Consider the following 57671-nt stretch of genomic DNA (forward strand, 5'->3'; position numbering starts at 1 on the left):
ACGCTCGTTCTCTACCAGAACGTGAGTCAATTCCATCTGGTCGCCCTTGATGAAAGTGGAATCGCCGGATTCAGCGATTTCAACTTTACGCAGCATCTGACGCAGGATGGTCTCGATGTGCTTGTCGTTGATCTTCACGCCCTGCAGACGATAAACGTCCTGGATTTCGTTCACGATGTACTTGGCCAGCGCACTCACACCCAGCAGACGCAGGATGTCGTGTGGATCGCTCGGGCCGTCGGAGATAACTTCGCCGCGGTTTACCTGTTCGCCTTCGAAGACGTTCAGGTGACGCCACTTCGGAATCAGCTCTTCGTACGGATCGCTACCGTCGTTCGGGGTAATGACCAGACGGCGCTTGCCTTTGGTCTCTTTACCGAACGCGATGGTGCCGCTGACTTCAGCCAAAATCGAGGCTTCTTTCGGACGACGGGCTTCGAACAAGTCGGCAACACGCGGCAAACCACCGGTGATGTCACGGGTTTTCGAAGTCTCTTGCGGAATACGAGCGATAACATCACCGATCGCGATTTTCGCACCGTCCGCCACGCCGACCAGGGCGTTGGCAGGCAGGAAGTACTGAGCAATTACGTCGGTACCCGGCAGCAAGAGATCCTTGCCGTTGTCATCAACCATCTTCACAGCAGGACGGATATCTTTACCGGCAGCTGGACGGTCTTTGGCGTCGAGTACTTCAATGTTGGTCATACCGGTCAATTCGTCAGTTTGACGCTTGATCGTGATGCCTTCTTCCATGCCCACGTAGGTCACGGTACCTTTCATTTCGGTAACGATTGGGTGAGTGTGCGGATCCCACTTGGCCACGATTGCGCCAGCGTCGACCTTGTCACCTTCTTTAACCGAAATCACAGCACCGTACGGCAGCTTGTAACGCTCGCGCTCACGACCGAAGTCATCAGCGATTGCCAGCTCACCTGAACGGGACACAGCAACCAGGCAACCATCCACTCGCTCAACGTGCTTCAGGTTATGCAGACGGACGGTACCGCCATTCTTCACTTGAACGCTGTCTGCCGCGGAGGTTCGGCTTGCCGCACCACCGATGTGGAACGTACGCATGGTCAGCTGGGTACCCGGCTCACCGATGGACTGGGCAGCGATAACGCCGACCGCTTCACCGATGTTCACCTGGTGACCACGAGCCAAGTCACGGCCGTAGCACTTGGCGCAAATGCCATAGCGCGTTTCACAGCTGATCGGCGAACGCACGATCACTTCATCGATGCTGTTCAGCTCGATGAACTCAACCCACTTCTCGTCTACCAGCGTGCCGGCAGGAACGATGATTTCTTCGGTCCCTGGCTTGTACACGTCACGGGCAATAACACGACCCAATACGCGCTCACCCAATGGCTCAACAACGTCACCGCCTTCAATGTGCGGAGTCATTACCAGGCCATGTTCGGTGCCGCAATCGATCTCGGTTACTACCAGATCCTGCGCAACGTCTACCAGACGACGAGTCAGGTAACCGGAGTTCGCAGTTTTCAACGCGGTATCCGCCAAACCTTTACGAGCACCGTGAGTGGAGATGAAGTACTGAAGTACGCTCAAACCTTCACGGAAGTTCGCAGTAATCGGCGTTTCAATGATGGAACCGTCCGGCTTGGCCATCAGGCCACGCATACCGGCGAGCTGACGGATCTGCGCAGCAGAACCCCGTGCGCCCGAGTCGGCCATCATGTACATCGAGTTGAAGGACTCTTGGTCGACTTCGACGCCATGGCGGTCGATGACTTTCTCTTTCGAGAGGTTGGCCATCATCGCCTTGGAAACTTCGTCGTTCGCCTTGGACCAAAGGTCGATCACTTTGTTGTACTTCTCGCCCTGGGTTACCAGGCCGGAGGCGTACTGACTTTCGATCTCTTTCACTTCATCAGTGGCAGCACTGATGATGCGGGCTTTTTCATCAGGGATAACGAAGTCGTTAACACCGATGGAAACGCCGGAAATGGTCGAATAGGCAAAACCGGTGTACATCAACTGGTCAGCGAAGATCACGGTCTCTTTCAAACCAACCACGCGGTAGCACTGGTTGATCAGCTTGGAGATCGCCTTTTTCTTCATCGGCTGGTTGACGACGTCGTACGACAGGCCAGGTGGAACAACCTGGAACAACAGCGCACGGCCGACAGTGGTGTCGACGATACGGGTGTTCTTGACGCTGCCACCATCACGATCGTTAACGGTTTCGTTGATCCGCACTTTGACCTTGGCGTGCAGTGCGGCTTCGCCAGCACGGAACACACGGTCAACTTCCTGCAGATCCGCGAACACACGACCTTCGCCCTTGGCGTTGATCGCTTCACGAGTCATGTAGTACAGACCCAATACAACGTCCTGCGACGGAACGATGATTGGCTCACCGTTGGCTGGCGACAGAATGTTGTTGGTCGACATCATCAACGCACGCGCTTCCAACTGGGCTTCCAGTGTCAGCGGTACGTGCACGGCCATTTGGTCGCCGTCGAAGTCGGCGTTGTACGCAGCACAGACCAGAGGGTGCAGCTGGATAGCCTTACCTTCGATCAGTACTGGTTCAAACGCCTGGATACCCAGACGGTGAAGGGTCGGTGCACGGTTGAGGAGAACCGGGTGTTCGCGAATCACTTCAGCGAGAACGTCCCACACTTCCGGCAGCTCGCGCTCGACCATCTTCTTGGCAGCTTTGATGGTGGTCGCGAGACCACGCATTTCCAGCTTGCCGAAAATGAACGGTTTGAACAGCTCGAGAGCCATTTTCTTCGGCAGACCGCACTGGTGCAGACGCAGGGTCGGACCTACGGTAATTACCGAACGGCCGGAGTAGTCAACACGCTTACCGAGCAAGTTCTGACGGAAACGACCTTGCTTACCCTTGATCATGTCAGCCAGGGATTTCAGAGGACGCTTGTTGGAACCGGTGATAGCACGGCCACGACGACCGTTGTCGAGCAGTGCGTCGACGGCTTCCTGCAACATACGCTTTTCGTTGCGCACGATGATGTCCGGAGCGGACAGATCGAGCAGACGCTTCAAGCGGTTGTTACGGTTGATCACTCGACGATACAAATCGTTGAGGTCGGAAGTCGCGAAGCGACCGCCATCCAGCGGGACCAGTGGACGCAAATCTGGCGGCAGAACCGGCAGAACGGTCAGCACCATCCATTCTGGAAGGTTGCCGGAACCCTGGAAGGCTTCCATCAACTTCAGACGCTTGGACAGCTTCTTGATTTTGGTTTCGGAGTTGGTTTGCGGAATTTCTTCGCGCAGACGGCCAATCTCGTGTTCCAGATCGATAGCGTGCAGCAGTTCGCGGACAGCTTCGGCACCCATGCGGGCATCGAAATCGTCGCCGAACTCTTCCAGCGCTTCGAAGTACTGCTCGTCGTTGAGCAACTGACCTTTTTCAAGGGTGGTCATGCCTGGATCGATAACGACATAGCTCTCGAAGTAGAGAACGCGTTCGATATCACGCAGGGTCATGTCCATCAGCAAACCGATACGCGACGGCAGCGATTTCAGGAACCAGATGTGGGCAACTGGCGAGGCCAGTTCGATGTGCGCCATGCGCTCACGACGAACTTTAGCCAGCGCGACTTCAACGCCGCACTTCTCGCAGATCACACCACGGTGCTTCAAGCGCTTGTACTTACCGCACAGGCACTCGTAATCCTTTACCGGGCCAAAGATCTTGGCGCAGAACAGGCCGTCACGCTCAGGTTTGAACGTACGGTAGTTGATGGTTTCCGGCTTTTTAACTTCACCGAACGACCACGAACGGATCATCTCAGGCGATGCCAATCCAATACGGATGGCGTCGAACTCTTCGACTTGACCCTGGTTTTTCAGCAAATTCAGTAGGTCTTTCAAGGCCTTTCCTCCTGGCGGAGCAGAGAGCGGGCAATCCTGCCCCGCTCTCGATTCGCGTCACGTGTTATTCGGTTTCCAGATCGATATCGATGCCGAGGGAACGAATTTCCTTGATCAACACGTTGAAAGACTCGGGCATGCCCGGCTCCATACGGTGATCGCCGTCCACGATGTTTTTGTACATCTTGGTCCGGCCGTTCACATCGTCCGACTTCACTGTGAGCATTTCTTGCAGAGTGTAAGCAGCACCGTATGCTTCCAGTGCCCAGACCTCCATCTCCCCGAAACGCTGACCACCGAACTGTGCCTTACCACCCAGCGGCTGCTGGGTAACCAGGCTGTACGAACCGGTAGAACGAGCGTGCATCTTGTCGTCTACCAAGTGGTTCAGCTTCAGCATGTACATGTAGCCAACAGTAACCGGGCGCTCGAACTTGTTGCCGGTACGGCCGTCAGTCAGCTGCATCTGGCCGCTTTCTGGCAGGTCAGCCAGTTTCAGCATGGCCTTGATTTCGCTTTCCTTGGCGCCGTCGAACACTGGAGTGGCCATTGGAACGCCGCCACGCAGGTTCTTCGCCAGATCCAGGATTTCCTGGTCGGAGAAGCTATCCAGATCTTCGTTACGACCGCCGATCTGGTTGTAGATCTCGTCGAGGAATTTACGAAGCTCAGCGACTTTGCGCTGCTCTTCGATCATCCGGTTGATCTTCTCGCCCAAGCCTTTAGCCGCGAGGCCCAGGTGGGTTTCAAGGATCTGACCAACGTTCATACGCGAAGGTACGCCCAACGGATTGAGGACGACGTCGACCGGGGTGCCATTGGCATCGTGCGGCATGTCTTCAACCGGCATGATCACAGAGACCACACCTTTGTTACCGTGACGACCGGCCATCTTGTCGCCCGGCTGGATGCGGCGTCGGATTGCCAGGTAAACCTTGACGATTTTCAGCACACCTGGAGCCAGGTCATCGCCCTGCTGCAGTTTGCGCTTCTTGTCTTCGAACTTGTCGTCCAGCAGACGGCGGCGATCAACGATGTAGGCCTGAGCCTTCTCGAGTTGCTCGTTCAGAGCATCTTCAGCCATGCGCAGTTTGAACCACTGACCATGCTCAAGACCGTCGAGAACTTCGTCGGTGATGTCCTGACCTTTCTTCAGACCGGCGCCACCTTCGGCTTTGTGGCCGACCAGAGCGGAACGCAGACGTTCGAAAGTGGCGCCTTCAACGATACGGAACTCTTCGTTCAGATCCTTGCGGATCTCGTCGAGTTGAGTCTTCTCGATGGACAGAGCACGAGCATCACGCTCGACGCCGTCACGGGTGAAGACCTGTACGTCGATGACAGTGCCCTTGGTACCGGTAGGTACACGCAGGGAAGTGTCTTTAACGTCGCTGGCTTTTTCACCGAAGATGGCACGCAACAGCTTCTCTTCCGGCGTCAGCTGGGTCTCGCCTTTCGGAGTGACCTTACCTACCAGAATGTCGCCTGCGCCAACTTCAGCACCTACGTAAACGATACCGGCTTCGTCCAGCTTGTTCAGTGCAGCTTCACCCACGTTCGGGATGTCTGCAGTGATTTCCTCTGGCCCAAGCTTGGTGTCACGTGCCACACAGGTCAGTTCCTGAATGTGGATCGTGGTGAAGCGATCTTCTTGAACAACTCGTTCCGACAGGCAGATGGAGTCTTCGAAGTTGTAACCGTTCCAGGCCATGAACGCGATGCGCATGTTCTGACCCAAAGCCAGCTCACCCATGTCGGTGGACGGACCGTCAGCCATGATGTCGCTACGCTGAACCCGATCACCTTTACGCACCAGCGGACGCTGGTTGATGCAGGTGTTCTGGTTGGAGCGGGTGTATTTGGTCAGGTTGTAAATGTCGACACCAGCTTCGCCGGTTTCAACTTCGTCATCAGCAACCCGAACCACGATACGGCTGGCGTCGACGGAATCGATAACGCCACCACGACGAGCCACGACGCAAACGCCGGAGTCACGGGCTACGTTACGCTCCATGCCGGTACCGACCAGCGGCTTGTCAGCGCGCAGGGTTGGTACAGCTTGACGCTGCATGTTCGAACCCATCAACGCACGGTTGGCGTCATCGTGCTCGAGGAACGGGATCAGCGACGCTGCAACCGAAACTACCTGCTTCGGAGAAACGTCCATCAAGGTGACGTCTTCCGGCGCCTTGACGGTGAACTCGTTCAAGTGACGAACAGCTACCAGCTCGTCGATCAGCATTTTCTTGTCGTTCATCGTGGCCGAAGCCTGAGCGATCACGTGATCAGCTTCTTCGATGGCGGACAGGAACACGATCTCGTCGGTGACCAAAGCGTCTTTCACCACACGGTACGGGCTCTCGAGGAAGCCGTACTGGTTGGTGCGCGCATAGGCGGCCAGGGAGTTGATCAGGCCGATGTTCGGACCTTCCGGCGTTTCAATCGGGCATACACGACCGTAGTGAGTCGGGTGTACGTCACGAACTTCAAAACCAGCACGCTCACGAGTCAAACCGCCAGGGCCGAGTGCAGACACACGACGCTTGTGGGTGATCTCGGACAGCGGGTTGTTCTGGTCCATGAACTGGGAAAGCTGGCTGGAACCGAAGAACTCTTTCACCGCCGCAGCCACGGGCTTGGCGTTGATCAGGTCTTGCGGCATCAGGCCTTCGCTTTCAGCCATCGACAGACGCTCTTTGACCGCACGCTCAACACGTACCAGGCCAACGCGGAACTGGTTCTCAGCCATTTCGCCTACGCAGCGAACACGACGGTTACCCAGGTGGTCGATGTCATCGACGATGCCTTTACCATTACGGATGTCGACCAGAGTCTTCAGAACCGCAACGATGTCTTCTTTGCACAACACGCCCGAGCCTTCGATCTCGGTACGACCGATACGACGGTTGAACTTCATCCGACCGACCGCAGACAGGTCATAGCGCTCAGGGCTGAAGAACAGGTTGTTGAACAGAGTCTCGGCAGCGTCTTTGGTTGGCGGCTCGCCTGGACGCATCATGCGATAGATCTCGACCAGCGCTTCCAATTGGTTGCTGGTGGCGTCGATCTTCAGCGTGTCGGAGACGAACGGACCGCAGTCGATATCGTTGGTGTACAGAGTTTCGATGCGAACAACCTGGGACTTGGCGATTTTCGCCAGGATCTCGGTGTTCAGCTCGGTGTTGCACTCTGCCAGGATTTCGCCGGTTGCCGGATGCACGATGACCTTGGCGGTGGTGCGGCCCAGGACGTAGTCCAGAGGCACTTGCAGCTCTTTGATCCCGGCTTTTTCCAGCTGGTTGATATGGCGAGCAGTGATACGACGACCCTGCTCGACAATAACCTTGCCTTTGTCATCCAGGATATCGATGGCAGCGATTTCACCACGCAGGCGCTGAGGCACCAGTTCCAGGTTGAGGTTTTCACCCTGCACATGGAAGACGTTGGTGGTGTAGAACGCGTCGAGCACTTCTTCAGTGGTATAGCCGAGCGCGCGCAGCAGTACCGATGCAGGCAGCTTGCGACGACGGTCGATACGCACGAATACGCAGTCTTTCGGGTCGAACTCGAAGTCCAGCCACGAACCGCGGTAAGGAATGATGCGCGCGGAGTACAGCAGTTTGCCAGAGCTGTGCGTCTTGCCACGGTCGTGGTCGAAGAACACGCCCGGGGAACGGTGCAACTGGGAAACGATTACACGCTCGGTACCGTTGATTACGAAGGTACCGTTCTCAGTCATCAGGGGGATTTCACCCATGTAGACTTCTTGCTCTTTGATGTCCTTGATCGCTTTGTTCGACGATTCTTTGTCGAAAATGATCAGGCGCACTTTTACCCGCAAAGGTACGGCGTAAGTTACACCGCGCAATACGCATTCTTTGACATCAAATGCCGGTTCGCCCAGGCGATAACCGACGTACTCCAGCGCAGCATTGCCGGAGTAGCTGATGATCGGGAAAACGGATTTGAAGGCCGCATGCAGGCCCACGTCGCGGAACTGATCTTTAGTCGCTCCCGCTTGCAAGAATTCACGATACGAATCCAGCTGGATGGCCAGGAGGTACGGCACATCCATGACGTCCGGCAACTTGCTAAAGTCCTTGCGGATACGTTTTTTCTCAGTATATGAGTAAGCCATCAGCGTTCCCCAGCTTGGTCACCTGCTTGTTTGGCCCCTCCCGACGGGAGCAGCCAGAAAATCGTGCAAACCCCATGGTTTGCGCCACCGCATCGGGTGGTTACAGCTCGTTATCAACACCGACCCAGTCGGCTGCCAATAACGGAAAAAGGCCGGTGGCAAGAGCCACCAGCCATCAGCCTTTCGCTTAACGCTCGGGCTGGAGACGCAAAGTCGATGCTTACTTCAGCTCGACTTTAGCGCCTGCTTCTTCCAGAGTGGCTTTGGCTTTGTCAGCTGCGTCTTTCGAAACAGCTTCCAGAACCATGCCAGGAGCGCCGTCAACTACAGCCTTGGCTTCTTTCAAGCCCAGACCGGTCAGTTCACGTACTGCCTTGATCACGTTAACTTTCTTCTCGCCAGCTTCCAGCAGCATGACGTTGAATTCAGTTTGTTCTTCAACAACGGCAGCGACAGCAGCTGGACCAGCGGAAGCAGCGGCAGCAGAAACGCCGAACTTCTCTTCCATGGCTTTGATCAGCTCAACGATTTCCAGAACGGATTTTTCGCCGATTGCTTCGATGATTTGGTCGTTAGTCAGAGACATGACTATAAATTCCTGTATTGGGGTGACAGCCTACGCGGCCATCGAAATAAACAATAAACGCTGAAAGGAGTCGCTCAGCCTTAGGCTGCCGCAGCTTCTTTCTGGTCGCGAAGAGCCGCCAGAGTACGAGCCAATTTGCTGGTTGCGCCTTGAATCACGCTCATCAGCTGAGAAATTGCTTCGTCACGGGTCGGCAGGCTTGCCAGTACGTCGATCTGATTAGCTGCGAGGAACTTGCCCTCGAACGCAGCTGCCTTGATCTCGAACTTATCCTGACCTTTTGCGAACTCTTTGAAGATACGGGCAGCAGCGCCCGGATGTTCTTTGGAGAATGCAATCAAGGTCGGGCCAGTGAACACGTCGTTGAGCACGTCATATTGAGTGCCAGCAACGGCGCGCTTGAGCAGGGTGTTACGTACAACACGTACGTATACGCCAGCTTCACGAGCCTCTTTACGGAGTCCGGTCATAGCGCCTACTGTTACGCCACGGGCATCAGCCACGACAGCGGACAGAGCAACTTGGGCAGCCTTGTTGACTTCAGCGACGATGGCCTTCTTGTCTTCAAGTTTAATTGCCACGGGAAAAACTCCTGCTTGTTACCGTTTCATCCAACCGAGGTCAGATGTCGTTTTGGTGTCTGATTCGGTAAGGAACCGGGAGCACCATCTGCGTAGGCTTGAGGTTTAAGACTTGCGTCGCCTACGGTCTTGGATAGCCCCCGCCAGGCAGGGACCCCAATCTTTCAATTGGCGCAATCGCTTGCGCCAATTTTTGTCTTACGCTTCCAGCGAACCTTGGTCGATGACCAGGCCCGGGCCCATGGTGGTGCTCAGGGTGATGCGTTTGACATAAATGCCTTTCGAGGAAGCCGGCTTGATACGCTTCAGATCAGAGATCAGGGCTTCAACGTTTTCCTTCAGCTTGACGGCATCAAAGCCGACTTTGCCAACGGAGGTGTGAATGATGCCGTTTTTGTCGGTGCGATAACGAACCTGACCAGCCTTGGCGTTTTTAACCGCAGTAGCTACGTCCGGGGTTACGGTGCCGACTTTAGGGTTAGGCATCAGGCCACGTGGACCGAGGATCTGACCCAACTGACCGACAACGCGCATTGCATCCGGAGATGCGATAACTACGTCGAAGTTCAGGTTGCCGGCTTTCATTTCGGCAGCCAGGTCGTCCATACCTACACGGTCAGCGCCGGCAGCCAGAGCGGCCTCGGCAGCTGGACCCTGGGTGAACACAGCAACGCGAACGGTCTTGCCAGTGCCGTGCGGCAGCACAGTAGCGCTACGAACGACCTGGTCGGATTTACGCGGATCAACACCCAGATTTACAGCAACGTCGAACGACTCGCTGAACTTGACAGTCGACAGCTCAGCCAGCAGAGCAGCAGCGTCTACAAAGTTGTAGGACTTGCCTGCTTCGATTTTGCCGGCGATAGCCTTTTGGCGCTTGGTCAGCTTAGCCATTACACACCCTCCACGTTAAGGCCCATGCTACGAGCAGAACCGGCGATAGTACGCACGGCTGCGTCCATATCAGCTGCAGTCAGATCCGCGTTTTTGGTTTTCGCGATTTCTTCCAGCTGAGCACGGGTCACAGTGCCAACCTTAACGGTGTTCGGACGAGCGGAACCGCTAGCCAGACCAGCAGCCTTCTTCAGCAGAACCGAAGCAGGGGTAGACTTGGTTTCGAAAGTGAAGCTACGGTCGCTATAGACAGTGATGATCACTGGAGTCGGCAGACCTGGCTCAATACCCTGAGTACGGGCGTTGAAAGCCTTGCAGAATTCCATGATGTTCACGCCGTGCTGACCCAGAGCAGGACCAACAGGTGGGCTTGGGTTAGCCTGAGCGGCTTTCACTTGCAGCTTGATGTAAGCGGTAATCTTCTTGGCCATGAGGCACTCCAATTACGGGTTCGAACGCCTCGAAAGGCTCCCCGGTTACTTGCGCGTTTATCCCAGTGACGACAAAACCCCACAGCCTAGGCTGCGGGGTTGGGATGCTTGCTCAGCTAGACCTTTTCGACCTGACTGAACTCCAGCTCTACCGGAGTAGAGCGACCGAAAATGAGCACCGCCACTTGGATCCGGCTCTTTTCGTAGTTAACTTCTTCGACCGTGCCAGTAAAATCAGCAAACGGTCCGTCATTGACACGCACCGACTCACCTGGCTCGAACAACGTCTTCGGTTTCGGCTTGTCGCTACCATCAGCAACGCGACGCAGAATCGCTTCTGCCTCTTTATCTGTAATTGCCGCAGGCTTATCAGCGGTACCGCCAATGAAACCCATCACCCGAGGAGTATCCTTGACCAAGTGCCAAGTACCCTCATTCATATCCATCTGAACCAGCACATAACCTGGGAAGAACTTGCGCTCGCTTTTGCGTTTCTGGCCATTACGCATTTCAACCACTTCTTCAGTGGGAACCAGAATTTCGCCAAAGCCATCTTCCATGCCAGCCAGCTTTACGCGCTCTACTAACGAGCGCATGACATGCTTCTCGTAACCGGAGTAAGCATGCACAACGTACCAACGCTTAGCCACGGGACACCCTTAGCCGACAATCAAGGAAACAAGCCAACCGAGCAGGGAATCAAGCCCCCACAACAGCAACGCCATAACCAAAACGACAGCCACAACAATCAACGTGGTCTGCGTGGTTTCTTGGCGAGTTGGCCATACGACTTTACGAATCTCGGTGCGAGCTTCCTTAACCAGTACAAAGAAAGACTTGCCCTTGACTGTCTGCAGGCCTACAAAGGCAGCTACAGCAGCAATGACAAGCAAAGCAAGTACGCGGTACAGGATCGGCGAAGCAGAGTAATACTGATTGCCAACAACGCCAACAACCACCAAAGCGACTACTACTAGCCACTTGAGCAGATCGAAGCGAGAGCCTTGAGCTTCAGCTTTAGGAGTCATCTATGAAGATCCTGTGAAAAGAAAGCCAGACACACCAAGTGAATCTGGCAGGTCAGGAGGGAATCGAACCCCCAACCTACGGTTTTGGAGACCGTCGCTCTGCCAATTGAGCTACTGACCTAAAACAAAATCAGGCCGACCATTATGCCGGCCCGAAAAAGACATTACAACAACTTACTCGATGACTTTGGCTACGACACCCGCGCCGACGGTACGACCGCCTTCACGGATAGCGAAACGCAGACCATCTTCCATCGCGATGGTTTTGATCAGGGTAACGGTCATCTGAACGTTATCACCCGGCATCACCATTTCAACACCTTCCGGCAGCTCGCAGTTACCAGTCACATCAGTTGTACGGAAGTAGAACTGTGGACGGTAACCTTTGAAGAATGGCGTATGACGCCCACCTTCTTCCTTGCTCAGAACATAAACCTCAGCGGTGAACTTGGTATGCGGCTTGACGGTGCCCGGCTTGACCAAAACCTGGCCACGCTCAACATCATCACGCTTGGTACCACGCAGCAAAACGCCGCAGTTCTCGCCAGCACGACCTTCGTCGAGCAGTTTGCGGAACATCTCAACACCAGTACAGGTAGTTTTGATGGTGTCACGCAAACCAACAATTTCGATTTCTTCCTGAATCTTGACGATTCCGCGCTCGATACGACCAGTCACAACAGTACCGCGACCGGAGATCGAGAACACATCCTCGATCGGCATCAGGAACGGCTTATCAATAGCGCGCTCAGGCTGCGGAATGTAGCTATCCAGAGTCTCAACCAATCTCCTGACGGCAGTGGTACCCATCTCGTTATCGTCTTGACCGTTCAGCGCCATCAGCGCCGAACCGATGATGATCGGAGTGTCATCACCCGGAAAATCGTAAGCGCTCAAAAGGTCGCGCACTTCCATCTCAACCAGCTCCAGCAACTCAGCATCGTCAACCATGTCAGCCTTGTTCAGGAAGACAACGATGTACGGAACGCCAACCTGACGGGACAGCAGGATGTGCTCACGGGTTTGCGGCATCGGACCATCAGCGGCCGAACAAACCAGAATCGCACCATCCATCTGCGCAGCACCGGTAATCATGTTTTTTACATAGTCGGCGTGACCAGGGCAGTCAACGTGTGCGTAGTGACGCACGGCCGAATCGTACTCAACGTGAGCGGTGTTGATGGTAATGCCACGAGCTTTTTCTTCAGGGGCGCTATCGATCTTGTCGAAGTCGACCTTTGCTGAACCGAAAACCTCGGAGCAGACACGGGTCAAGGCAGCAGTCAGAGTGGTTTTACCGTGATCGACGTGACCAATGGTACCAACGTTGACGTGCGGCTTATTACGTTCGAACTTTTCCTTAGCCATCGAAATCACCCCTAGCAGAAGAATTAAGCAAGTCAAACAAGCCATTAAAACAAAGGCAGATATTTTCATATCTGCCTTGTTATATGGAGCTCTTGAGCGGATTCGAACCGCTGACCTCACCCTTACCAAGGGTGTGCTCTACCAACTGAGCTACAAGAGCGCAACACTTTGCAGGATCTGCAAACTTGGAGCGGGTAGCGGGAATCGAACCCGCATCATCAGCTTGGAAGGCTGAGGTTCTACCACTAAACTATACCCGCGGAGCTTGCAGCTCTCGCTAAAAATGGTGGAGGGGGAAGGATTCGAACCTTCGAAGTCGTAGACGTCAGATTTACAGTCTGATCCCTTTGGCCGCTCGGGAACCCCTCCTAAGCGAGCCGGCATTCTATATCATGCCGGCCTTCTGTCAAGCATTTTCTCATTAAAAACCTGAGGTTAGCTGCGTTGACATCGCTCCGCACCGTTAACCGTTAAAGGTCTTCACTGCGAAGCGGGCGCCATTCTATGCAAACTATTCTGCGGGTGCAACCCCCTCGCACGGCATTATTTTATGTTTTAACTCATTGAATTCTCTAGAAAGGTTTTTCAGCTGCGAGTCATCCAGCCAACGCCGGCTTTCTGGTGCCACACGCACCCAGTAACCAGCAGACTCGGCGGGGGCCTTCGGCAAGGACTGGAACTTGATTTCCATACCACTCAATCGCCGCTCGACCGCCTGAGCTGCTTCCTGACGAGCAAAACCGCCCAGATAGAGGCAACCATCGTCTGCCTGGGCAGGCTTTCCTTTATCACGAGCCGCGTCAGTCGTCTCACTCAACAAGCGAATATCCTGTTGCGAACCCCGATACAAACTCAAAGGGGTTACATCCTTTGCACGCAGAGGGGCCTCTTGTTGGTGCCAGATGTAATAGAACATATTGAGAACAAGCAGCAGCAGAAACAACCAACGCATAGAAACCTCAGGACAAGGGGCATGCCATAGCCAAGCCTACAAACACCAGGTCGGGAACCACTCTGGCCTCAGGCACGATTTCGGAAACCAGGTCTGCATCTCCTCCAGTGAGGAACACAGCAAAATCATCCCCCCAATAGCTACGCGCCAACTCTAGCTGTGTCAGGACAAAGCCTCTCAGCATCAGCGAGCATCCCCGCTCGACTGCCTCGACAGTTGTTCGACCAGGAATGAGACTTTCCAAAGCGCGCTCGGCGGCTAGATCCCCATAACGAATTCTACGGGTATGGGTGCGCAACTGGTTTCGCATCAACGGCATGCCTGGGCATATAAACCCCCCGAGATGCTCTCCATCCCCGGAGATGAAGTCCGCAGTAACAGCCGTACCAAAATCAAGTACAAGGCATGCACTCGAGGCCAGATGAAATCCCCCAAGCATCGCCAGCCAACGGTCGAGCCCTAAGCGCTCGAACTCCTCATAGCCATTACGAACCCCGGACATTTCGCGGGACGGTGCAGCGCATACCACCGACACACCAAAGGCTTCTGTCAGTAGAGAAATCAGAGCATTGGTTTCTTCGGCGGTCCTGACACTGACCAGCCTACAAAACTTGAGAGCGAGCCCCTTGAGCGCTTTCAGGCTCTCCAGCAAAGCAAGATCTGAATCAACGACACCCTCGCCAACCACCCGCCGAACATCCGCATCGAGCACCCGCCACTTGATGAAACTGTTTCCGCAGTCGAGCTCAAGAATCATCACGTAACCTCAGACTGAGCTCACCACCACTAAAGACTTTTTCCACACCACCCACCTTCAAGCGCAGAGCACCCTGACTATCAATACCCAGCACTTCGCCATTTATTTGGTTAACACCGGCAATCAACGACACGGCTCGACCCTGCCAGAGATGATTTTGTTCCCACTCTGCCTGGATAGCTGAAAATCCGTGGACTTGATGACAACACAGATACTCCTGGAGCATCGCGCCCAACTCCCCCACCAAGTGATTTCGGTCAAACACCTTACCCGACTCGAGCCGCATGGACGTCCACTGCTGATCGACCTCATCGGTAATCTGCATGTTCACATTAATTCCCACACCCAGCACAACGTGACACACATCGGCAGGATCCCCCACCAGCTCGAGCAATATCCCGGCAATCTTTTTCTGACCGACCAGAACATCGTTCGGCCACTTCAATCCAGCCCCCGAAACACCAAGCTTTCGCAAGGCCTGCATGACGGCGAGCCCAACAACAAGACTCAAGCCTTCGAGCTGACGCATTCCACCTTCAATACGCAGCACGAGGCTGTAATAGATGTTTTCCGCAAATGGGCTCACCCACTTTCGCCCACGCCGCCCGCGACCTGCTGTTTGCCGTTCAGCTAGCACCAGAAATGGTGCAGCCTGACCTCGCGCTATGGCACGCAGAGCCTCGGCATTAGTGGAGTCGATTGAATCGAAAACCAGGATGGGCCAATCACAAGAAGGTGCTCGCCCTCTTATCTCGACAGAATCAAGCAGCGTCAACGGCGTAGCCAGTTGATAGCCGCGCCCCCGCACCTTATGGATGGATAGCCCTAGATCAGCCTCTAAATGCTGAAGCTGCTTCCAAACGGCACTACGACTGACACCCAAGGCAACGCCCAAAGCCTGGCCCGAATGGAATCGGCCATCTTTAAGAAGCTTTAACAACGTCAGCATGCAAGTCTCGCCTCACAATGAGGCCCGCATGATAGCCATGCCCCGCGCCATTGCATAGAAACTCGACAGGCCAGCTTTCCTGCGGACAAAACAAAACCCCTACCTGCATACGCAGATAGGGGTTTCGGAATTTAATCTTGACGATGACCTACTCTCACATGGGGAAACCCCACACTACCATCGGCGATGCATCGTTTCACTGCTGAGTTCGGGATGGGATCAGGTGGTTCCAATGCTCTATGGTCGTCAAGAAATTCGGTAGCCAGGTCGTGGGCCTTTTCAGGTTCACGCTCCAGCGAATGGGTAAGTGATAGTTTGGTGTTTTGTGAGTATCTCGAACTTTCGGTTCGTTTCGTCTTCACACACCGCAATCTGATGCTCTTTCGCTTTTCAGCTCAAAGCCTGCAAATTGCTTGGGTGTTATATGGTCAAGCCTCACGGGCAATTAGTATTGGTTAGCTCAACGCCTCACAGCGCTTACACACCCAACCTATCAACGTCGTAGTCTTCGACGGCCCTTCAGGGGACTCAAGGTCCCAGTGAGATCTCATCTTGAGGCTAGTTTCCCGCTTAGATGCTTTCAGCGGTTATCTATTCCGAACATAGCTACCCGGCAATGCCACTGGCGTGACAACCGGAACACCAGAGGTTCGTCCACTCCGGTCCTCTCGTACTAGGAGCAGCCCCTCTCAAATCTCAAACGTCCACGGCAGATAGGGACCGAACTGTCTCACGACGTTCTAAACCCAGCTCGCGTACCACTTTAAATGGCGAACAGCCATACCCTTGGGACCGGCTTCAGCCCCAGGATGTGATGAGCCGACATCGAGGTGCCAAACACCGCCGTCGATATGAACTCTTGGGCGGTATCAGCCTGTTATCCCCGGAGTACCTTTTATCCGTTGAGCGATGGCCCTTCCATACAGAACCACCGGATCACTAAGACCTACTTTCGTACCTGCTCGACGTGTCTGTCTCGCAGTCAAGCGCGCTTTTGCCTTTATACTCTACGACCGATTTCCGACCGGTCTGAGCGCACCTTCGTACTCCTCCGTTACTCTTTAGGAGGAGACCGCCCCAGTCAAACTACCCACCATACACTGTCCTCGATCCGGATAACGGACCTGAGTTAGAACCTCAAAGTTGCCAGGGTGGTATTTCAAGGTTGGCTCCACGCGAACTGGCGTCCACGCTTCAAAGCCTCCCACCTATCCTACACAAGCAAATTCAAAGTCCAGTGCAAAGCTATAGTAAAGGTTCACGGGGTCTTTCCGTCTAGCCGCGGATACACTGCATCTTCACAGCGATTTCAATTTCACTGAGTCTCGGGTGGAGACAGCGCCGCCATCGTTACGCCATTCGTGCAGGTCGGAACTTACCCGACAAGGAATTTCGCTACCTTAGGACCGTTATAGTTACGGCCGCCGTTTACCGGGGCTTCGATCAAGAGCTTCGCGTTAGCTAACCCCATCAATTAACCTTCCGGCACCGGGCAGGCGTCACACCCTATACGTCCACTTTCGTGTTTGCAGAGTGCTGTGTTTTTAATAAACAGTCGCAGCGGCCTGGTATCTTCGACCGGCATGGGCTTACGCAGTAAATGCTTCACCCTCACCGGCGCACCTTCTCCCGAAGTTACGGTGCCATTTTGCCTAGTTCCTTCACCCGAGTTCTCTCAAGCGCCTTGGTATTCTCTACCCAACCACCTGTGTCGGTTTGGGGTACGGTTCCTGGTTACCTGAAGCTTAGAAGCTTTTCTTGGAAGCATGGCATCAACCACTTCGTCACCCAAAGGGTAACTCGTCATCAGCTCTCGGCCTTAGACTCCCGGATTTACCTAAGAGTCCAGCCTACCACCTTAAACTTGGACAACCAACGCCAAGCTGGCCTAGCCTTCTCCGTCCCTCCATCGCAATAACCAGAAGTACAGGAATATTAACCTGTTTTCCATCGACTACGCTTTTCAGCCTCGCCTTAGGGACCGACTAACCCTGCGTCGATTAACGTTGCGCAGGAAACCTTGGTCTTTCGGCGTGGGTGTTTTTCACACCCATTGTCGTTACTCATGTCAGCATTCGCACTTCTGATACCTCCAGCAAGCTTCTCAACTCACCTTCACAGGCTTACAGAACGCTCCTCTACCGCATCACCTAAGTGATACCCGTAGCTTCGGTGTATGGTTTGAGCCCCGTTACATCTTCCGCGCAGGCCGACTCGACTAGTGAGCTATTACGCTTTCTTTAAAGGGTGGCTGCTTCTAAGCCAACCTCCTAGCTGTCTAAGCCTTCCCACATCGTTTCCCACTTAACCATAACTTTGGGACCTTAGCTGACGGTCTGGGTTGTTTCCCTTTTCACGACGGACGTTAGCACCCGCCGTGTGTCTCCCATGCTCGGCACTTGTAGGTATTCGGAGTTTGCATCGGTTTGGTAAGTCGGGATGACCCCCTAGCCGAAACAGTGCTCTACCCCCTACAGTGATACATGAGGCGCTACCTAAATAGCTTTCGAGGAGAACCAGCTATCTCCGAGCTTGATTAGCCTTTCACTCCGATCCACAGGTCATCCGCTAACTTTTCAACGGTAGTCGGTTCGGTCCTCCAGTTAGTGTTACCCAACCTTCAACCTGCCCATGGATAGATCGCCCGGTTTCGGGTCTATTCCCAGCGACTAGACGCCCTATTAAGACTCGCTTTCGCTACGCCTCCCCTATTCGGTTAAGCTCGCCACTGAAAATAAGTCGCTGACCCATTATACAAAAGGTACGCAGTCACCCAACAAAGTGGGCTCCCACTGCTTGTACGCATACGGTTTCAGGATCTATTTCACTCCCCTCTCCGGGGTTCTTTTCGCCTTTCCCTCACGGTACTAGTTCACTATCGGTCAGTCAGTAGTATTTAGCCTTGGAGGATGGTCCCCCCATATTCAGACAAAGTTTCTCGTGCTCCGTCCTACTCGATTTCATGACTAAGAGATTTTCGCGTACAGGGCTATCACCCACTATGGCCGTACTTTCCAGAACGTTCCGCTAATCTCAAAGCCACTTAAGGGCTAGTCCCCGTTCGCTCGCCACTACTAAGGGAATCTCGGTTGATTTCTTTTCCTCAGGGTACTTAGATGTTTCAGTTCCCCTGGTTCGCCTCTTAAGCCTATGTATTCAGCTTAAGATAACCATCTTATGATGGCTGGGTTCCCCCATTCAGACATCTCCGGATCAAAGTCTGTTTGCCGACTCCCCGAAGCTTTTCGCAGGCTACCACGTCTTTCATCGCCTCTGACTGCCAAGGCATCCACCGTATGCGCTTCTTCACTTGACCATATAACCCCAAGCAATCTGGTTATACTGTGAAGACGACATTCGCCGAAAATTCGATTCTTGCTCATAAAGAGCAACTCACAAATTTTACCTTAGCCTGATCCGTTACCAGTGAAAGTAACGTCCAGTCTATCTTTCTATCACATACCCAAATTTTTAAAGAACGATCTAATCAAAGACTAGAAATCAACATTCACCATCGTCACGATGGAATGCTCATTTCTAAGCTCTCAACAACAGAAGCAGTTAGTGGTGGAGCCAAACGGGATCGAACCGTTGACCTCCTGCGTGCAAGGCAGGCGCTCTCCCAGCTGAGCTATGGCCCCGTATTTCTACAGGCGTTTCCCACACAAAATTGGTGGGTCTGGGCAGATTCGAACTGCCGACCTCACCCTTATCAGGGGTGCGCTCTAACCAACTGAGCTACAGACCCAATTTCGGGCTGCTTCTAAAATCGTCTTCTTCAATGAATCAAGCAATTCGTGTGGGAACTTATGGAGCAGCTGATGTCGTCGATTAAGGAGGTGATCCAGCCGCAGGTTCCCCTACGGCTACCTTGTTACGACTTCACCCCAGTCATGAATCACACCGTGGTAACCGTCCTCCCGAAGGTTAGACTAGCTACTTCTGGTGCAACCCACTCCCATGGTGTGACGGGCGGTGTGTACAAGGCCCGGGAACGTATTCACCGCGACATTCTGATTCGCGATTACTAGCGATTCCGACTTCACGCAGTCGAGTTGCAGACTGCGATCCGGACTACGATCGGTTTTCTGGGATTAGCTCCACCTCGCGGCTTGGCAACCCTCTGTACCGACCATTGTAGCACGTGTGTAGCCCAGGCCGTAAGGGCCATGATGACTTGACGTCATCCCCACCTTCCTCCGGTTTGTCACCGGCAGTCTCCTTAGAGTGCCCACCATGACGTGCTGGTAACTAAGGACAAGGGTTGCGCTCGTTACGGGACTTAACCCAACATCTCACGACACGAGCTGACGACAGCCATGCAGCACCTGTCTCAATGTTCCCGAAGGCACTCCGCTATCTCTAGCAGATTCATTGGATGTCAAGGCCTGGTAAGGTTCTTCGCGTTGCTTCGAATTAAACCACATGCTCCACCGCTTGTGCGGGCCCCCGTCAATTCATTTGAGTTTTAACCTTGCGGCCGTACTCCCCAGGCGGTCAACTTAATGCGTTAGCTGCGCCACTAAGAGCTCAAGGCTCCCAACGGCTAGTTGACATCGTTTACGGCGTGGACTACCAGGGTATCTAATCCTGTTTGCTCCCCACGCTTTCGCACCTCAGTGTCAGTATCAGTCCAGGTGGTCGCCTTCGCCACTGGTGTTCCTTCCTATATCTACGCATTTCACCGCTACACAGGAAATTCCACCACCCTCTACCATACTCTAGCTCGACAGTTTTGAATGCAGTTCCCAGGTTGAGCCCGGGGATTTCACATCCAACTTAACGAACCACCTACGCGCGCTTTACGCCCAGTAATTCCGATTAACGCTTGCACCCTCTGTATTACCGCGGCTGCTGGCACAGAGTTAGCCGGTGCTTATTCTGTCGGTAACGTCAAAACACTTACGTATTAGGTAAATGCCCTTCCTCCCAACTTAAAGTGCTTTACAATCCGAAGACCTTCTTCACACACGCGGCATGGCTGGATCAGGCTTTCGCCCATTGTCCAATATTCCCCACTGCTGCCTCCCGTAGGAGTCTGGACCGTGTCTCAGTTCCAGTGTGACTGATCATCCTCTCAGACCAGTTACGGATCGTCGCCTTGGTGAGCCATTACCTCACCAACTAGCTAATCCGACCTAGGCTCATCTGATAGCGCAAGGCCCGAAGGTCCCCTGCTTTCTCCCGTAGGACGTATGCGGTATTAGCGTCCGTTTCCGAGCGTTATCCCCCACTACCAGGCAGATTCCTAGGCATTACTCACCCGTCCGCCGCTCGCCACCAGGTACAAGTACCCGTGCTGCCGCTCGACTTGCATGTGTTAGGCCTGCCGCCAGCGTTCAATCTGAGCCATGATCAAACTCTTCAGTTCAAACATCTTTGGGTTTTTAAGAAACCCTAAACTTGGCTCAGCAATCGTTGGTTACATCTTTGATTTCTCGCGGAGTAACTTGTGATGCTGATAATCTTGTTGACTATCAGTCTGACTCCACAAGCACCCACACGAATTGCTTGATTCAGTTGTTAAAGAGCGGTTGGTTAAGATCTTTCGTCTCAACCGAGGCGCGCATTCTACAGCAGCCTCTGTTGCTGTCAAGCGGTTATTTTCAGAAGTTTTCAAAGTTTCCTTTGTAACTTCAACCACTTGCGCTTTCGATCTCTCGTTAGCGGGAGGCGAATTCTACAGCGTTACTCGCTGCTGTCAACACCTCTTTTACACCGCTTTCGACCGAGAAGACCGAACCGTTAGAAGAGCCAAACAACCCCGCTCTTTCAACTCCTTCTGGGCTTCGATGACCTAAAGCAACTCGCTGTCGAAAACTGCGTAACTCATTGTTTACCAAGGAGTTTTCCGTTTCGACTGCGCCGGAAGTGGGGCGAATTATAGACGTCCAGAATCTGCCGTCAACCCCTGATTTCAGCTTTATTCAGATTTGAGCGTAATACGTGCAAATGCCTTCTTCCCAGCCTGGCAAACATGGGTCGCGCCCAACGCGTATATAAAGGTGCGATCGACAACCTCACCATCTATACGCACGCCACCCGAACCCAGAAGATCACGCGCAACCGCCGAGTTCTTCACCAGACCAGCTTTATTAAGGACGGCTGCGATCGGCATATCTTCGGCGGCAGTCAATTCGATCTCAGGCAGATCATCCGGCAGCTCACCTTCCCTCATACGGTTACCCGCCGCACGGTGAGCATTGGCCGCAGCCTCATCACCATGGAAACGCGCGACGATCTCTTCAGCCAACTTGATCTTGATGTCGCGCGGATTTGCACCCGCCTCAACATCCGCACGGAACGCATTGATCTCTTCCATGGAGCGGAAGCTGAGCAATTCGAAGTAGCGCCACATCAGCGCATCCGGAATGGAAACCAGTTTGCCGTACATCACACCGGGCGCTTCCTGAATACCCACGTAGTTGCCCAAGGACTTGGACATCTTCTTCACGCCATCCAGACCTTCGAGCAGTGGCATGGTCAGAATGCACTGAGCCTCTTGACCATATCCACGCTGCAGTTCGCGCCCCATCAACAGGTTGAACTTCTGATCGGTACCACCCAGTTCGACATCCGCACGCAAAGCGACCGAGTCATACCCCTGAACCAGCGGATAGAGAAACTCGTGAATGGCGATTGGCTGATTGGTTGTGTAGCGCTTGTCGAAGTCGTCGCGCTCAAGCATGCGAGCCACGGTGTACTGGGAGGTCAGACGAATGAAGTCGGCCGGCCCCATCTGATCCATCCAGGTAGAGTTGAACGCAACTTCAGTTTTCGCCGGATCAAGAATCTTGAAGACCTGGGTCTTGTAGGTCTCGGCATTCTCGAGCACCTGCTCACGGGTAAGCGGAGGACGTGTTGCACTCTTGCCGCTCGGATCACCGATCATCCCGGTGAAGTCACCTATAAGGAAGATGACTTGGTGACCCAGCTCCTGGAACTGACGCAGCTTATTAATAAGCACGGTATGACCCAGGTGCAAATCCGGCGCGGTCGGATCAAAGCCTGCCTTGATACGTAGCGGCTGGCCACGCTTGAGCTTTTCGATCAGCTCGGACTCGACCAACAGTTCTTCCGCACCACGTTTGATCAGCGCTAGCTGCTCTTCAACCGACTTCATAACAGACCCGTAAGGCTCGAATTCAAAGGGAACCAACCATACAAGATCGCGCGTCAAATACAAGTTCTGCCCGGCGCACGGACGTCAATCCACGAACAGAGCGTTCGCGGACTTGCTTCAGAGACGATTTGGTTATATTTTATACAGTTATTTCATCTTCATCATGTCATTCATCTTTTCCACTTCATCTTTTTTCAAAGTCAAAAATTACCTATGACCAAAGAATCGTCTAAAGCGCCGCCGCTTTACCCGAAGACCCACCTGCTCGCAGCAAGTGGCATCGCCGCCCTTCTGAGCCTGGCGCTTCTGGTATTTCCTTCCAGTGATGTTGAAGCCAAAAAGACGACCCTGAGTCTTGAACTGGAAAGCCCTGCTGAACAACTGACACAAGATCAAGACGCTGCCGAGGCCGTCCAGGCCACAAATGAGCCAGCAACTTCCCCTTTCGCGCAGATCGAAAACAGCACAGAAGAACCCCAGGAAACCGCTCAGGTCGCACCGGCGCCGGCATCCACGCCCGCCCCTGTGATCGAAGAAAAAAAATCTCCAAACCATAGGGAAGTGATCGTTTCTAAAGGCGATACGCTCTCCACACTGTTCGCGAAAGTCGGCCTTCCGGCAACTTCGGTGCATGAAGTACTGGCCAGCGACAAACAGGCCAAGCAGTTCAGCCAACTCAAACATGGCCAGAAACTTGAATTCGAACTGAGCCCCGATGGCCAGCTGACCAACCTGCACAGCAAGGTCAGCGACGTCGAAAGCATCACCCTGACCAAGAATGACAAGGGTTATGCATTCAACCGCATTACCGCCAAGCCTACCGTTCGCTCCGCCTACGTTCATGGCGTGATCAACAGTTCGCTGTCGCAATCCGCTGCACGCGCAGGCCTGTCCCACAGCCTGACCATGGACATGGCCAGCGTGTTTGGCTATGACGTCGACTTCGCCCAGGATATTCGCCAGGGTGACGAGTTCGATGTCATCTACGAACAGAAAGTCGTCAACGGCAAGGCCGTCGGCAATGGTCCGATCCTTTCCGCGCGCTTCACCAACCGCGGTAAGACCTACACCGCCGTGCGTTACATCAATAAACAAGGCAACAGCAGCTACTACACCGCTGACGGCAACAGCATGCGCAAGGCGTTTATCCGTACGCCGGTGGACTTCGCCCGCATCAGTTCGAAATTCTCCATGGGCCGCAAGCACCCAATCCTGAACAAGATTCGCGCCCACAAAGGCGTCGACTATGCAGCGCCGCGTGGCACCCCAATCAAGGCAGCCGGTGACGGCAAAGTGTTGCTGGCCGGACGCCGCGGTGGCTACGGCAACACCGTAATCATCCAGCACGGCAATACCTACCGCACGCTATACGGCCACATGCAAGGCTTCGCCAAAGGCATCAAGACTGGCGGCAGCGTCAAGCAAGGCCAGGTGATTGGCTACATCGGCACCACCGGGCTCTCCACCGGCCCGCACTTGCACTACGAGTTCCAGGTCAATGGCGTACACGTCGATCCATTGGGCCAGAAGGTGGCGATGGCCGATCCGATCTCCAAAGCTGAACGTGCACGTTTCCTCACGCAGAGCCAACCGCTGATGGCGCGCATGGATCAAGAGAAGTCCACTCAGCTGGCTTCGAGCAAGCGATAAGCCATGACGCTCTATATAGGTGTGATGTCCGGGACCAGCCTCGACGGCCTGGATATTGCGCTGGTTGAGCTAACCCCGGCGATCAAGCTGGTCGCCACGCACTACATTCCCATGCCTGATTCCCTACGCACCGAGCTGCTTGGCTTGTGCAGTAGTGGCCCGGACGAGATTGCCCGCTCCGCCATTGCCCAGCAGAACTGGGTGAAGCTGGCAGCACAGGGCATTCACACCCTCCTTGATCAACAAAACCTGAAGCCCGAAGACATTCGTGCAATCGGCAGCCACGGTCAGACCATTCGCCACGAACCCGCGCGCGGCTTCACGGTGCAAATAGGCAACCCTGCCCTACTGACGGAGTTGTCCGGAATCACCGTGGTCAGCGACTTCCGCAGCCGTGATGTGGCCGCCGGAGGGCAAGGCGCGCCACTGGTTCCAGCCTTCCACGAAGCGTTGTTCGAAGAACAGCCTGGCAATCGTGCGGTATTGAACGTCGGCGGTTTCAGCAACCTAAGCCTGATTGAACCTGGCAAGCCTGTTGCGGGTTTCGACTGTGGCCCGGGCAATGTTCTGCAGGATGCGTGGATTCACCAGCAACGCGGCGACAACTTTGATCGCGACGGCCAATGGGCTGCCACCGGTAAGGTCGAACCGATTCTTTTGAAAGAATTGCTCAGTGATCCGTTCTTCGTGACCAAAGGCCCGAAAAGTACCGGTCGCGAAGTATTCAACCTGCCATGGCTGACACAGCATCTGGCACAGCTGCCGACCTTCGCCACCGAAGACGTGCAGGCAACCCTGCTCGAACTGACCGCCCTGACCATCGTCGAATCACTGCAAAGCGCCCAATCAGACACCCTGGAACTGCTTGTCTGCGGTGGCGGCGCGCACAACGCCACGCTGATGAACCGCTTGGCCAGCTTGCTGCCGAACGCCAAGGTCAGCAGCACCGCGGCTTGCGGTGTAGACCCGGACTGGGTCGAAGCCATGGCCTTCGCCTGGCTGGCCCATTGCTGCCTTGAAGGCATCGCCGCCAATCGCCCGAGCGTTACCGGCGCCCGTGGCCTGCGCGTACTCGGCGCCATCTACCCTGCCTGACTAGCCATACCGAATCCCGGACAGCAAAAAGCCGCAGAGCCCTGAGACCATGCGGCGCTTGGTGATGCTATGAATTGCGATCAGATCGAGAACGAGGAGCCGCAGCCACACGTGGTGCTGGCGTTCGGATTCTTGATCACGAAGCGCGAACCTTCCAGACCTTCCTGATAATCCACCTCGGCACCTGCCAAGTATTGGAAGCTCATCGGGTCGACCACCAGACTCACACCTTCGCGTTCGACAATGGTGTCGTCATCGGCCACTTCTTCATCGAAGGTGAAGCCGTACTGAAAACCTGAACAACCGCCGCCCGTAACGAATACGCGCAGCTTCAAGCGATCATTCCCCTCTTCATCGACCAGGCTCTTCACCTTGTGCGCGGCACCGTGGGTGAATTGCAAAGCCGTGGGGGTGAAGGATTCGACGCTCATGCTAATTATCTCCCGGCGTTACGCCGCCATAATGCGTGATGACGCGCATTATCCGCTTCTCCTAGAAAATCGGTCAACTATTGTTACGGTATATCAATCAACACATTTGCCCGCCCGAAATGCAAAAAAGCCCGTCAGACGGGCCTTTTTGCTGAGCGGAATGAACCTTACGGCAGCATACCTGCGTGGGACAGACCCAAGCGCTCATCCAGACCGAACAGAATATTCAGGTTCTGCACCGCCTGACCCGACGCGCCTTTGACCAGGTTATCGATCACCGACAACACCACCACCAGATCACCATCCTGTGGACGATGCACGGCAATACGGCAAACGTTGGCACCGCGCACGCTGCGGGTTTCCGGGTGACTGCCGGCCGGCATGACATCGACGAACGGTTCGTTGGCATAACGCTTTTCAAACAGCGCCTGCAGATCCACCGAGCGATCCACGACGGTCGCGTAGAGCGTGGAGTGGATGCCTCGAATCATGGGCGTCAGGTGCGGAACGAAGGTCAGACCGACGTCCTTGCCCGCTGCGCGACGCAGACCCTGGCGAATTTCCGGCAAGTGACGGTGCCCTTTGACGGCGTAAGCCTTCGTGCTTTCCGACGTCTCGGCGTACAGCGAGCCTACGGAAGCCCCACGACCGGCACCGCTGACGCCGGATTTGCAGTCAGCGATCAAGCGGGTGGTATCGGCCAGACCTGCTTCAAGCAATGGCAGGAAACCCAATTGCGTGGCAGTCGGGTAGCAGCCCGGCACAGCAATCAGGCGGGCCTGTTTGATCAACTCGCGATTGACTTCCGGCAAGCCGTAAACCGCCTCTTCCAGCAGTTCCGGTGCGCCGTGAGGCTGACCGTACCACTTGGCCCATTCATCGGCGTCTTGCAGACGGAAGTCTGCAGACAGGTCGATGACCTTGGTTCCCGCTGCCAACAGCTCACCGGCCAGGGCATGGGCAACACCGTGAGGCGTAGCGAAGAACACCACGTCACAAGCGCCCAGCGTCTTGATGTCCGGAACGCTGAACGCCAGGCCATCGTAATGACCGCGCAGGTTCGGATACATATTGGCCACGGCCAGACCGGCCTCGGATCGGGAAGTGATGACTGCCACTTCAGCTTGCGGATGCTGCGCCAACAGACGCAGCAGTTCGACACCGGTGTAACCCGTGCCGCCGACGATACCGACCTTGACCATAAACCTGCCCTCAACGAACCCACTGGAAAGCAGTCGATAATAGGGGCCGCACGGCTCTGCGACAACCGTCAAGGTGACGTGCGGGCGCTCTACCCTCTACTATCTTCGCTACCGTGAACCTGGGAATAACTAAAAATGCTTTATCTGTGGCTCAAAGCGCTTCACATCGTCAGCATGGTCTGCTGGTTTGCCGGCCTGTTCTACCTGCCGCGCCTGTTCGTCTATCACGCCCAAAGCGAAGACACCGTCAGCAAAGAACGCTTCAGCATCATGGAGCGCAAGCTGTACCGCGGCATCATGGGCCCGGCGATGATCGCCACCCTGATTTTCGGCATTGCACTGATCGCCTTGAACCCCAGCATATTTAGTCAAGGTGCCTGGATTCACGCGAAGTTGACGCTGGTGGTGATCCTGATCGGCTACCACCACATGTGCGGCGCCCAAGTGAAACGTTTTGCCCGTGGCGAGAACAACCGCAGCCATGTCTTTTATCGCTGGTTCAATGAAGTGCCGGTTCTGATATTGCTGGCTATTGTAATTCTGGTCATCGTTCGGCCGTTCTAACTCCAATAAGCACAACTCACCGGGGTACTTCCAATGTCGCTGCCCGCTCTGCTCGAACAACGTTTGCGCCTGCCTGTGGTGGCAGCACCGATGTTCCTGATCTCCAACCCTCAACTGGTGCTCGCCTGCTGCCGTAATGGCGTGGTGGGCAGCTTCCCCGCGCTCAACCAGCGCGAGAGCAGTGGCTTCAAGGCCTGGCTGGAAGAGATCGAAGCAGGGTTGGCAACACTGAAGAATCCGGCACCTTTTGCGGTGAACCTGATCGTCCACAACAGCAACCCGCGGCTGCAAGCGGATCTGGCGATCTGTATCGAGCACAAAGTGCCGATCGTGATCACCAGCCTCGGCGCCGTGAAAGAACTGGTCGATGCAGTACACAGCTATGGCGGTCTGGTGTTCCATGACGTGACGACTCGTCGCCATGCAGAGAAAGCCGCCGAGGCCGGGGTCGACGGTTTGATCGCCGTGGCAGCAGGCGCCGGTGGACACGCCGGGACCTGGAGCCCGTTCTCGCTAATTGCCGAGATACGCCAATTCTTCGACAAGACCCTGCTGCTGGCCGGTTGCCTGAACCACGGCCACGAGATTCTCGCTGCACAATTACTCGGTGCGGATTTGGCCTACTTCGGTACGCGATTTATCGGCACCACCGAAAGTCATGCGTCTGACGCCTATAAAGAGATGCTGCTGACGTCCAGAGCGGCGGACATCGTCCATACTCCAGCGGTGTCGGGAGTACCGGCGAGCTTTATGCGTCAAAGCCTTGAGGCTGCGGGTTTCGACATGGCAGCGCTGCAAGGCAAGGGTGAGGTGAACTTCGGCTCCAAACTCAAGCCTATAAGCGATGAAGCCAAAGCCTGGAAAACCGTTTGGTCCGCAGGCCAGGGGGTCGGCGAAATCGATGACCTGCCAAGTGTTGATCAATTGATCGCTCGCCTTGATGCCGAGTACCGCAAAGCACTGGAGCTGGCGGCAGCGCTGCCCAAACGCTGGCCACGCTGACAGGAAAACTTGGCCAGTCCATTCCGGCTGGCCTTACACTCCACGCGCAATTCTCCCTAAACCATTCGCGACAAGGATGCCTCGCAATGAGCGAAAACCGTTTCAAGATCGTATTCGACGGCGCTCTGCTGCCAGGTGTTGACGTCACCACTGCCAAGCTCAATCTCGCCGATCTGTTCAAAAGCGATGTGACTGCCATCGAGCGGCTGTTCAGTGGCAAGCCGGTTGCACTCAAACGCGACCTGTCACAGACCGATGCTCAGACTTATCTCCAGGCGCTGACCAAAACCGGTATCGATGCCCGGATCGAATCCGAACCTTCGATCGAGCTGAACCTGTCTGACGTTCATGAGCCCCCCCCTGCCGTTGCAGCAGATCCCGAATCCCCTTATGCACCCCCCCGGGCGACCGTCGGCGAAGCCTTGCCTGAATTTGCCCCACTCAAGGCGTTCAGTTTCGAGGGCCGCATCGGCCGCTTGCGTTACCTGGCCTGGACGATGGCCCTGACACTCGTCACCCTAGGCGTTGGCGCTGTGCTTGCTGTTTTCGGCCTGGCCCTCATCAGTACGGACTCGACCGCCGGCCTGATTCTCGGTGGCTTGCTGGCCTTTGTTCTCTTCGTGGCGCTTGCGTTCGTCAGCATTCAGTTCAGTGTCCAGCGTCTGCACGATATCGGCTGGTCTGGCTGGCTTTGGCTGCTGACCCTCGTGCCGTTCGTGGGCAGCATCTTTCCGTTCGTGATGATGATTGCACCGGGTAACAACACCGCCAATCAATACGGCGCGCCACCACCGCCCAACAGCTCCGCGGTCAAGGTCCTGTCTTCACTCTGGCTGGTGTTTATCGCGACTCTGTTCATCGGCGGACTGACCGGTGGCCTCTCTACCATTCAGAGTGAGTACGAAAGCGCCACCCAGAGCGGCTATGAAAGCGACTCCGTGACCACCGAAGAGTTCGAAGATCAGACCGCTGTGGAAGCAGAGCCGGCGCCAAATTCAGCCGACGATGCAGCCGAAGACGCCCAGCCCCCTGTAGACTCTGCGAAAGAATGAACAGCGCTCCCCGCCCGTGACACCTGCGTCGCTGGCGCGGAGCTGTTGCGATGGAGAAATGCATGACCCGTTACGCTCTGATCACTGGCGCTTCCAGCGGCATCGGCCTGGCAATGGCCGAAGCGCTGGCCCGGCGCGGCCGCAGCCTGATTCTGGTGGCCCGGCAGCGTGATCAGCTGGAAAGTATTGCGATTGAACTGACGCAACGTTTTGGCGTGGAAGTGTTGTTCCGAGCCTGTGACCTCGGCGAGCCGCTACGGCTGTCCGGATTTCTGCTGGAGCTGGAGGAAGGTGACCGACAGATCGATTTGCTGGTCAACTGCGCCGGCATCGGCACTTGCGGCCCTTTCCTGGCTCAGGACTGGATGACCGAGCAGGACCTGATCGAAGTGAACATCCTTGCGCTCACTCGCCTGTGTCACGCGATCGGCAACAGTATGGCGCTGCAGGGCGGCGGGCAGATTTTGAATGTCGCCTCGGTTGCGGCGTTTCATCCCGGCCCGTGGATGAGCACTTACTACGCCAGCAAGGCTTATGTGCTGCACTTTTCCGAAGGGTTGCGCGTCGAACTGAAAAAATGTGCGGTCAAGGTGTCGGTGCTCTGCCCCGGCCCTACCCGCACGGCGTTTTTTCGCACCGCGCAATTGGACACCGCCAAACTGGTCGACAGCAAAATGCTGATGAGCCCCGAGGAAGTCGCGCTCTATACCGTGCGGGCTCTGGAGAAAAATCGCGCCATCATTATTCCGGGTCGACGCAACCGCTGGCGCGCCTTCCTGCCGCGGCTCGGCTCCCGCTGGCTGACCCGGACAATCGCAGGCATGGTCAACAAGGCTTACTGCCCGCGCTGATCGCCCCTCAAGGTAAAAGACTGGGCTCTGACATAACCCATGGTTACACTCAGGCCAGCCCAAACAACGGAGAAACAGCTGTGGATACTCTGTTCAGCAAGATCATCAACCGGGAAATCCCGGCCAAGATCATCTACGAGGACGACCAGATACTGGCCTTCCACGACATCGCCCCACAGGCACCGGTGCATTTTCTGGTGATCCCGAAAAAAGCGGTGCGCACGCTTAACGACATGACCGAGGACGACAAGGCACTGGCTGGGCATATCCTGTTCACCGCCCAACGCCTGGCCCTGGAACTGGGCTGCGAAGAAGGTTTCCGGGTGGTCATGAACTGCAATCCACTGGGTGGGCAGACCGTCTATCACATTCATATGCACGTGCTGGGTCAGCGCCAGATGCACTGGCCGCCGGGCTGATTGCAGTAAAACCTGTGGGAGTGGCGGTGCGACGATTCGACTTGCTCGCTCCCGCAAATGACCCAACGCAAACCTTCGCCGGCCGATTGGGTTAAACTGGCCGCCGAGATTCTTCCCGGAGGTCAGCATGACTACCCAACGTCACTACTCGCCCATTGACCGTCTTCTGCTGCAAGCCGATGCCGCGATGCGTACATTGCTGCCCTTCAGTGGCCAGCCGTACCGTCCTTCGCCCGCTATCGTGCAGCCGGATGCGCAAATGAGCGACGAAGACACCCGACACGTCGCCGGCCTGATGCGCATCAACCATACCGGTGAAGTCTGTGCCCAGGCGCTGTATCAGGGTCAGGCCCTGACCGCCAAGCTGCCGAAAGTGCGTGCCGCCATGGAACATGCCGCCGAAGAAGAAATCGACCACCTGGTCTGGTGTGAACAACGCATAAAACAGTTAGGCAGCCACACCAGCATTCTCAATCCGCTGTTCTATGGCATGTCGTTCGGGATCGGCGCGGTAGCAGGGTTGATCAGCGATAAAGTCAGCCTGGGTTTCGTTGCTGCCACCGAGCATCAGGTCTGCAAACACCTGAACGAACACCTTGAGCAACTGCCGGCCGAGGACGAAAAGTCCCGGGCGATCCTCGAGCAGATGCGCATTGATGAAGAACACCACGCCGAAAGCGCGCTGGAGGCAGGGGGTTTCCGCTTCCCGACACCGGTGAAGTTCGGCATGAGCCTGATGGCCAAGGTCATGACAAAGAGTACTTATCGGATCTGATAGCTGCATTGTCCTTGAGAGCCTCTTCGCGAGCAGGCTCGCTCCCACAATGCTCTGCGTCAGCAATAAAAAAGGCGACTACCGCAAAGTAGTCGCCTTTTTTGTGATGTTTGTCCCGTCCTGAATAAGGTTTACACCTGTTTCAGGACTAGACAGTTGAATGTCGATTCAACCGAGTTCGATGATCTCGTAGTCGTGGGTAATCGCCACGCCTGCCGCGCCGAGCATGATCGACGCCGAGCAATACTTCTCGGCAGACAGCTCGATGGCGCGTTTGACCTGGGCTTCTTTCAGCCCGCGACCCTTGACCACGAAGTGCATGTGGATTTTGGTGAAAACCTTCGGATCTTCGGTGGCGCGCTCGGCTTCGAGGAAGGCTTCGCAGCTTTCAACGGCCTGACGGGACTTCTTGAGGATGCTGACCACATCAAAATTGCTGCAACCGCCAACACCCAGCAGGAGCATTTCCATCGGCCGGACACCCAGGTTGCGACCGCCGGCATCGGGCGGACCGTCCATAACCACGACATGACCGCTGCCGGATTCACCGAGGAACATGGCTTCGCCAGCCCATTGGATGCGTGCCTTCATCGCCAAGACTCCACTGTATAAAAAAGGGTCGCCAGCTTAGCACAGGGCCCTTGATTGACAGCGTTCGCCTTCGTAGGACATAACCATCTGCGTCGTAGGTAAATGTTCGAATTTTGCAGGAAGTGTCTGTTAAGCTGGCGCCAATTCGCTGGCGCATAGCCAGCTTTGTAGCAACCTCAGCTCTTCATAAAAAAACCAAACATACCGCGCATTCTTTTCGGGATACAACCATGGTTGCTATTACCCCAACACCCAAAATGAAGAACCTCGACAAGCTGTTGATGCATTGCCAGCGCCGTCGTTATGCGGCCAAAAGCAACATCATTTGTGCCGGCGACCGCTCGGACACGCTGTTCTTCATCATCAAAGGGTCGGTCACCATCCTGATCGAGGATGACGACGGCCGCGAAATGATCATCGCTTATCTGAACTCCGGGGACTTTTTCGGCGAGTTGGGCCTGTTCGAACAGGCCGGCCTGGAACAGGAACGCAGCGCCTGGGTGCGTGCCAAGATCGAATGCGAAGTCGCGGAGATCAGCTACGCGAAATTTCGCGAGTTGTCCCAGCAGGATCCAGACATTCTTTACGTGCTCAGCGGACAAATCGCACAGCGTCTGCGCAACACCACGCGCAAAGTCGGTGACCTGGCGTTCTTCGACGTCACCGGTCGCGTTGCGCGCTGCCTGCTGGAACTCTGCAAACAGCCGGATGCCATGACCCACCCGGACGGCATGCAGATCAAGGTGACCCGTCAGGAGATCGGGCGGATTGTCGGTTGTTCGCGTGAGATGGTCGGTCGCGTACTCAAGGATCTGGAAGAGCGCAACCTGGTGGACGTCAAAGGCAAGACCATGGTGGTCTTCGGTACGCGCTAAGTCCTGAACATGTCTGCCAGCAACTGGCGGTACAACGTGTCGAGTCGCTCCAACGCATCAGGCGCTGCATATTTTTCATGCAGGGCGATGTGGCTCTCGGCGCGAACTCGCTGCTCCAGGCCACAGGCTTCATTGAAACGGTTGACCGCCGCGACCATCGATTCGCGCTCGTTTTCGAGCAACAAAGCACCATGCACCAACCCTACCGGACGCGTACCGCCCTTGCTCTGACGCCAGCGCTGAGCAGTGCCGACCATCTTGCGCCCATCGAGGTTGACGTTGAATCGGCCATCGCAGAACGCGCCATCAACTTCGCCCAGGGACGAAACGCCGCCCAACTCATCCAGCAGCTGACAAATCGGGTCGCAGAGTCGGCGATAAGCGGTTTCGATCCGGTTCTGGTCACCCTCGCTACGCGGTGGTGCGTAGACCAGCGCGATATTGATGGTTGAAGCCGATTGCGGCACCGGTTCACCGCCGGTCTCACGCAACAACACCGGCCAACCCGCTGCAGCCGATACCTCGCACGCGGCCTCGAACCCAGGCAGGCGATTCAACCGTCGAGGCATGACCAGCGCCCGATCACTGGGTTGCCAGAACAGCAGACCAAACTCCGAATCGCCGGTGCACACATGGGCCAACAGATTCTGTTCGGCGAGCAGGCCGGCTTCGACGGTCAGAGAGATTGGCTGAGGCATGGATAACTCCGTAAGACATGAAGTCTTTGGGGCACTTGATGACCTCTTCGCGGGCAAGCCCGCTCCCACAGGGGATCGGGTTGCCTGCGAAGATGTTTTCAGTCGAGGGTCGAGCCGCTGACCGGACCGCCACGCTCTGGAAAGAACAGACGCTGCAATTCGGTGCCCGGGCTTTCGGCGCGCATGAACGCTTCGCCAACCAGGAACGCGTACACATCACTGATTTCCATCAGCTCAACATCGGCCCGGTTGAGAATGCCACTTTCAGTGATCACCAAGCGATCACGCGGGATACGAGGCAACAGGTCGAGTGTGGTTTCCAGGCTGACGTCGAAGGTGTGCAAATTGCGGTTGTTAACGCCCACCAGCGGCGTGTCGAGGGTTTTCAAGGCCCGTTCCAGCTCGTCGCCGTCGTGGACTTCTACCAACACATCGAGGCCGACGCTTTTGGCCACGGCTGCCAGCTCAGCCATTTTCACGTCGTCCAGTGCGGAGACAATCAGCAGCACGCAGTCGGCGCCCAACGCTCGGGCTTCAATGATCTGGTATGGATCGATCATGAAATCCTTGCGGATCACCGGCAAACCGCACGCCGCACGAGCCTGTTGCAGATACGCATCGGCGCCTTGGAAGTAATCGATATCGGTGAGCACCGACAGACAGGTCGCGCCGCCCTTCTCGTAACTCTTGGCAATGTCGGCGGGAACGAAGTTCTCGCGGATCACGCCTTTGCTGGGTGAAGCTTTCTTGATTTCCGCAATCACCGCCGGCTGCTTGAGCTTTGCCTGAGCGATCAGTGCCTTGGCAAAACCACGGGGTGCATCGGCCGCCTTGGCCAGACTTTCCAGCTCCGCCAGGCTTACGCGAGCGCTACGCTCGGCGACCTCCTGGACTTTGCGGGCCAGAATGTTTTCCAGAACCGTCGGTACACTCATCCCTCATTCTCCACTCTGAATACCGCGGTAAATGCACCCAACTCCTCCAGTTTTTCCCGAGCGAGGCCTGTGTGCAGCGCATCGTGCGCCAGGGCAACGCCTTCTTTCAAACTGCTGGCATGGTCGGCGGCGTACAGCGCGGCACCGGCATTGAGCATAATCATTTCCGCGGCTTTCTGACCGTTCTCGGTCTTGCGCTTGCCCAAGGCATCGCGAATCAGCTCCAGCGAGGCCGCCGGACTATCCACTGCCAGACCGTGCAGGCTCTGGCTCTTCATGCCCAGGTCTTCTGGCTCGACCCAATACTCGGTGATCTGGTCATCCTTCAATTCCGCCACAAAGGTTGGCGCTGCCAGACTGAATTCGTCCAGGCCATCCCTCGAGTGCACCACCAGCACGTGTTTGCTGCCCAGACGCTGCAGGACTTCGGCCAACGGCCGGCACAACGCCTGATTGAATACGCCCACCACCTGATGCTTCACGCCCGCCGGATTCGTAAGCGGGCCGAGCATGTTGAACAAGGTGCGCAAGCCCAGCTCCCGGCGCGGGCCGGCGGCGTGCTTCATGGCACTGTGGTGGGTCTGGGCGAACATGAAACCGATGCCGACGTTATCGATGCAGCGTGCTACCTGAACCGACGTCAGGTTCAGGTAGATACCGGCCGCCTCCAGCAGGTCGGCGCTGCCGCTGTTGCCCGAGACCGCACGGTTACCGTGTTTGGCCACGGTGCAACCGGCCGCCGCGACCACGAACGAGGAAGCGGTCGAGACGTTGAAGATATTGGCACCGTCACCACCGGTACCGACCACATCGACGACGCCATCGAGGGTCTTGAGTTCGACCTTGTCCGCCAGCTCGCGCATGACCGACACGGCGCCGACGATCTCGTCGATGCTTTCGCTCTTCATGCGCATGGCCATCATGAATGCGCCGATCTGCGCATCCGTGCATTGACCGGTCATGATTTCGCGCATCACATCGCGCATCTCATCGGTGCTGAGGTCGAGCTGTTCGACGATACGGCTCAGGGCTGTCTTGATATTCATGAAAAGTCCTTAGCGCGTGCCGCCGGTTTGTTTGAGGAAGTTAGCGAACAGCTCGTGGCCCTGTTCGGTGAGGATCGACTCAGGGTGAAACTGCACGCCTTCGATGTTCAGTGTCTTGTGGCGCAGCCCCATGATCTCGTCAACCGAACCGTCTTCAAGCTGGGTCCACGCGGTCAGCTCCAGACAGTCGGGCAGAGTTTCGCGCTTGACGATCAATGAGTGATAGCGAGTAACCGTGAGCGGATGATTCAGGCCTTCGAAAACGCCCTTGTCCTCGTGAAACACCGGGCTGGTCTTGCCGTGCATCACTTGGCGGGCGCGAACCACATCGCCGCCAAACGCCTGGCCGATGGACTGATGGCCCAGGCAGACGCCGAGAATCGGCAGTTTTCCACCAAAATGCTTGATTACGTCAATCGAGACGCCGGCTTCGTTCGGGGTGCAAGGACCGGGGGAGACGACGATCCGCTCAGGGTTGAGGGCTTCGATTTCGGCGATGGTGAGCTCATCGTTGCGCACGACTTTGACCTGGGAGCCGAGCTCACCAAGGTACTGCACAACGTTGTAGGTAAAAGAGTCGTAGTTATCGATCATCAGCAACATGGCGTTATGAACCTCTTGAATTCACTGACTTTAATACAGCCTTCGAATGAGTTACCCGCAGCGTCCTGCGCTTTGTCAGTCGCTGGAATCGCGCAGCAAAGCGGTTTGTCTTACGGGTAAAGAAGGCAAAGCGGTAAAGATCCGGCCGGGCCGGCAGAAGGATTCAGGCGCGCCAACGCCAACGGGCGTGTGCCTTGATGACTTGATCCAGAAGTTTGCTGACGATCAACACGGGGAAGGTCTCATTTATACGTCTCGGCACAGTAACTTAGCTGGGCAGAGCGTGCAATATGGGGCGATCGAAGCGCGTAAAACAATCGACGGGTTCGCGCCGAACGGCAACAGGCTCTATAGTTTTTTGGCACTATCGTTTTGCTCACTACAACAATAACAAACGGACTTGCTCATGATCAGACAGACGTTGGCTGTACCGCTTGCCGGCTGCTTGCTCGCTATGGCCTGCACCCAGGCGATCGCGGCGCCCAACCCCTATTCGAATTTCATCGTCTTCGGCGATAGCCTCAACGATGCCGGGCAGTTTACCGACACGGGCGGCCCTCCCGGCTCGACCCTGCGCTTCACCAACCGGACCGGACCGGTTTACCAGACCGGCAGCGGCGAAGTCTATTCCGCCAACTCGACCCAACTGCTGGGTGAAAGGCTCGGGTTTTCACCGGACCAGACGGCCGCTTCAACCTCGGCGGCGCGTGCGAACCAGGGCCTGCCGGATGGCAATAACTGGGCCGTTGGCGGTTACCGCACGGACCAGATCCTCACCTCGATCACCAGCGTATCCGCCACGGGTGAACGCACGCGTTCGGGCTATCTGCCGGCAAACAACTTCAGCGCCGATCCGAATGCGCTGTATTACATTTCCGGGGGTGGTAACGATTTTCTTCAGGGACGTGTACAAAGTGGCGCTCAGGCGAATGCCGCTGCGGATCGACTGGCCAACAGCGTCCAGGTTCTGCAAACCGCCGGCGCCAGGTACATCATGGTCTGGTTGTTGCCCGACCTGGGTTTGACGCCCGCCATCAATGGCACTCCCCAGCAGACACCCACCTCACTACTGAGCTCTGCCTTCAACCGGCAACTGGTCACTCGACTGGCGGGGATCGATGCCGAAATCATCCCGCTGAACATTCCGCTGCTGTTGCAGGAAACCTTCGCCGATCCGGCTCGATTCGGTTTTGCTACAGGCCAGAACCTGACGGCGACCTGTTTCAGCGGTAACAGCTGCACCGAAAACCCTACGTATGGCATCAACAGTGCCACGCCGGACCCCAGCAAGCTGATTTATAACGATGGGGTTCATCCGACCGAAGCCGGGCAAAAACTGATTTCCGACTACGCCTATTCCTTACTGGCTGCGCCTTGGGAGCTGACGTTGTTGCCGGAAATGGCCCACGCTACCTTGCGTGCGCACCAGGATGAACTGCGCAGCCAATGGCAATCGGACTGGGATAACTGGCAAGCGATCGGCCAATGGCGCGCCATTGTCGCCGGTGGCGGTCAGCATCTGGATGTCGATAGCCAAAGCAGCGGAGCCAGCGCCGACGGCGACGGTTACAACCTGAACATCGGCGGCAGCTATCGTCTCAATGACGCCTGGCGCGTCGGTGTGGCGGCGGGTTTCTATCGTCAGAACCTGGAAGCAGGCAATAACGATTCGGACTACAAACTCAACAGCTACCTGGCCACCGCCTTCGCCCAGTTCCAGCAGAATCGCTGGTGGGCCGATGCCGCGTTGACCGGCGGCAAGCTGGATTACGACAACCTCAAACGCAAATTCGACCTGGGTGCCAGCGAAGGGGCGGAAAAAGGCGATACCAATGGCGATCTCTGGGCTTTCAGCACACGCGTTGGCTACGACATTGCGCAACCGGGCAGCGAGTGGCACCTGTCACCGTTCATCAGCGCCGATTACGCAAAAGTGGAAGTCGATGGCTACTCGGAAAACAGCACTCGTTCCACAGCGCTGACCTTTGATGATCAGACTCGCGATTCAAAACGTCTGGGCGCCGGTCTGCAGGGTAAGTATCAGATCACCACGCAGACTCAAGTGTTCGGCGAATACGCGTATGAGCGTGAATACGAGGATGACACTCAGAAAGTAAACATCGCGCTCAACAGCCTGCCATCCCTGGACTTCAAACTGGACGGCTATACACCGCAAAGCCACCTGAATCGCGTGAGCCTGGGGGTCAGCCACAAGTTGACGGCCGATCTGGCGCTGCGTGGCGGATACACGTTCCGCAAGGATGATGACTTTACCCAGCAAGGGCTTACCGTTGGGGTTGCGCTGGACTTCTGATCCGGTAACAGCAGGCGCAAAAAACGCGGCGCCCTCACAGGTGCCGCGTTTTTTATGGTGGTGAGGTCTTTGTGGGAACTCAGCTTACCGGGGTTTGCTCGGCGAGAGCCACGGCACGGAACATCGCGCGGCGCTTGTTCAGGGTTTCTTCCCATTCCAGCGCCGGCACCGAGTCGGCAACGATGCCGCCACCGGCCTGCACGTGCAGTTCGCCGTTCTTGATCACTGCTGTGCGGATCGCGATCGCAGTGTCCATGTTGCCGTTCCAGGCGAAGTAACCGACCGCGCCGCCATAGACGCCACGCTTGACCGGCTCCAGTTCGTCGATGATTTCCATCGCGCGGATTTTCGGTGCGCCGGACAAGGTGCCCGCCGGCAGAATCGCCCGCAGTGCGTCCATCGCCGTCAGCCCGGCTTTCAGTTGACCGGTAACGTTGGAAACGATGTGCATCACGTTGGAGTAACGCTCGATGACCATTTTTTCGGTGAGTTTCACCGAACCGATTTCCGAGACCCGACCCGTATCGTTACGGCCCAGGTCGATCAGCATCAAGTGCTCGGCAATTTCCTTGTCGTCGGACAGCAGGTCTTTTTCCAGCGCCAGGTCAGCCTCTTCGTTGGCCCCGCGTGGGCGAGTGCCGGCGATCGGGCGCACGGTGATCAGGTTGTCTTCGACCCGCACCAGCACCTCAGGCGAACTGCCGACGACGTGGAAGTCGCCGAAGTTGAAGAAGTACATATAAGGCGTCGGGTTGAAGCAACGCAGCGCCCGGTACAGATCAATCGGCGCGGCCTTGAAGTCAATCGACATGCGCTGGGACGGCACGACCTGCATGCAGTCACCGGCCAGGATGTATTCCTTGATGGTATCGACGGCTTTTTCGTAATCGTCCTGGGTGAAGCTCGAACGAAAGACCGGATCAGCAGACTGTTGTTTGCTGAAATCCAGGCCACGGCGCGGGGTGATCGGTTGACGGAGTTTTTCCAGCAGCTCTTCCAGCCGTGCCTGACCTTGCTCGAAGGCGTCTGCCTGCGACGGATCGGCCAGAACAATCGCGTGCATCTTGCCGGCGAGGTTGTCGAACACCACCACCGCGTCGGAAACCATCAGCAGAATGTCCGGCACGCCCAATGGATCCGGGTTCGGGCATTTGCCTAGACGCTTTTCTACATACCGCACGCAGTCGTAACCGAAGTAACCCACCAGACCGCCATTGAAGCGCGGCAGGCCAGGAATGGTCGGCACGTTGTAGCGAGCTTTGAATTCTTCGACAAAGGCCAGCGGATCTTCAGCCTCATGACTTTCGATCTCGACGCCATCGTGGGTCACGCTGACGTGATGGTCGTGAACCCGAAGCACGGTGCGGCACGGCAGGCCGATGATCGAGTAACGGCCCCACTTCTCCCCGCCCTGCACCGATTCCAGCAGGTAGGTGTTGGGCTCGTCAGCCAGTTTCAGGTAGATCGACAGCGGCGTGTCGAAGTCGGCCAGGGTTTCGCAGGCAAGCGGGATGCGGTTGTAGCCGGCAGCGGCCAAACGCAGGAATTCTTCGCGGATCATGGGGTAGCCTCGTGGCTTGAGGGTCTAACAGTCAGGTATGCAAACGCGCCGGTAGGCCGGCCAGGAACAAGTCAGGCGCGCCAACGCCAGCGGGCCAGGGCCTTGATGACTTTCATCCAGAGTTTGCGAGTGACCACCACGATGGCGTTTCCAGAAGGGGGTTGAACAGCGTCGGGCAACGTTATCTCAGCGGCCGGATCCAGGCAACCGCGAATTAACTTGCGCAGATCGTCGATCACCAGCGCCGGCGACTCTTCGGCAATGGGTCGGCCGTGGTTATAGCCGTAACTGAGCGCCACGCATTTGACCCCCGCCGCTTTCGCCGCCAGCACATCGCTGCGCGAATCGCCGACAAATAACGATTGAGACGCGGGAATGTTGGCCATTTTCATCACAAAAAACAGCGCCGCAGGGTCGGGCTTCTTCTGCGGCAGTGTGTCGCCGCCGATGATCCATTTGAAGTAACGACCGATTTTCATCTGATCCAGCAGCGGCGCGACGAAACGCTCCGGCTTGTTGGTGATCAGCGCCATCTCTACACCCTGCTTGTGCAGCCATTTCAGGGTGTCGCGCACGCCGGGGTAAACCACCGTCAGCGCGTGACCGTCCTCATAAAAGCTGTTGAACAACGCCAGGGCATGCTCGGCTTCGACCTCATCGACACCCTCGGCGTCGATGTGGTTGGCCAAGGCCCGGCGCACCAGTACGTGCACGCCGTTGCCCACCCACTCACGCACCGATGCGATACCAGCAGGTTGACGCCCGAGTTTGAGCAGCATGTTATCCACAGCCGCTGCGAGGTCGGGGACCGAATCGACCAGCGTGCCATCCAGATCGAACATCACCAACCGCGGCAGAGACCCCGGGAACAGCTGCTCAAAGCCACTCATGGACGGGCCAGCGCCAGTTCGGAACGCATCTTTTCAATCACCTCTTGGTAGTTCGGTGCATTGAAGATCGCCGAGCCGGCGACGAAGGTGTCGGCGCCGGCAGCGGCGATTTCACGAATGTTGTTCACGTTCACGCCGCCGTCGATTTCCAGGCGGATGTCACGGCCGGAGGCATCGATCAGCGCCCGCGCTTCACGCAGCTTGTCGAGGGTACCGGGGATGAACTTCTGCCCGCCGAAGCCCGGGTTGACGCTCATCAGTAGGATCATGTCGACCTTGTCCATCACGTACTTGAGCACGTCGAGTGAGGTCGCCGGATTGAACACCAGGCCCGACTTGCAGCCCCCTTCGCGGATCAGTTGCAGGGAACGGTCGACGTGCTGTGTGGCTTCCGGGTGGAAGGTGATGTACGTCGCGCCGGCCTCGATGAAGTCACCGACGATGCGGTCCACCGGGCTGACCATCAGGTGCGCGTCGATCGGCGCAGTCACGCCGTACTTGCGCAGTGCGGCGCAGACCATCGGGCCGATGGTCAGGTTCGGCACGTAATGGTTGTCCATGACATCGAAGTGCACGAAGTCGGCACCGGCGGCCAGGACGTTGTCCACTTCTTCACCCAGGCGGGCGAAGTCGGCGGAGAGAATCGACGGAGCAATGACGAAGGGCTGCATGACGCACCTTTTTTGAGCGGAATCACGATGGCGCGCATTGTATACCGCATGCTTTGCAGCGCGCACCGTGACGCGATAATCAGTACGCCGCCCGGTAGATCTTCTCGATATCGACGGCGCTCAATTTGCGCGGATTGTTGCGCATCAGACGCTCAATTCCCGCCGCCTCCACGGCCATGGCCGGCAGGGCGTCCTCGGGAACGCCGAAGCTGCGCAGACCCGGCGGGATTTCCACCGCGGCGCACAGTTCGGTCATCGCCTCGACGGCTTTGTCGGCCGCGTCGTTGACGCTCAGATGAGCGATCTTCACCCCCATGGCCTCGGCAATATCCTGCATGCGCTCCACGCAGGCCATTTTGTTCCAGGTCATGACATACGGCAGCAGCAAGGCATTGCTGACGCCGTGGGCAATGTTGAACCGCCCGCCCAGCGGATACGCCAATGCATGCACCGCCCCGACCCCGGCATTACCAAACGCCATACCGGCCATCAGGCTGGCGGTGGCCATGTCTTCGCGGGCCTGGAGGTTGGACGGATTGGCGTAGGCCTTGGGCAGCGCCTTGGCGATGAGCTTGATGGCGCCGATGGCCAGCGCGTCGGTAATCGGTGAGGCGTTCAGCGACAGATAGGATTCGATGGCGTGCACCAGTGCATCGACGCCACTGGCGGCAGTGACACTGCGCGGGCAGGTCAGGGTCATTTGTGGACTGACCAGCGCCACGTCCGGTAATAGATAGTCGCTGACGATGCCTTTCTTCAGTTGCGCAACCTTGTCGGAGAGGATCGCCACGTTGGTGACTTCCGAGCCGGTGCCCGCGGTGGTCGGGATGGCGATCAGCGGCGGGCCTTTGCGCGGCACCTGATCGATGCCGAACAGATCTTCCAGCGCCCCGTGATAACCGGCGTAGGCCGCGACACTTTTGGCGATGTCGATGGCACTGCCGCCGCCCAGGCCGATCAATCCGTCGTGCCCGCCCTCACGGTAGACCCGCATGCAGTCTTCGACGATGGCAATTTCCGGGTCTGGCAGCACACGGTCGAAAATTTCGTAGGGGCGGTCGCCCAGCTGCGCCAGCGCCAGCTCGACCGTGCCGGACTTGACCAGTGCGGCATCGGTGACGATCAGCGGGTTGTCGATGTCCAGGCGTGTCAGTTCAGCCGCCAGTTGCTCGATGGCACCGGCGCCGGTGATCAGTTTGTGAGCGATTTTGAAAGAGGAAAGACTCATGTGCGCAGCCTCTTATAGCCAGGGGAGCTGGACACAAGAGTAGCTGGGGATTTGGGATTGTCTGCTATTCGGGTGGTGAATGGCTGAGCCTGCACTCGGATCGTTCCCACGCTCTGCGTGGGAATGCCTCAACGGACGCTCTGCGTTCGGCTTTTAAATGGGACGCGGAGCGTCCCGGGCTGCATTCCCACGCAGAGCGTGGGAACGATCAGTGCTTGCAGGTCAGACCTGGGCGGTACGCAGTTTCTCGCTGCGCCCACGCAACCATTCCAGCGTCAGCAGCAGAATCACCGAGAAGGCGATCAGCAGCGTTGCGGCAGCTGCAATGGTCGGGCTGAGGTTTTCGCGGATGCCGCTGAACATCTGCCGTGGCAAGGTCGCTTGTTCGGGGCCGGCGAGGAACAGCGTCACTACCACTTCATCGAACGAGGTCGCAAAGGCGAACAGCGCACCGGAAATCACGCCGGGAGCAATCAGCGGCAACGTCACCCGACGGAACGCCGTCAGTGGCGAAGCGCCAAGGCTCGCCGCAGCGCGCACCAGGTTTTGGTTAAACCCCTGCAACGTCGCCGACACCGTGATGATCACAAACGGCACACCCAACACCGCATGCACCACGATCAGCGAGAAGAAGCTGTTGCCCAATCCCAGCGGGGCGAAGAACAGATAACTCGCCACACCAATGATCACCACTGGCACCACCATCGGAGAAATCACCAGCGCCATCACCAGCGCCTTGCCCGGGAAGTCGCCACGGGTCAGGCCAATCGCCGCCAGCGTGCCGAAGATCATCGCCAGCACGGTCGCCGCCGGGGCGACGATGACGCTGTTCCTCAACGCGCGCATCCATTCCGCCGAGGCGAAAAAGTCGTGGTACCACTGCAACGAGAAGCCCTGCAGCGGGTACACCAGGAAACTGCCCGAGTTGAACGACAGCGGGATGATTACCAGCACCGGCAGAATAAGGAACAACAAAATCAAGCCGCAGAGAATCCGCAAGCTGTAGAACCACACCCGCTCAATGGGCGACATATAAGGACTCAGCATTTCGTTCTCCCCTTAGCTCAGGCGCAGGCGACTGGCGCCCACCAGCCAGCTGTAAATCAGATAAAGCACCACGGTCGCCAACAGCAGCAGCCCACCGAGTGCGGTCGCCATGCCCCAGTTGATGCTGGTGTTGGTGTAGAAGGCGACGAAGTAACTGACCATCTGATCGTTCGGGCTGCCCAGCAAGGCCGGGGTGATGTAGTAGCCGATGGCGAGGATGAACACCAACAGGCAACCGGCGCCGACACCGGCATAGGTCTGCGGGAAGTACACCCGCCAGAAACTGGCGAACGGGTGGCAGCCGAGGGAAATCGCGGCGCGCATGTAGGTTGGCGAAATGCCTTTCATCACGCTGTAGATCGGCAGAATCATGAACGGCAGCAGGATGTGCACCATGGAGATGTAAACCCCGGTGCGGTTGAACACCAGCTCCAGCGGTTTATCGATGATGCCCATGGCCATCAGACCGCTGTTGATCAGTCCGCCCGATTGCAGCAGCACGATCCACGCGGCGACCCGCACCAGGATCGAGGTCCAGAACGGCAGCAGCACCAGAATCATCAGCAGGTTGCTTTGCCGCGATGGCAGGTTCGCCAGCAGGTAGGCCAACGGATACGCCAGCACCAGGCAGATCACGGTGATGATCAGCCCCATCCAGAAGGTGCGGGCGAAGATGTCGAGGTAGATCGCCTGATCGGGCGTGGCCGGGGCGATTTCGCCGAGGTCGTCGATCCGGTGATCGACCGCCGCCAGTAAGTAATAAGGCGTGATGCTGCTGGTGTTGCGGCGCACGGCTTGCCAGTAGGCCGGGTCGCCCCAGCGCTCGTCGAGACCTTCCAGCGCTTCTTTATAGGAGGCCGGTTCGGTGGCGAACGGTAAAGCACGTGCAGTTTTGGTCAGCAGGCTGCGGTAGCCGGCCAACTCCATGTTCAAGCGCTTGGACAGGTCGCCCAAGGTCTGATTCTTGCGGGCCTCAGCGAGGTCTTCGCTGGCCGCCTTGTAAACCGGTTCAGCGGGCAGGCCTCGGCCATCCCAACTGGCGATGGCCGCCACGGTGCGTGGCATGCCGCCGACGACTTCCGGGTTACCGACGCTTTTGTAGAGCAGCGCCACGATGGGCACCAGAAACACCAGCAACAGAAACAACACCAATGGCGCGATCAAGGCTTGTGCTTTCCAGCGGTTGATCCGCTCGGCGTGCTTGAGCCGCTGCTTCAAGGTGGGGTCAGTGCCCGCGTTCAGGGGAATGGCGGTGGCCATGGCGTACTCCGGAAATCTTTGATCGTTACAAAGGAAGGCAAGCCACCTCTGTTCTTGATAACTACACATCACCCCTGTAGGAGCGAGGCTTGCCCGCGAAGACGGTGTGTCAGTCAACATCGATGTTGAATGTACCGACGCCTTCGCGGGCAAGCCTCGCTCCTACAGGAGTGGATAAGCCCACGGGGTGGTCTTATTTTGCAGCCCAGGAATTGAAGCGCTGTTCCAGTTGCTCGCCGTTGTCAGCCCAGAAGCTGACGTCGATCTGCACCTGGTTGGCGATGTTTTCCGGGGTGGTCGGCATGTCTTTCAGGACATCCTTGGCCAGCAACGGTACGGCCTGGATGTTGGCCGGCCCGTAGGCGATGTTTTCCGAGTAAGTCTTCTGCTGCTGCGGCTGCACCGAGAACGCGATGAATTTCTTCGCCGCTTCAGCCCGTGCCTTGTCCAGACCCTTTGGAATGGCCCATGCGTCGAAGTCGTAGATGCCGCCGTTCCACACGACTTTCAGGTTGCTTTCTTTCTGCACGGCAGCGATCCGGCCGTTGTAGGCCGAGCTCATGACCACGTCACCGGAAGCGAGGTACTGCGGCGGTTGCGCGCCGGCTTCCCACCACTGGATGCTTGGCTTGAGTTCATCCAGTTTTTTGAACGCGCGATCCTGACCATCCTTGCCGGCCAGCACCTTGTAGACGTCTTTCGGCGCAACGCCGTCGGCCATCAGAGCGAATTCGAGGGTGTACTTGGCGCCTTTACGCAGGCCACGTTTGCCCGGGAATTTCTTGGTGTCCCAGAAATCCACCCAACTGGTCGGTGCGGATGCCAGCTTGTCGGCGTTGTAGGCCAACACGGTCGACCACACGAAGAAGCCCACGCCGCACGGCTGGATGGCGCCTTTGACGTAGTCCTCGGACTTGCCGAACAACTTCGGATCAAGCTGCTCGAACATGTCTTCGTCGCAACCACGGGACAGTTCTGGCGATTCAACTTCCACCAGGTCCCAGGACACGCTCTTGGTGTCGACCATGGCTTTGACCTTGGCCATCTCGCCGTTGTACTCGCCCGCCACGATCTTGCCGTTGCCTGCCGCTTCCCACGGTGCGTAGAAGGCTTTGACCTGCGCTGCCTTGTTCGCCCCGCCAAAGGACACCACGGTCAGGTCCGGGCCCGCCGCCATTGCGTGTGCCGCGCCGATCATGCCCATGACCAAAGCGGTGAATTTCAGGGATCTCAACATTTATTGTTCTCTCCACGTGCAGGGTTGGTGTTGGTGTAGCAGGGGGCGATCAGTTCGCCTCTAGAAGTGGGTCGAGCGCGCGAACGTGTTCGACCTGCCAGCCAATCGGTACCACGTCGCCGACGGCCAGCGCGGGATCGAGCTCGGCAATCGGTTGTTTCACAAAGAAATCGGTCTTGCCGCAGACTTCCAGGCGAACCCGGACGTGGTCGCCCAGATAGATGAATTCCGCCACCCTCCCCGAGAAGCGATTGACGCAGGACTCGCTGGAACCATTGAGGCTCACGCGTTCCGGACGAATCGACAGCGTGACGGGTTCGCCGGTCTTGCCGACGTTGACGGCCAGGGCTTCAACCTTTTCACCGCGACCGAGCTCAACCACGCAGCGGTCGCCGGTGTGGCTGTGCAAGCGGCCGTTGAGACGATTGTTCTCGCCGATGAAGTTGGCGACGAAGGTATTTTTCGGTTCTTCGTAGAGGCTGCGCGGTGGAGCGATCTGCTGGATCTCGCCCTGGTGGAACACCGCCACACGGTCGGACATGGTCAGGGCTTCGCCCTGGTCGTGGGTCACGTAGACCACGGTCACGCCGAGGCGCTGGTGCAGATGCTTGATCTCCATCTGCATGTGTTCGCGCAGCTGTTTGTCCAGTGCGCCGAGGGGTTCGTCCATCAGCACCAGTTGTGGCTCGAACACCAGCGCACGGGCCAGGGCCACACGCTGCTGCTGACCGCCGGACAATTGCGCCGGGTAGCGCTGGGCGAAGGTGTCGAGCTGAACCATGCTCAATACACGCTTGACCCGATCACTGACGTCGCTCTTGTTCAAGCCACGCACGGTCAGCGGGAACGCCAGGTTCTCGGCCACCGTCATGTGCGGGAACAGCGCGTAGTTCTGGAACACCATGCCGATGTCGCGCTTGTGCGGCGGCACGTTGTTGATGGAACGCCCGGCCAGCTGGATTTCACCTGCAGTCGGGGTTTCGAAACCGGCGAGCATCATCAGGCTGGTGGTCTTGCCGGAGCCGGACGGCCCGAGCAAGGTGAGGAATTCGCCTTTGCGAATCTCCAGGTTGAGGTCTTTGACGATCAGGTTCTCGCCGTCGTAGCTTTTTTGCACTCCACGAAAGCTGACCAGAATATCGCTGGCCCCTGCGTTTGAATCGACCTGGCTCATACCCACACCTTTGTTGTGATGACTGCTGTGGACTAAGCCTAGTGGACACTGCCGACCACGCAAATCGGGGCGCAGGAGAGAATGGCCTCAGCCGGATGGAAGGTTGGGGGTAGGGATTGCCCTACAAGGATGGCGCGTTTTGACCAACACAGCGTCAAACGGTCAGCTGCAAGCCACAAGTAAAGGCAAAAGCGATTCGCAGGGATGTCGCAAATGGATATGCACCGCCCATCCCTGTAGGAGCGAGGCTTGCCCGCGAAGCTTTTGGCGTCAGTGAAATCGCCTTCGCGGGCAAGCCTCGCTCCTACAGGGAATGCATGCGATTTTTATAGGAGTTTGTGCTCCATGGCGTACTTCACCAGCTCCGCCAGGGAGGTGATGTTGAGTTTCTGCATCAGCCGCGCCTTGTGGGTGCTGATGGTTTTGCTGCTCAGGGCCAGTTGCTGGGCGATGTCGTTGACGTTGGCGCCCTGGGCCAGGCGTTCGAACACCGAGAACTCGCGCTCAGACAGCAACGAGTGCAGCGGACGCGAATCGGTCAGGCCGACTTCGAAGACCATGCGGTCGGCCAGGTCCGGGTCGATATAGCGCCCGCCCGCCGCGACCTTGCGGATCGCCGTCAGTAGCAGCGCCGGATCACTGTCCTTGGTCGCGTAGCCGGCGGCGCCGACCTTCAACGCGCGGGCGGCCATTTGCGCTTCGTCGTGCATCGACAACACCAGAATCGCCGGCGGATTGTTCAGCGCGCGAATCCGCGGAATCGCCTCCAGGCCGTTAACCCCGGGCATGGAAATGTCCAGCAAGACCACTTCGCAGGGAACATGGCGCAAGGTCTCGAGCAACTGTTCGCCATTGCTCGCCTCCCCCACCACCAGTAAGTCCTTGGCCAGGCCGATCAACTGCTTGATGCCTTCACGGACGATGGTGTGGTCTTCAGCTACCAGTACACGGATCACTTACTTCTCCTCATCCAACGGCACTCGCACACTCAGGGTCGTGCCTTCACCCGGTTCACTTTCAAGCGACAACTGCCCGCCCATGATCAACACTCGCTCGCGCATGCCGACTACCCCGAAGGATGTTGACCTACCGGTGGCAGGGACAAATCCTACGCCATCATCGCTGACGGTCAGACACAACTCGTCGCCTTCCAGCACCAATGTCAGTTCGACAGTATGCGCCTGGGCATGGCGCATGACATTGGTCAGCGCTTCCTGAAGGATCCGGAACAGGCCAATCGCCTTGGCATCACTGAGCACTGGCAGATTTTCCGGCACCTGCACCAGACACGGAATCTGCGTGCGCGCCTCGAATCGGCGGGCCTGCCACTCGATGGCCGAGGCGATCCCGGCGTCGAGAATCGGTGGCCGCAGCGCCGTCGCCACATCCCGTACCAGTTGGAACAGCTGAGCGATCAAGCGTTTCATACTGTTCAAACGTTCGTTCAGACCGGGGTCGAGCTGGGCGTAGGCCAGTTCGCACATGGAAGTTTCAAGCTTGAGCACGGTCAACATCTGACCCAGTTCGTCGTGAACCTCCCGGGCGATGCGGCCCTTTTCCTCTTCCCGCACGCTCTCCAGGTGAGCGGACAACTCACGCAACTGCTCGCGAGAGCTGGCCAATTCCAGTTCGATGCGTTTGCTTTCGCTGATGTCCCAGACGATCCCGTCCCAGACATAGGCGCCGTCTTCGAGTCGGCGGGTGATGGCCTTGATCTCGGCCCAGCGCTGTTCGCCCGAACGGGTGAGAATCCGCCCCTGCCACGACCAGTCGCTGTCGGTATCCAGCGCATGGTCCTGGGTTTGGTGATAACTGACTTTGTCGTCCGGGTGCACCAGGCTGCGCAGGCCTTTGTCGCGATGGGCCAGGGTGGCCGGTGAGTAACCCACCAGGCTCTCGCTCCCTTCACTGATGTAGGCAAAGTCTATTTGCCCCGTCACCGGGGCCCGTTCCAGACGAAAGACCAGCCCTGGAACGTTGGCGGCGATCCCTTGCAACCGAGCCTCGCTCTCCTGCAACGCGGCCAGGGCGCGACGACGCTCGGTGACGTCGTTGAGGTAAACCACCAGGTATTCGCCGTCGCGAAACCGCAAAAAACTCAGCGAAACATCCACCGGCAGATCGCTGCCATCCGCCCGCACGCAGTTGGTTTCGAAACTTTGCGGGCCTTCCTCGCTGGCCCGGGCGCGCTTCCACAGGTTCAGCCAGCGATCCATGTGCAAGCCGGGCTCGAAGTCGATCAGCGGCCGATCAATGATCCCGCCCGCCGGATAACCCAGCATGGTGTCGGCCGCGCGATTGGCGTAGCGCACATGGCTGTCCCAGTTGACCCAAAGGATGCCGACGGTGCTCTGGTCGATGGAAAACTGTGTGAGACGCAAGGCTTCTTCACTGGCGGCACGCAGGGCAATGTCTTCGCGCGCTGCCAGCAAACGATGCTCAAGACTGCGTTGCTGCCGCCGCTGCCAGAACACGATAGCCATGCTGCTCAACGTCAACACCACCAGCAACAAACAGAGGTTTTGCCAGAAGCCCGGGGACTCGGTCAGCCGCGGGTACTTGGGTTGCAGCCATTGGTTGTGCAGTTGCTCCAGGTCCTTGGCCGGGATCGCCCGCAACGCGCTTTCGACGATGCCAGCCAGTTCCGGCCAGTCCCGGCGCGTGGCCACCCGCAACAGTTGCGGCAGGCCGATGTCACCCACCACCGCCAGCCCGGCGAACTCCGGTTCGGCGGACAGACGTCCCAGCTGCGCTTCGTCGACCACGGCGTAGCTGGCCTGCTGACTCAATAACAGTTGCAGTGCCTGGCGTTCGATCGGTACGCCTTGAAGGTTCAAGTGCGGGTAATTACTGCGAAGATAGTCGGCGGTGGCACTGGGCATGCGCACGGCGACGCGGGTCTGGCTGTCGAGGTTTTCCAGCTCGACCACGCCAGTGCTTTTCTGGTCGCTGACCACCAGTTGCGGCACCCGCATATACGGGTCTGAAAACTGCCAGAGCCGCAGGCCAGCGGGGGTTTGGGACAACCCCGGAGCGATGTCGATTTCACCTTCGCGCGCGGCAGTTTCCAGTTGCGCCAGGTCGGGGAAATTACGCCAGCTCAGCTCGACCTTGAGGGACTTGGCCAGCCATTTCATCAGCTCGACGTTAACCCCGGACAGGCGCTGCAAGCGGCGATCGTATTGGGCGTAGGGCACTTGCAACACCAGCCCGACGCGCAACTCTCCATGCTGCGCCAGCCATTGCTGCTGGTCCGCGGACAATGGCGCGACGTGCCCCGGTGGCGCGGGAGCCGCCCAGCCCATCAAGGGAAACCACAAACAGCCGATAACCCACAGGCAGCGAAAACGCATCATCGAAATCTCACACACTGACAAATACTGACCAACCCATTAGGCTGCCGGAATAACTTCTGGCCTGGAATATCCGATGCCCCCTGTTTACCGCCTGGCATTGCCAGCATTGTGCCTGTCGCTGCTCCTGCCTTGCGCCTTTTCCGTCGCGGCCGCCGACCCGGCACCCGCCGCGACACAACTCGCCGAAGCAAAACCGGTCGAGCGCCAGCCGCTGCTTGAGCGTAGTCAGGAAGAAGCGACTGCACTTGAGCGCAAGATCCCCGCCCAGGAACAACAGCAACTGCAAGCGGGTAGCGATACGTTTCTGGCCTTGTGGAAACCAGCCAATACCGCCGAGCCCAAAGGCGCGGTGATTATCATCCCGGGTGCCGGCGAAAGCGTTGACTGGCCGCAAGCAATAGGTCCATTGCGACGTAAATTGCCGGACGCCGAGTGGAGCAGCCTGAGTATCACCTTGCCGGACGTGCAAAGCGATGCCATTGCACCACGCATCGTAGAAGTGGCACTCACGCCAAAAGCCCCCGACACTGGCAGCAAAGACTCGACCACCGCAGCGCCCATCGAACAAGCCGCGGGCGGTGAAGCGGAGGTGGCGGACAAGGTGATCGCCGAAACCACCGAGGAACAGGCCAACGCCGACGCCGAACGAATCTTCGCCCGCATCGACGCCGCCATTGCCTATGCCGAACAGCAAAGCGCTCGCCGCATTGTCGTATTGGGCCATGGCACCGGCGCTTACTGGGCCGCGCGCTACCTGAGCGAAAAGCAGCCCTCGCAAGTGGAGAAGTTTGTGATGGTCGCCGCTCAGATGCCGGTGAAAGCCAAACCAGAGTTGGCCGAACTGACACCGACCCTGAAGCTGCCCACCGCAGACATCTTCTATATGGATAAGCCGCTGGATCGCAACGCGGCGCTAGAACGTATGCAAGCCAGCAAACGTTTGAAAGCTTCGGCATTCAGCCAGGTAGCGCTCAAGGCTTTGCCCGGGAATACCAAGGCAGAGCAAGAGCAGTTGTTCCGCCGCGTGCGTGGATGGCTGAGTCCGCTAGCCGATTGACCCTCGCTGCCTGACAGGTATTACACCCCTGCCCTGCTAGCGAAAATCCCGACGCTCGCGAATTAATGTGTAGGCGCTATGCAGCTCGCGAGTCTTGTCAGTGGCTTCGCGAACCTGCGACGCCGTCGCACCGCTGCCGGCAATCTTGTCCGGGTGATGGCGACTCAGCAGGCGTCGATAAGCGCGTTTGATCTGCGCCGGCTCGCTGGTCGCCGACACGCCCAAAAGCCGCAACGCATCTTGGTAGGTGACAGCGTTGCTGACCGGCGCAAGCTTGTGCTGTTCATAATCGGCCGCCAGCGCCTGCACTTGATGCCGTGTCCAGCCCAGCCATTTGCCCCACTGCGTAATCAGCGCTCGCTCAGCACTACCGGCGCGGCCATCAGCCCAGATCATCCGCCAACAGGCGCGCAAGACGCCTTCGGCCGCATGGGGTTGAGCACTCAAGCGGCGCAGGTAACCGCGCAACCGGTCATCTCCCGACTTGCCGCGATTGAACGCGGCAATTGCCCGGCGCTGGGCCGACTCGTTCATTTCCAGCGAACGCATTTCCTGACGGGCTTGCTGGATGTGGCCCTCCACCACCCGTCCATCGCTCTTGGCCAGTCGTCCCAACAACACAAACAGCAGTTCGTCGTTGCGCAGCACCGAGCGACCACCGAGCTTTTCTCGCAAGTGCGCCCAGCTCTGCAAGTGCAAGCGCCGATCCAGCGCCTGCCCCAATAAGGCGCCAAGCATGGCCCCCGGAATGCTGGCGATGAAAAAGCCCACTCCGGCTCCAATCAGAGTCCCTGGCCACAGCATGTCAGCGTCTCGCCTCTAACAGAGTTTCGACTTCAGCCAGACGCTCGTGAGTGCCAACATCCACCCAATGTCCGTTCAAGCGTTCGCCGGTTACGTGTCCATCGGCCATGGCCTTGCGCAGCAGTGGGGCGAGTTTGAACGCCCCGGCGGAGCAACCGTCGAACAGCTGCGGGTGCAGCACCGCGATGCCGCTGTAGGTCAGGGTTGCAGTGTCCGGCAGACCGTCGTGCACTTGCCCGTCGATCAGACTGAAATCCCCGGCTAGGTGATGAGCCGGGTTGTCCGCCAGCACCAAATGCGCCAGCCCGGTGATGGGTTGGTGCAATACGCTGAAGTCATAGTCGGTCCAGATGTCACCGTTGACCACCACAAAGGCCTTGTCTCCCAACAGCGGCAACGCGCGGAAAATCCCGCCTCCGGTTTCCAGTGGCTCACCTTCCGGCGAGTACTGAATACGTACGCCGTATTGAGAGCCATCACCGAGGTAGTTTTCGATCTGCTGGCCAAGCCAGGCGTGGTTGATCACCACCTCGGTAAACCCCGCCACCGCCAAGGCTTTCAAGTGATACTCGATCAACGGTATCCCGCCAGCGCGAACCAGCGGTTTCGGTGTGGTCAGGGTCAGCGGGCGCATGCGCTCGCCCTTGCCTGCCGCCAGAATCATCGCCTTCATGCATTCGCTCCAGCACGCAGACTGGCCAGCAATACATCCAGCTCGGCCAGCTCAGGACGACGGGCGATCACTGCGTCTATATAAGCAAAAAAGCGCGGCACATCGGCCAGGTAGCGCGGTTTGCCGTCACGGTGGCAAATACGGGCGAAGATGCCGATCACTTTCAGGTGACGCTGCACGCCCATCAGGTCGCTGGCACGCAGGAAATTTTCGAAGTCAGGCTGGACCGGGATGCCAAGCGCACCCGCTTGCTGCCAATAAGCTTCCAGCCAGCCGTACACGCGCTCTTCAGGCCAGCTGAGGAACGCATCCTTGAACAGGCAGGTCACGTCGTAGGTCACCGGGCCATAGACTGCGTCCTGGAAATCCAGCACACCGGGATTCGGTTCGCTGAGCATCAGGTTGCGCGGCATGTAGTCGCGGTGCACCAGCACTTTGGGCTGGGCCAGGGCGCTGTCGATCAATAGCTCGGTCACGTTCTGCCAGAGCATTTGCTGAGCCGCGTCGAACTCGATACCCAACTCACGCTTTACGTACCACTCGGGGAACAATTCCAGCTCGCGGCGCAGCAGCGCAACGTCATAACTTGGCAGCGGTGCAACCATCGGCAGTTGCTGAAAAGCCAGCAGTGCTTGCAGGGCATCCTTGAACAAATCGTCGGCATTTTCGCTGTCGATTACGTCCAGGTAAGTCTTGTTGCCCAGGTCATTGAGCAAAAGAAAACCACGCTCGAGGTCTTCGGCATAAATTTTCGGAACATTTATTCCGGATTTCGCCAGCAAAAAAGCGATATCCACGAAGGGTTTGCAGTTTTCCTGGGGGGGTGGTGCGTCCATCACGACGAAGCTTCTGCCCTCGCCTTCCCAGCGGAAATAACGTCGAAAACTCGCATCGCTACTGGCCGCGGTCAACGTGGCCGGGGGTACGACGCCCCAACCCTGCTCTGCAAAGAGGGCAGCCAATTGTTCATCGAGCCAAACTTTCAGGTGTTGCAAACGTACATCTTGGTCAGGCATTGCAAGGGTCTCCGACGGCGCTAGCCGTCAAGCGGGTCATGCTTTATTATCCAGCATCTTTTTCAGACCATCGAGAGGCGTGCGGCCCACACCGCGGGCAGATGGCACGCAGGAAGCCCGGACTAATAAGATGGCATTGAAATCCCCCGCGTTTCGTAAAAAATTTCCGTTGTTGGTTACCGGCAGTCTGCTGGCCCTGCAACCTCTAGCCACTTCGTTCGTGGTCGCCGCGGAACAGTATGACTGCTCAGTCTCTGCTTCGGGTGCCTGGAACTGTGCGCCAAAATCTCCAGCAGCTGCGCTGCCACCGCGTCCCGTCCATGACGGCAGTGCGGCGGTAAGCGCGAGCGGCGAGACTCCGGCCGACAGCGGTTCCAGTCAAGACACCAGCGCCAAGCCTGCGCTAGTGACCGAGTCCAAGGGCCGCGGCCTGAAGTCGCGTAGCGAAGACTACAGCCACCTCGACTGGGTTCCGCGCGAGAAACTCACTGCAGCGCAATTGGCCGAAACCGGTCCTTACTGCTCTGGTTCCTATATCGAACCGATTCGTCCTGGCATGAATGACAAGACGAGTAAAAGTGACGCTCCGACCTTTCTCGGCGCCAAAGCCTCTCGCTATAAGCAGGATGAGCAGGTCGCGACCCTGGCCGGTGACGTGGTCATGCGTCAGGGCAGCATGCAGGTCGAAGCCGACGAAGCGAACCTCTACCAGGCCGAGAGCCGTGGCGAACTGAGCGGCAACGTCCGTGTTCGCGACAACGGCGCACTGATCGTGGGCGACCACGCCGACGTGCAACTCGACACCGGTGAAGCCAAGGTCGACAACGCCGAATACGTCCTGCACAAATCCCGTATCCGCGGCAGCGCGCTGTACGCCAAGCGTGCCGAGAACGCGATCATCCGTCTCAAGGATGGTACGTACACCACGTGCGAACCGGACAGTAACGCCTGGCAACTCAAGGGCAACAACATCACCTTGAACCCGGCCACCGGTTTCGGTACCGCGACCAACGTGACGCTGCGGGTCAAGGACATTCCGGTTCTGTACACGCCGTACATCTATTTCCCGATCGATGACCGTCGCCAGTCCGGCTTCCTGCCGCCGACTATCGGCACCGGCAGCGATACCGGCTTCCTGCTGGTCACACCGTATTACTTCAACCTGGCACCGAACTACGACGCCACGTTGTACCCGCGTTACATGAGTAAGCACGGCTTGTTGATGGAAGGCGAATTCCGTTACCTGACCCCGTCCAGCGAAGGTCAGCTCGGCGCCGCGTACCTCAACGACGAAGACACCGATCGTAGTGGTCAGACCGATTACCAAAAAAATCGCTACATGTACAACTGGCAGCACAAGGGTGGTCTCGACTCGCGCGTTCTGACTCAAGTCGATTACACCAAGATCAGCGATCCGTATTACTTCCAGGATCTGCAAACCGACCAGATCGGGGTTAAAAGCTCCGATTATGTGAACCAGCAGGGTTCTGTCACCTATCGTGGCGACAGCTACACCGCTCGCGTGAACGCCCAGGCTTATCAGCTCGCGACCGTTTCGGACATTACGCCGTACGACCGCTTGCCGCAGATCACTTTCAATGGTCAGTTGCCGACCCACCCTGGCGGCTTGGACTTCGACTACGAGACAGAAGTCGTACGGTTTGATCGTGACTTGAAGGACGGTAACTTCGTAAACGAAGACGACACCGTCGAGCCGCGTCTTGATAATAACGTGACGGGATTGGCACGGGCCAACGGCGACCGTTTGAATCTCAAACCGGGTGTCAGCCTGCCGCTGGACTGGACTTACGGCTACCTGAAGCCATCGCTCAAGTACCAATACACCCAGTACCAACTGGATCTGGACGGTACCGGCAAAAGCCAGATTGCCGCGCAAACTGCGGAACAGCAAAAGCTCAACGGCACCTTCAGCAGCAACCAGAACCGAGGTGTGCCGATTGCAAGCATCGACAGCGGCCTGTACTTCGATCGCAACACCCAATGGTTCGGCAAGAATTATCGCCAGACCCTCGAACCGCGCCTGTTCTACCTGTACGTACCTGAAACGGATCAGGAAGACATTCCAGTATTCGACACCAGTGAATACACCTTCAACTACGCGTCGTTGTTCCGCGACAACCGCTTCTCCGGCTCCGACCGCGTCGGTGACGAGAACAAGCTGTCTCTGGGCGTAACCAACCGCTGGATCGAAGACAATGGCTTTGAACGTCAACGCATCAGCGTTGGCCAGGCCATGTACTTCAAGGATCGCGAAGTTCAGTTGCCGGGTATTGATGCAAAAACCCGCCAGGATGCGCAGGCTAATGTCTCGCCCTATGCGCTGGAATACGAATATCGCTGGAACCGCGATTGGCGCACCACGGCCGATTACAACTGGGACCCGGACAGCCGCAGCCCTCGCTCGGGCAGCGCGATGTTCCACTACCAGCCTGAAGACAACCCGAACAAGGTCATCAACGCTGGCTATCGCTATCGCAATGATCAGGTCCGTTACGACCAGAACACCGGTAAGTGGCAAGTGGGTGGTGGTGACTACGGCACCCCAGGCCAACCTGGCTACGTGAAGGACTACTACAAGATTCAGCAGCACGACTTCTCGGTGATCTGGCCGATCGTGCCGCAATGGAACGCCATCAGCCGCTGGCAGTATGACTACAACCGCAACCGTACCCTGGAAGCCTTCGGTGGCTTCGAGTACGACAACTGCTGCTGGAAACTGCGCCTGATCAACCGTTACTGGGTTTCGTATGACGAGTTCAGTCAGAACGCCCCGGAAAACGAAAAAGGCGACCACGGCATTTTCCTACAAATTGTTCTGAAGGGACTCGGCGGCCTCACCGGCGCCAAAGTAGAGAGCTTCCTCGACAAAGGCATCCAAGGTTATCGTGAACGT

General features: G+C 57.2%; 47 protein-coding genes, 6 tRNA genes and 3 rRNA genes (3 of these 56 running past the window's edge). 14 read left to right on the forward strand and 42 right to left on the reverse strand.

Annotation, left to right across the window (positions count from 1 at the left end; genetic code table 11):
* From rpoC to tyrS, 22 genes are all read right to left on the reverse strand, one after another.
* Positions 1 to 3873: the 5' portion of a DNA-directed RNA polymerase subunit beta' gene (gene rpoC, locus ACYZT3_RS26590; RefSeq protein WP_282379310.1), read on the reverse strand. Its footprint begins 327 nt before the window's first position; only the first 3873 of its 4200 coding nucleotides appear in the window; it begins with the start codon at positions 3871 to 3873; its stop codon lies beyond the left edge, outside the window.
* 64 nt (positions 3874 to 3937) lie between these two features.
* On the reverse strand, positions 3938 to 8011 hold the full coding sequence (gene rpoB / locus ACYZT3_RS26595) for a DNA-directed RNA polymerase subunit beta (protein ID WP_282379312.1): 4074 nt from the start codon (positions 8009 to 8011) through the stop codon (positions 3938 to 3940).
* Between the two features lie 220 nt (positions 8012 to 8231).
* Positions 8232 to 8597 (reverse strand): 50S ribosomal protein L7/L12, encoded by a 366-nt coding sequence (gene rplL, locus ACYZT3_RS26600; RefSeq protein WP_010467258.1) that lies wholly within the window; start codon positions 8595 to 8597, stop codon positions 8232 to 8234.
* A gap of 80 nt (positions 8598 to 8677) precedes the next feature.
* On the reverse strand, positions 8678 to 9178 hold the full coding sequence (rplJ, locus tag ACYZT3_RS26605; RefSeq protein ID WP_010467255.1) for a 50S ribosomal protein L10: 501 nt from the start codon (positions 9176 to 9178) through the stop codon (positions 8678 to 8680).
* Between the two features lie 198 nt (positions 9179 to 9376).
* A complete protein-coding gene (gene rplA / locus ACYZT3_RS26610; RefSeq protein ID WP_201190738.1) occupies positions 9377 to 10072 on the reverse strand; it encodes a 50S ribosomal protein L1 in 696 nt (231 codons plus the stop codon).
* On the reverse strand, positions 10072 to 10503 hold the full coding sequence (rplK, locus tag ACYZT3_RS26615; protein WP_282379322.1) for a 50S ribosomal protein L11: 432 nt from the start codon (positions 10501 to 10503) through the stop codon (positions 10072 to 10074). The genes rplA and rplK overlap by 1 nt, the downstream gene beginning before the upstream one ends.
* Positions 10504 to 10619: 116 nt before the next feature.
* Positions 10620 to 11153 (reverse strand): transcription termination/antitermination protein NusG, encoded by a 534-nt coding sequence (gene nusG / locus ACYZT3_RS26620; RefSeq protein WP_282379324.1) that lies wholly within the window; start codon positions 11151 to 11153, stop codon positions 10620 to 10622.
* Between the two features lie 9 nt (positions 11154 to 11162).
* Positions 11163 to 11531 carry a preprotein translocase subunit SecE gene (gene secE / locus ACYZT3_RS26625; protein ID WP_007896620.1) on the reverse strand — a complete coding sequence of 123 codons (369 nt, stop codon included), beginning with the start codon at positions 11529 to 11531 and terminating at the stop codon, positions 11163 to 11165.
* Between the two features lie 45 nt (positions 11532 to 11576).
* A tRNA-Trp gene (locus tag ACYZT3_RS26630) sits at positions 11577 to 11652 on the reverse strand.
* Between the two features lie 53 nt (positions 11653 to 11705).
* Positions 11706 to 12899, reverse strand: coding sequence for an elongation factor Tu (tuf, locus tag ACYZT3_RS26635; RefSeq protein WP_462032429.1), 1194 nt, complete (start codon positions 12897 to 12899; stop codon positions 11706 to 11708).
* An 84-nt stretch (positions 12900 to 12983) separates the two neighbouring features.
* A tRNA-Thr gene (locus tag ACYZT3_RS26640) sits at positions 12984 to 13059 on the reverse strand.
* A gap of 26 nt (positions 13060 to 13085) precedes the next feature.
* Positions 13086 to 13159 (reverse strand) — tRNA-Gly (locus ACYZT3_RS26645).
* Positions 13160 to 13183: 24 nt separating this feature from the next.
* Positions 13184 to 13268: transfer RNA gene (locus tag ACYZT3_RS26650), tRNA-Tyr, on the reverse strand.
* Between the two features lie 142 nt (positions 13269 to 13410).
* Complete coding sequence (locus ACYZT3_RS26655) at positions 13411 to 13851, reverse strand: hypothetical protein (RefSeq protein WP_462031076.1); 441 nt, start codon at positions 13849 to 13851, stop codon at positions 13411 to 13413.
* Positions 13852 to 13858: 7 nt separating this feature from the next.
* A complete protein-coding gene (locus ACYZT3_RS26660) occupies positions 13859 to 14608 on the reverse strand; it encodes a pantothenate kinase (protein WP_462031077.1) in 750 nt (249 codons plus the stop codon).
* Complete coding sequence (birA, locus tag ACYZT3_RS26665) at positions 14598 to 15557, reverse strand: bifunctional biotin--[acetyl-CoA-carboxylase] ligase/biotin operon repressor BirA (protein ID WP_462031078.1); 960 nt, start codon at positions 15555 to 15557, stop codon at positions 14598 to 14600. The genes ACYZT3_RS26660 and birA overlap by 11 nt, the downstream gene beginning before the upstream one ends.
* Positions 15558 to 15692: 135 nt before the next feature.
* A 5S ribosomal RNA gene (rrf, locus tag ACYZT3_RS26670) occupies positions 15693 to 15808 on the reverse strand.
* 173 nt (positions 15809 to 15981) lie between these two features.
* A 23S ribosomal RNA gene (locus ACYZT3_RS26675) occupies positions 15982 to 18873 on the reverse strand.
* A gap of 249 nt (positions 18874 to 19122) precedes the next feature.
* Positions 19123 to 19198 (reverse strand) — tRNA-Ala (locus ACYZT3_RS26680).
* Positions 19199 to 19228: 30 nt separating this feature from the next.
* Positions 19229 to 19305, reverse strand: a tRNA-Ile gene (locus ACYZT3_RS26685).
* 84 nt (positions 19306 to 19389) lie between these two features.
* Positions 19390 to 20928 (reverse strand): 16S ribosomal RNA (locus ACYZT3_RS26690).
* Together the 16S, 23S and 5S rRNA genes with 2 tRNA genes alongside form the textbook arrangement of a ribosomal RNA operon.
* 552 nt (positions 20929 to 21480) lie before the next feature.
* The gene (gene tyrS, locus ACYZT3_RS26695; protein ID WP_462032430.1) at positions 21481 to 22680 is read right to left on the reverse strand and encodes a tyrosine--tRNA ligase; all 1200 of its coding nucleotides are present in this window, start codon (positions 22678 to 22680) and stop codon (positions 21481 to 21483) included.
* A 213-nt stretch (positions 22681 to 22893) separates the two neighbouring features.
* Between tyrS and ACYZT3_RS26700 the strand changes: the two genes are divergently transcribed.
* Positions 22894 to 24330, forward strand: coding sequence for a peptidoglycan DD-metalloendopeptidase family protein (locus tag ACYZT3_RS26700; protein ID WP_462031079.1), 1437 nt, complete (start codon positions 22894 to 22896; stop codon positions 24328 to 24330).
* Positions 24331 to 24333: 3 nt separating this feature from the next.
* Positions 24334 to 25425 (forward strand): anhydro-N-acetylmuramic acid kinase, encoded by a 1092-nt coding sequence (locus tag ACYZT3_RS26705; RefSeq protein ID WP_462031080.1) that lies wholly within the window; start codon positions 24334 to 24336, stop codon positions 25423 to 25425.
* Positions 25426 to 25505: 80 nt separating this feature from the next.
* Here the strand turns inward: ACYZT3_RS26705 and erpA are convergent, their stop codons facing one another.
* Positions 25506 to 25856 carry an iron-sulfur cluster insertion protein ErpA gene (gene erpA, locus ACYZT3_RS26710; RefSeq protein ID WP_007947969.1) on the reverse strand — a complete coding sequence of 117 codons (351 nt, stop codon included), beginning with the start codon at positions 25854 to 25856 and terminating at the stop codon, positions 25506 to 25508.
* A gap of 167 nt (positions 25857 to 26023) precedes the next feature.
* Positions 26024 to 27058, reverse strand: a complete 1035-nt coding sequence (gene argC / locus ACYZT3_RS26715) for an N-acetyl-gamma-glutamyl-phosphate reductase (RefSeq protein WP_462031081.1) — start codon at positions 27056 to 27058, stop codon at positions 26024 to 26026.
* Positions 27059 to 27193: 135 nt separating this feature from the next.
* Here argC and hemJ point away from each other — a divergent pair, with 135 nt between their 5' ends.
* From hemJ to coq7, 6 genes are all read left to right on the forward strand, one after another.
* A complete protein-coding gene (hemJ, locus tag ACYZT3_RS26720; RefSeq protein ID WP_282381986.1) occupies positions 27194 to 27622 on the forward strand; it encodes a protoporphyrinogen oxidase HemJ in 429 nt (142 codons plus the stop codon).
* Positions 27623 to 27655: 33 nt separating this feature from the next.
* Positions 27656 to 28624: an NAD(P)H-dependent flavin oxidoreductase gene (locus tag ACYZT3_RS26725; RefSeq protein WP_282381982.1), complete on the forward strand. Its 969-nt coding sequence runs from the start codon at positions 27656 to 27658 to the stop codon at positions 28622 to 28624.
* Positions 28625 to 28710: 86 nt separating this feature from the next.
* The gene (locus ACYZT3_RS26730) at positions 28711 to 29676 is read left to right on the forward strand and encodes a DUF805 domain-containing protein (RefSeq protein ID WP_282381980.1); all 966 of its coding nucleotides are present in this window, start codon (positions 28711 to 28713) and stop codon (positions 29674 to 29676) included.
* Between the two features lie 62 nt (positions 29677 to 29738).
* Complete coding sequence (locus ACYZT3_RS26735) at positions 29739 to 30527, forward strand: SDR family NAD(P)-dependent oxidoreductase (RefSeq protein WP_282381977.1); 789 nt, start codon at positions 29739 to 29741, stop codon at positions 30525 to 30527.
* Between the two features lie 80 nt (positions 30528 to 30607).
* Entirely contained in the window at positions 30608 to 30946 is a 339-nt protein-coding gene (locus ACYZT3_RS26740; RefSeq protein ID WP_462031082.1) for a histidine triad nucleotide-binding protein, read from the forward strand.
* A gap of 127 nt (positions 30947 to 31073) precedes the next feature.
* Positions 31074 to 31721 (forward strand): 2-polyprenyl-3-methyl-6-methoxy-1,4-benzoquinone monooxygenase, encoded by a 648-nt coding sequence (coq7, locus tag ACYZT3_RS26745; RefSeq protein ID WP_462031083.1) that lies wholly within the window; start codon positions 31074 to 31076, stop codon positions 31719 to 31721.
* 168 nt (positions 31722 to 31889) lie between these two features.
* Here coq7 and ACYZT3_RS26750 read toward each other — a convergent pair whose 3' ends face one another.
* A complete protein-coding gene (locus ACYZT3_RS26750) occupies positions 31890 to 32312 on the reverse strand; it encodes an OsmC family protein (RefSeq protein WP_007941657.1) in 423 nt (140 codons plus the stop codon).
* A 230-nt stretch (positions 32313 to 32542) separates the two neighbouring features.
* Between ACYZT3_RS26750 and crp the strand changes: the two genes are divergently transcribed.
* Positions 32543 to 33187 (forward strand): cAMP-activated global transcriptional regulator CRP, encoded by a 645-nt coding sequence (gene crp, locus ACYZT3_RS26755; protein WP_282381971.1) that lies wholly within the window; start codon positions 32543 to 32545, stop codon positions 33185 to 33187.
* Here the strand turns inward: crp and ACYZT3_RS26760 are convergent.
* The 4 genes from ACYZT3_RS26760 to ACYZT3_RS26775 form a co-directional block, all read right to left on the reverse strand.
* The gene (locus tag ACYZT3_RS26760) at positions 33184 to 33885 is read right to left on the reverse strand and encodes a lipoate--protein ligase family protein (protein ID WP_282381969.1); all 702 of its coding nucleotides are present in this window, start codon (positions 33883 to 33885) and stop codon (positions 33184 to 33186) included. The genes crp and ACYZT3_RS26760 overlap by 4 nt on opposite strands.
* Positions 33886 to 33983: 98 nt before the next feature.
* Complete coding sequence (trpC, locus tag ACYZT3_RS26765; protein ID WP_462031084.1) at positions 33984 to 34820, reverse strand: indole-3-glycerol phosphate synthase TrpC; 837 nt, start codon at positions 34818 to 34820, stop codon at positions 33984 to 33986.
* Entirely contained in the window at positions 34817 to 35866 is a 1050-nt protein-coding gene (gene trpD, locus ACYZT3_RS26770; RefSeq protein WP_282381965.1) for an anthranilate phosphoribosyltransferase, read from the reverse strand. The genes trpC and trpD overlap by 4 nt, the downstream gene beginning before the upstream one ends.
* Positions 35867 to 35875: 9 nt before the next feature.
* Complete coding sequence (locus tag ACYZT3_RS26775; protein WP_033056198.1) at positions 35876 to 36469, reverse strand: aminodeoxychorismate/anthranilate synthase component II; 594 nt, start codon at positions 36467 to 36469, stop codon at positions 35876 to 35878.
* 46 nt (positions 36470 to 36515) lie between these two features.
* On the opposite strand from ACYZT3_RS26775, the gene ACYZT3_RS26780 reads away from it, so the two are divergent.
* Positions 36516 to 36860 carry a hypothetical protein gene (locus tag ACYZT3_RS26780; RefSeq protein ID WP_449646325.1) on the forward strand — a complete coding sequence of 115 codons (345 nt, stop codon included), beginning with the start codon at positions 36516 to 36518 and terminating at the stop codon, positions 36858 to 36860.
* Positions 36861 to 36875: 15 nt separating this feature from the next.
* Positions 36876 to 38783 carry an esterase EstP gene (gene estP / locus ACYZT3_RS26785; RefSeq protein WP_462031085.1) on the forward strand — a complete coding sequence of 636 codons (1908 nt, stop codon included), beginning with the start codon at positions 36876 to 36878 and terminating at the stop codon, positions 38781 to 38783.
* Positions 38784 to 38862: 79 nt separating this feature from the next.
* Here the strand turns inward: estP and trpE are convergent, their stop codons facing one another.
* The 10 genes from trpE to ACYZT3_RS26835 all read right to left on the reverse strand — a co-directional run bounded on the left by trpE (position 38863) and on the right by ACYZT3_RS26835 (position 51207).
* A complete protein-coding gene (gene trpE / locus ACYZT3_RS26790; protein ID WP_462031086.1) occupies positions 38863 to 40344 on the reverse strand; it encodes an anthranilate synthase component I in 1482 nt (493 codons plus the stop codon).
* 71 nt (positions 40345 to 40415) lie between these two features.
* Entirely contained in the window at positions 40416 to 41234 is an 819-nt protein-coding gene (locus ACYZT3_RS26795; protein ID WP_462031087.1) for a phosphoglycolate phosphatase, read from the reverse strand.
* Positions 41231 to 41905, reverse strand: a complete 675-nt coding sequence (gene rpe, locus ACYZT3_RS26800; protein WP_462031088.1) for a ribulose-phosphate 3-epimerase — start codon at positions 41903 to 41905, stop codon at positions 41231 to 41233. The genes ACYZT3_RS26795 and rpe overlap by 4 nt, the downstream gene beginning before the upstream one ends.
* Before the next feature lie 79 nt (positions 41906 to 41984).
* Positions 41985 to 43133 (reverse strand): iron-containing alcohol dehydrogenase, encoded by a 1149-nt coding sequence (locus tag ACYZT3_RS26805; protein WP_462031089.1) that lies wholly within the window; start codon positions 43131 to 43133, stop codon positions 41985 to 41987.
* 222 nt (positions 43134 to 43355) lie between these two features.
* Complete coding sequence (locus tag ACYZT3_RS26810; protein ID WP_282381946.1) at positions 43356 to 44180, reverse strand: ABC transporter permease; 825 nt, start codon at positions 44178 to 44180, stop codon at positions 43356 to 43358.
* Between the two features lie 12 nt (positions 44181 to 44192).
* Positions 44193 to 45440: an ABC transporter permease gene (locus ACYZT3_RS26815; RefSeq protein WP_282381944.1), complete on the reverse strand. Its 1248-nt coding sequence runs from the start codon at positions 45438 to 45440 to the stop codon at positions 44193 to 44195.
* Positions 45441 to 45633: 193 nt separating this feature from the next.
* Positions 45634 to 46677, reverse strand: a complete 1044-nt coding sequence (locus ACYZT3_RS26820; protein ID WP_282381942.1) for an ABC transporter substrate-binding protein — start codon at positions 46675 to 46677, stop codon at positions 45634 to 45636.
* 49 nt (positions 46678 to 46726) lie between these two features.
* On the reverse strand, positions 46727 to 47851 hold the full coding sequence (locus ACYZT3_RS26825; RefSeq protein ID WP_282381940.1) for an ABC transporter ATP-binding protein: 1125 nt from the start codon (positions 47849 to 47851) through the stop codon (positions 46727 to 46729).
* Between the two features lie 326 nt (positions 47852 to 48177).
* Positions 48178 to 48807: a response regulator gene (locus ACYZT3_RS26830; protein WP_003210977.1), complete on the reverse strand. Its 630-nt coding sequence runs from the start codon at positions 48805 to 48807 to the stop codon at positions 48178 to 48180.
* A complete protein-coding gene (locus ACYZT3_RS26835) occupies positions 48808 to 51207 on the reverse strand; it encodes a PAS domain-containing sensor histidine kinase (protein WP_282381936.1) in 2400 nt (799 codons plus the stop codon).
* A 73-nt stretch (positions 51208 to 51280) separates the two neighbouring features.
* Here ACYZT3_RS26835 and ACYZT3_RS26840 point away from each other — a divergent pair, with 73 nt between their 5' ends.
* Positions 51281 to 52264, forward strand: coding sequence for an alpha/beta hydrolase family protein (locus tag ACYZT3_RS26840; protein WP_462031090.1), 984 nt, complete (start codon positions 51281 to 51283; stop codon positions 52262 to 52264).
* Between the two features lie 36 nt (positions 52265 to 52300).
* On the opposite strand, the gene ACYZT3_RS26845 is transcribed toward ACYZT3_RS26840, so the two are convergent.
* The 3 genes from ACYZT3_RS26845 to ACYZT3_RS26855 are packed head-to-tail and all read right to left on the reverse strand — an operon-like array spanning position 52301 to position 54757.
* Entirely contained in the window at positions 52301 to 53068 is a 768-nt protein-coding gene (locus tag ACYZT3_RS26845) for a TerB family tellurite resistance protein (RefSeq protein WP_282381928.1), read from the reverse strand.
* Between the two features lies 1 nt (position 53069).
* Complete coding sequence (gene murU, locus ACYZT3_RS26850) at positions 53070 to 53741, reverse strand: N-acetylmuramate alpha-1-phosphate uridylyltransferase MurU (protein WP_282381925.1); 672 nt, start codon at positions 53739 to 53741, stop codon at positions 53070 to 53072.
* Complete coding sequence (locus ACYZT3_RS26855; protein ID WP_282381922.1) at positions 53738 to 54757, reverse strand: aminoglycoside phosphotransferase family protein; 1020 nt, start codon at positions 54755 to 54757, stop codon at positions 53738 to 53740. The genes murU and ACYZT3_RS26855 overlap by 4 nt, the downstream gene beginning before the upstream one ends.
* A 130-nt stretch (positions 54758 to 54887) precedes the next feature.
* Between ACYZT3_RS26855 and ACYZT3_RS26860 the strand changes: the two genes are divergently transcribed.
* On the forward strand, positions 54888 to 57671 hold the 5' portion of the coding sequence (locus ACYZT3_RS26860; RefSeq protein WP_462031091.1) for an LPS-assembly protein LptD. It continues 18 nt past the right edge of the window; the window shows 2784 of its 2802 coding nt (coding positions 1-2784); its start codon is at positions 54888 to 54890; its stop codon lies off the right edge, out of view.
* Positions 57670 to 57671, forward strand: a 2-nt sliver of a protein-coding gene (surA, locus tag ACYZT3_RS26865; RefSeq protein WP_462031092.1) for a peptidylprolyl isomerase SurA. Its footprint extends 1315 nt past the window's final position; just 2 of its 1317 coding nucleotides fall inside the window; only part of the start codon is in view: it crosses the right edge, with 2 bases visible at positions 57670 to 57671; its stop codon lies off the right edge, out of view. Before ACYZT3_RS26860 ends, surA begins: the two co-directional genes overlap by 20 nt.

The organism is Pseudomonas sp. MDT1-16 (genome assembly GCF_054898115.1).

Excerpts from the sequence above, each read along its gene's own strand:
- rpoB (WP_282379312.1), bottom strand. The coding sequence starts at position 8,011 with ATGGCTTACTCATATACTGAGAAAAAACGTATCCGCAAGGACTTTAGC.
- rplL (WP_010467258.1), bottom strand. The coding sequence starts at position 8,597 with ATGTCTCTGACTAACGACCAAATCATCGAAGCAATCGGCGAAAAATCC.
- rplA (WP_201190738.1), bottom strand. The coding sequence starts at position 10,072 with ATGGCTAAGCTGACCAAGCGCCAAAAGGCTATCGCCGGCAAAATCGAA.
- rplK (WP_282379322.1), bottom strand. The coding sequence starts at position 10,503 with ATGGCCAAGAAGATTACCGCTTACATCAAGCTGCAAGTGAAAGCCGCT.
- secE (WP_007896620.1), bottom strand. The coding sequence starts at position 11,531 with ATGACTCCTAAAGCTGAAGCTCAAGGCTCTCGCTTCGATCTGCTCAAG.
- tuf (WP_462032429.1), bottom strand. The coding sequence starts at position 12,899 with ATGGCTAAGGAAAAGTTCGAACGTAATAAGCCGCACGTCAACGTTGGT.
- ACYZT3_RS26655 (WP_462031076.1), bottom strand. The coding sequence starts at position 13,851 with ATGCGTTGGTTGTTTCTGCTGCTGCTTGTTCTCAATATGTTCTATTAC.
- ACYZT3_RS26660 (WP_462031077.1), bottom strand. The coding sequence starts at position 14,608 with ATGATTCTTGAGCTCGACTGCGGAAACAGTTTCATCAAGTGGCGGGTG.
- birA (WP_462031078.1), bottom strand. The coding sequence starts at position 15,557 with ATGCTGACGTTGTTAAAGCTTCTTAAAGATGGCCGATTCCATTCGGGC.
- tyrS (WP_462032430.1), bottom strand. The coding sequence starts at position 22,680 with ATGAAGTCGGTTGAAGAGCAGCTAGCGCTGATCAAACGTGGTGCGGAA.
- ACYZT3_RS26700 (WP_462031079.1), top strand. The coding sequence starts at position 22,894 with ATGACCAAAGAATCGTCTAAAGCGCCGCCGCTTTACCCGAAGACCCAC.
- ACYZT3_RS26705 (WP_462031080.1), top strand. The coding sequence starts at position 24,334 with ATGACGCTCTATATAGGTGTGATGTCCGGGACCAGCCTCGACGGCCTG.
- erpA (WP_007947969.1), bottom strand. The coding sequence starts at position 25,856 with ATGAGCGTCGAATCCTTCACCCCCACGGCTTTGCAATTCACCCACGGT.
- argC (WP_462031081.1), bottom strand. The coding sequence starts at position 27,058 with ATGGTCAAGGTCGGTATCGTCGGCGGCACGGGTTACACCGGTGTCGAA.
- hemJ (WP_282381986.1), top strand. The coding sequence starts at position 27,194 with ATGCTTTATCTGTGGCTCAAAGCGCTTCACATCGTCAGCATGGTCTGC.
- ACYZT3_RS26725 (WP_282381982.1), top strand. The coding sequence starts at position 27,656 with ATGTCGCTGCCCGCTCTGCTCGAACAACGTTTGCGCCTGCCTGTGGTG.
- ACYZT3_RS26730 (WP_282381980.1), top strand. The coding sequence starts at position 28,711 with ATGAGCGAAAACCGTTTCAAGATCGTATTCGACGGCGCTCTGCTGCCA.
- ACYZT3_RS26735 (WP_282381977.1), top strand. The coding sequence starts at position 29,739 with ATGACCCGTTACGCTCTGATCACTGGCGCTTCCAGCGGCATCGGCCTG.
- coq7 (WP_462031083.1), top strand. The coding sequence starts at position 31,074 with ATGACTACCCAACGTCACTACTCGCCCATTGACCGTCTTCTGCTGCAA.
- ACYZT3_RS26750 (WP_007941657.1), bottom strand. The coding sequence starts at position 32,312 with ATGAAGGCACGCATCCAATGGGCTGGCGAAGCCATGTTCCTCGGTGAA.
- crp (WP_282381971.1), top strand. The coding sequence starts at position 32,543 with ATGGTTGCTATTACCCCAACACCCAAAATGAAGAACCTCGACAAGCTG.
- ACYZT3_RS26760 (WP_282381969.1), bottom strand. The coding sequence starts at position 33,885 with ATGCCTCAGCCAATCTCTCTGACCGTCGAAGCCGGCCTGCTCGCCGAA.
- trpC (WP_462031084.1), bottom strand. The coding sequence starts at position 34,820 with ATGAGTGTACCGACGGTTCTGGAAAACATTCTGGCCCGCAAAGTCCAG.
- trpD (WP_282381965.1), bottom strand. The coding sequence starts at position 35,866 with ATGAATATCAAGACAGCCCTGAGCCGTATCGTCGAACAGCTCGACCTC.
- ACYZT3_RS26775 (WP_033056198.1), bottom strand. The coding sequence starts at position 36,469 with ATGTTGCTGATGATCGATAACTACGACTCTTTTACCTACAACGTTGTG.
- ACYZT3_RS26780 (WP_449646325.1), top strand. The coding sequence starts at position 36,516 with ATGAGTTACCCGCAGCGTCCTGCGCTTTGTCAGTCGCTGGAATCGCGC.
- estP (WP_462031085.1), top strand. The coding sequence starts at position 36,876 with ATGATCAGACAGACGTTGGCTGTACCGCTTGCCGGCTGCTTGCTCGCT.
- trpE (WP_462031086.1), bottom strand. The coding sequence starts at position 40,344 with ATGATCCGCGAAGAATTCCTGCGTTTGGCCGCTGCCGGCTACAACCGC.
- ACYZT3_RS26795 (WP_462031087.1), bottom strand. The coding sequence starts at position 41,234 with ATGAGTGGCTTTGAGCAGCTGTTCCCGGGGTCTCTGCCGCGGTTGGTG.
- rpe (WP_462031088.1), bottom strand. The coding sequence starts at position 41,905 with ATGCAGCCCTTCGTCATTGCTCCGTCGATTCTCTCCGCCGACTTCGCC.
- ACYZT3_RS26805 (WP_462031089.1), bottom strand. The coding sequence starts at position 43,133 with ATGAGTCTTTCCTCTTTCAAAATCGCTCACAAACTGATCACCGGCGCC.
- ACYZT3_RS26810 (WP_282381946.1), bottom strand. The coding sequence starts at position 44,180 with ATGCTGAGTCCTTATATGTCGCCCATTGAGCGGGTGTGGTTCTACAGC.
- ACYZT3_RS26815 (WP_282381944.1), bottom strand. The coding sequence starts at position 45,440 with ATGGCCACCGCCATTCCCCTGAACGCGGGCACTGACCCCACCTTGAAG.
- ACYZT3_RS26820 (WP_282381942.1), bottom strand. The coding sequence starts at position 46,677 with ATGTTGAGATCCCTGAAATTCACCGCTTTGGTCATGGGCATGATCGGC.
- ACYZT3_RS26825 (WP_282381940.1), bottom strand. The coding sequence starts at position 47,851 with ATGAGCCAGGTCGATTCAAACGCAGGGGCCAGCGATATTCTGGTCAGC.
- ACYZT3_RS26835 (WP_282381936.1), bottom strand. The coding sequence starts at position 51,207 with ATGATGCGTTTTCGCTGCCTGTGGGTTATCGGCTGTTTGTGGTTTCCC.
- ACYZT3_RS26840 (WP_462031090.1), top strand. The coding sequence starts at position 51,281 with ATGCCCCCTGTTTACCGCCTGGCATTGCCAGCATTGTGCCTGTCGCTG.
- ACYZT3_RS26845 (WP_282381928.1), bottom strand. The coding sequence starts at position 53,068 with ATGCTGTGGCCAGGGACTCTGATTGGAGCCGGAGTGGGCTTTTTCATC.
- murU (WP_282381925.1), bottom strand. The coding sequence starts at position 53,741 with ATGAAGGCGATGATTCTGGCGGCAGGCAAGGGCGAGCGCATGCGCCCG.
- ACYZT3_RS26855 (WP_282381922.1), bottom strand. The coding sequence starts at position 54,757 with ATGCCTGACCAAGATGTACGTTTGCAACACCTGAAAGTTTGGCTCGAT.